General features: G+C 74.8%; 50 protein-coding genes (1 of these 50 only partly in view). 27 read left to right on the plus strand and 23 right to left on the minus strand.

The annotated features are described in order from the left end of the window. The 4 genes from ACZ7RU_RS15855 to ACZ7RU_RS15870 form a co-directional block, all read right to left on the minus strand. On the minus strand, positions 1-224 hold the 5' portion of the coding sequence (locus ACZ7RU_RS15855) for a hypothetical protein (protein ID WP_470341514.1). The gene continues 172 nt to the left of window position 1, outside the view; 224 of the gene's 396 nt are visible here — the first part of the coding sequence; the start codon lies at positions 222-224; its stop codon lies off the left edge, out of view. A 177-nt stretch (positions 225-401) separates the two neighbouring features. After that, positions 402-1,307: a ketopantoate reductase family protein gene (locus ACZ7RU_RS15860; protein ID WP_470341515.1), complete on the minus strand. Its 906-nt coding sequence runs from the start codon at positions 1,305-1,307 to the stop codon at positions 402-404. Between the two features lie 51 nt (positions 1,308-1,358). Continuing rightward, positions 1,359-1,631 (minus strand): hypothetical protein, encoded by a 273-nt coding sequence (locus tag ACZ7RU_RS15865; RefSeq protein WP_470341516.1) that lies wholly within the window; start codon positions 1,629-1,631, stop codon positions 1,359-1,361. Between the two features lie 181 nt (positions 1,632-1,812). Continuing rightward, a complete protein-coding gene (locus ACZ7RU_RS15870) occupies positions 1,813-2,340 on the minus strand; it encodes a hypothetical protein (RefSeq protein ID WP_470341517.1) in 528 nt (175 codons plus the stop codon). A gap of 246 nt (positions 2,341-2,586) precedes the next feature. On the opposite strand from ACZ7RU_RS15870, the gene ACZ7RU_RS15875 reads away from it, so the two are divergent. The 3 genes from ACZ7RU_RS15875 to ACZ7RU_RS15885 all read left to right on the plus strand — a co-directional run bounded on the left by ACZ7RU_RS15875 (position 2,587) and on the right by ACZ7RU_RS15885 (position 6,197). Further along, a complete protein-coding gene (locus tag ACZ7RU_RS15875) occupies positions 2,587-3,351 on the plus strand; it encodes an ABC transporter ATP-binding protein (RefSeq protein ID WP_470341576.1) in 765 nt (254 codons plus the stop codon). Positions 3,352-3,356: 5 nt separating this feature from the next. After that, positions 3,357-4,748 carry an FtsX-like permease family protein gene (locus ACZ7RU_RS15880; RefSeq protein ID WP_470341518.1) on the plus strand — a complete coding sequence of 464 codons (1,392 nt, stop codon included), beginning with the start codon at positions 3,357-3,359 and terminating at the stop codon, positions 4,746-4,748. Positions 4,749-4,916: 168 nt separating this feature from the next. Next, complete coding sequence (locus ACZ7RU_RS15885; protein ID WP_470341519.1) at positions 4,917-6,197, plus strand: sensor histidine kinase; 1,281 nt, start codon at positions 4,917-4,919, stop codon at positions 6,195-6,197. 84 nt (positions 6,198-6,281) lie between these two features. Here the strand turns inward: ACZ7RU_RS15885 and ACZ7RU_RS15890 are convergent, their stop codons facing one another. Next, the gene (locus ACZ7RU_RS15890; RefSeq protein ID WP_470341520.1) at positions 6,282-6,950 is read right to left on the minus strand and encodes a response regulator; all 669 of its coding nucleotides are present in this window, start codon (positions 6,948-6,950) and stop codon (positions 6,282-6,284) included. Positions 6,951-7,137: 187 nt separating this feature from the next. Here ACZ7RU_RS15890 and ACZ7RU_RS15895 point away from each other — a divergent pair, with 187 nt between their 5' ends. Together ACZ7RU_RS15895 and ACZ7RU_RS15900 are read left to right on the plus strand one after the other, a co-directional pair. Beyond that, on the plus strand, positions 7,138-7,572 hold the full coding sequence (locus tag ACZ7RU_RS15895) for a MarR family winged helix-turn-helix transcriptional regulator (RefSeq protein WP_470341577.1): 435 nt from the start codon (positions 7,138-7,140) through the stop codon (positions 7,570-7,572). Further along, complete coding sequence (locus ACZ7RU_RS15900) at positions 7,572-9,002, plus strand: MFS transporter (RefSeq protein ID WP_470341521.1); 1,431 nt, start codon at positions 7,572-7,574, stop codon at positions 9,000-9,002. The genes ACZ7RU_RS15895 and ACZ7RU_RS15900 overlap by 1 nt, the downstream gene beginning before the upstream one ends. Positions 9,003-9,223: 221 nt before the next feature. Here the strand turns inward: ACZ7RU_RS15900 and ACZ7RU_RS15905 are convergent, their stop codons facing one another. Further along, positions 9,224-10,222: a ScbA/BarX family gamma-butyrolactone biosynthesis protein gene (locus ACZ7RU_RS15905; protein ID WP_470341522.1), complete on the minus strand. Its 999-nt coding sequence runs from the start codon at positions 10,220-10,222 to the stop codon at positions 9,224-9,226. A gap of 451 nt (positions 10,223-10,673) precedes the next feature. Between ACZ7RU_RS15905 and ACZ7RU_RS15910 the strand changes: the two genes are divergently transcribed. Further along, positions 10,674-11,408, plus strand: coding sequence for a ScbR family autoregulator-binding transcription factor (locus ACZ7RU_RS15910; protein WP_470341523.1), 735 nt, complete (start codon positions 10,674-10,676; stop codon positions 11,406-11,408). Positions 11,409-11,566: 158 nt separating this feature from the next. On the opposite strand, the gene ACZ7RU_RS15915 is transcribed toward ACZ7RU_RS15910, so the two are convergent. Further along, on the minus strand, positions 11,567-12,052 hold the full coding sequence (locus ACZ7RU_RS15915; protein WP_470341524.1) for an SgcJ/EcaC family oxidoreductase: 486 nt from the start codon (positions 12,050-12,052) through the stop codon (positions 11,567-11,569). 34 nt (positions 12,053-12,086) lie between these two features. Then, positions 12,087-12,806 carry a TioE family transcriptional regulator gene (locus ACZ7RU_RS15920; protein WP_470341525.1) on the minus strand — a complete coding sequence of 240 codons (720 nt, stop codon included), beginning with the start codon at positions 12,804-12,806 and terminating at the stop codon, positions 12,087-12,089. A 138-nt stretch (positions 12,807-12,944) separates the two neighbouring features. Here ACZ7RU_RS15920 and ACZ7RU_RS15925 point away from each other — a divergent pair, with 138 nt between their 5' ends. Next, a complete protein-coding gene (locus tag ACZ7RU_RS15925) occupies positions 12,945-14,099 on the plus strand; it encodes an erythromycin esterase family protein (protein ID WP_470341526.1) in 1,155 nt (384 codons plus the stop codon). On the opposite strand, the gene ACZ7RU_RS15930 is transcribed toward ACZ7RU_RS15925, so the two are convergent. After that, entirely contained in the window at positions 14,012-14,878 is an 867-nt protein-coding gene (locus ACZ7RU_RS15930) for a LysR substrate-binding domain-containing protein (RefSeq protein ID WP_470341527.1), read from the minus strand. The genes ACZ7RU_RS15925 and ACZ7RU_RS15930 overlap by 88 nt on opposite strands. A 110-nt stretch (positions 14,879-14,988) precedes the next feature. Between ACZ7RU_RS15930 and ACZ7RU_RS15935 the strand changes: the two genes are divergently transcribed. From ACZ7RU_RS15935 to ACZ7RU_RS15985, 11 genes are all read left to right on the plus strand, one after another. Continuing rightward, a complete protein-coding gene (locus ACZ7RU_RS15935) occupies positions 14,989-15,144 on the plus strand; it encodes a hypothetical protein (protein ID WP_470341528.1) in 156 nt (51 codons plus the stop codon). A gap of 171 nt (positions 15,145-15,315) precedes the next feature. Continuing rightward, positions 15,316-16,440: a PP2C family protein-serine/threonine phosphatase gene (locus ACZ7RU_RS15940; protein ID WP_470341529.1), complete on the plus strand. Its 1,125-nt coding sequence runs from the start codon at positions 15,316-15,318 to the stop codon at positions 16,438-16,440. Positions 16,441-16,939: 499 nt separating this feature from the next. After that, the gene (locus ACZ7RU_RS15945; protein WP_470341530.1) at positions 16,940-18,271 is read left to right on the plus strand and encodes an MFS transporter; all 1,332 of its coding nucleotides are present in this window, start codon (positions 16,940-16,942) and stop codon (positions 18,269-18,271) included. A gap of 98 nt (positions 18,272-18,369) precedes the next feature. Then, positions 18,370-19,656: a non-ribosomal peptide synthetase gene (locus ACZ7RU_RS15950; RefSeq protein ID WP_470341531.1), complete on the plus strand. Its 1,287-nt coding sequence runs from the start codon at positions 18,370-18,372 to the stop codon at positions 19,654-19,656. Positions 19,657-20,032: 376 nt separating this feature from the next. After that, the gene (locus tag ACZ7RU_RS15955; protein WP_470341532.1) at positions 20,033-23,137 is read left to right on the plus strand and encodes a non-ribosomal peptide synthetase; all 3,105 of its coding nucleotides are present in this window, start codon (positions 20,033-20,035) and stop codon (positions 23,135-23,137) included. Beyond that, complete coding sequence (locus ACZ7RU_RS15960) at positions 23,134-24,309, plus strand: acyl-CoA dehydrogenase family protein (protein ID WP_401103881.1); 1,176 nt, start codon at positions 23,134-23,136, stop codon at positions 24,307-24,309. The genes ACZ7RU_RS15955 and ACZ7RU_RS15960 overlap by 4 nt, the downstream gene beginning before the upstream one ends. 21 nt (positions 24,310-24,330) lie before the next feature. After that, positions 24,331-26,145, plus strand: a complete 1,815-nt coding sequence (locus ACZ7RU_RS15965) for an amino acid adenylation domain-containing protein (RefSeq protein ID WP_470341533.1) — start codon at positions 24,331-24,333, stop codon at positions 26,143-26,145. A 67-nt stretch (positions 26,146-26,212) separates the two neighbouring features. Then, complete coding sequence (locus tag ACZ7RU_RS15970; protein ID WP_470341534.1) at positions 26,213-28,015, plus strand: non-ribosomal peptide synthetase; 1,803 nt, start codon at positions 26,213-26,215, stop codon at positions 28,013-28,015. After that, the gene (locus ACZ7RU_RS15975) at positions 28,012-30,843 is read left to right on the plus strand and encodes a condensation domain-containing protein (RefSeq protein ID WP_470341535.1); all 2,832 of its coding nucleotides are present in this window, start codon (positions 28,012-28,014) and stop codon (positions 30,841-30,843) included. The genes ACZ7RU_RS15970 and ACZ7RU_RS15975 overlap by 4 nt, the downstream gene beginning before the upstream one ends. 176 nt (positions 30,844-31,019) lie before the next feature. After that, the gene (locus ACZ7RU_RS15980; protein ID WP_470341536.1) at positions 31,020-31,853 is read left to right on the plus strand and encodes an SDR family oxidoreductase; all 834 of its coding nucleotides are present in this window, start codon (positions 31,020-31,022) and stop codon (positions 31,851-31,853) included. 136 nt (positions 31,854-31,989) lie between these two features. Beyond that, positions 31,990-32,685: a polysaccharide deacetylase family protein gene (locus tag ACZ7RU_RS15985; protein WP_470341537.1), complete on the plus strand. Its 696-nt coding sequence runs from the start codon at positions 31,990-31,992 to the stop codon at positions 32,683-32,685. A 15-nt stretch (positions 32,686-32,700) separates the two neighbouring features. On the opposite strand, the gene ACZ7RU_RS15990 is transcribed toward ACZ7RU_RS15985, so the two are convergent. Then, entirely contained in the window at positions 32,701-33,195 is a 495-nt protein-coding gene (locus ACZ7RU_RS15990; RefSeq protein ID WP_470341538.1) for an anthrone oxygenase family protein, read from the minus strand. A gap of 159 nt (positions 33,196-33,354) precedes the next feature. On the opposite strand from ACZ7RU_RS15990, the gene ACZ7RU_RS15995 reads away from it, so the two are divergent. Together ACZ7RU_RS15995 and ACZ7RU_RS16000 are read left to right on the plus strand one after the other, a co-directional pair. Further along, complete coding sequence (locus ACZ7RU_RS15995) at positions 33,355-33,933, plus strand: TetR/AcrR family transcriptional regulator (protein WP_470341539.1); 579 nt, start codon at positions 33,355-33,357, stop codon at positions 33,931-33,933. 59 nt (positions 33,934-33,992) lie between these two features. Beyond that, positions 33,993-35,150, plus strand: a complete 1,158-nt coding sequence (locus ACZ7RU_RS16000) for an SGNH/GDSL hydrolase family protein (RefSeq protein WP_470341540.1) — start codon at positions 33,993-33,995, stop codon at positions 35,148-35,150. Between the two features lie 59 nt (positions 35,151-35,209). On the opposite strand, the gene tpx is transcribed toward ACZ7RU_RS16000, so the two are convergent. The 4 genes from tpx to ACZ7RU_RS16020 all read right to left on the minus strand — a co-directional run bounded on the left by tpx (position 35,210) and on the right by ACZ7RU_RS16020 (position 38,460). Beyond that, positions 35,210-35,710 (minus strand): thiol peroxidase, encoded by a 501-nt coding sequence (gene tpx / locus ACZ7RU_RS16005; protein ID WP_470341541.1) that lies wholly within the window; start codon positions 35,708-35,710, stop codon positions 35,210-35,212. Positions 35,711-35,847: 137 nt separating this feature from the next. After that, complete coding sequence (locus ACZ7RU_RS16010) at positions 35,848-36,642, minus strand: alpha/beta fold hydrolase (RefSeq protein WP_470341542.1); 795 nt, start codon at positions 36,640-36,642, stop codon at positions 35,848-35,850. Positions 36,643-36,787: 145 nt separating this feature from the next. After that, positions 36,788-37,384 (minus strand): GNAT family N-acetyltransferase, encoded by a 597-nt coding sequence (locus tag ACZ7RU_RS16015; protein ID WP_470341543.1) that lies wholly within the window; start codon positions 37,382-37,384, stop codon positions 36,788-36,790. Positions 37,385-37,521: 137 nt separating this feature from the next. Next, positions 37,522-38,460, minus strand: coding sequence for an oxidoreductase (locus ACZ7RU_RS16020; protein WP_470341544.1), 939 nt, complete (start codon positions 38,458-38,460; stop codon positions 37,522-37,524). Positions 38,461-38,543: 83 nt separating this feature from the next. On the opposite strand from ACZ7RU_RS16020, the gene ACZ7RU_RS16025 reads away from it, so the two are divergent. From ACZ7RU_RS16025 to ACZ7RU_RS16040, 4 genes are all read left to right on the plus strand, one after another. Next, on the plus strand, positions 38,544-39,206 hold the full coding sequence (locus ACZ7RU_RS16025; protein WP_470341545.1) for a TetR family transcriptional regulator: 663 nt from the start codon (positions 38,544-38,546) through the stop codon (positions 39,204-39,206). A gap of 146 nt (positions 39,207-39,352) precedes the next feature. Continuing rightward, positions 39,353-39,970 carry a hypothetical protein gene (locus ACZ7RU_RS16030; protein WP_470341546.1) on the plus strand — a complete coding sequence of 206 codons (618 nt, stop codon included), beginning with the start codon at positions 39,353-39,355 and terminating at the stop codon, positions 39,968-39,970. 166 nt (positions 39,971-40,136) lie between these two features. Then, entirely contained in the window at positions 40,137-40,433 is a 297-nt protein-coding gene (locus ACZ7RU_RS16035; protein WP_470341547.1) for an ArsR/SmtB family transcription factor, read from the plus strand. After that, complete coding sequence (locus tag ACZ7RU_RS16040; protein ID WP_470341548.1) at positions 40,430-40,816, plus strand: VOC family protein; 387 nt, start codon at positions 40,430-40,432, stop codon at positions 40,814-40,816. Before ACZ7RU_RS16035 ends, ACZ7RU_RS16040 begins: the two co-directional genes overlap by 4 nt. A gap of 146 nt (positions 40,817-40,962) precedes the next feature. On the opposite strand, the gene ACZ7RU_RS16045 is transcribed toward ACZ7RU_RS16040, so the two are convergent. From ACZ7RU_RS16045 to ACZ7RU_RS16080, 8 genes are all read right to left on the minus strand, one after another. Next, positions 40,963-42,060, minus strand: coding sequence for a HEAT repeat domain-containing protein (locus ACZ7RU_RS16045; RefSeq protein WP_470341549.1), 1,098 nt, complete (start codon positions 42,058-42,060; stop codon positions 40,963-40,965). 280 nt (positions 42,061-42,340) lie between these two features. Further along, the gene (locus ACZ7RU_RS16050) at positions 42,341-43,309 is read right to left on the minus strand and encodes a phosphotransferase family protein (RefSeq protein ID WP_470341550.1); all 969 of its coding nucleotides are present in this window, start codon (positions 43,307-43,309) and stop codon (positions 42,341-42,343) included. A gap of 155 nt (positions 43,310-43,464) precedes the next feature. Then, positions 43,465-45,123, minus strand: coding sequence for an eCIS core domain-containing protein (locus ACZ7RU_RS16055; protein WP_470341551.1), 1,659 nt, complete (start codon positions 45,121-45,123; stop codon positions 43,465-43,467). Positions 45,124-45,311: 188 nt separating this feature from the next. Then, complete coding sequence (locus ACZ7RU_RS16060) at positions 45,312-45,725, minus strand: ATP-binding protein (RefSeq protein ID WP_470341552.1); 414 nt, start codon at positions 45,723-45,725, stop codon at positions 45,312-45,314. A 209-nt stretch (positions 45,726-45,934) separates the two neighbouring features. Next, a complete protein-coding gene (locus ACZ7RU_RS16065; protein ID WP_470341553.1) occupies positions 45,935-46,282 on the minus strand; it encodes a PRC-barrel domain containing protein in 348 nt (115 codons plus the stop codon). Positions 46,283-46,974: 692 nt separating this feature from the next. After that, positions 46,975-47,250 (minus strand): hypothetical protein, encoded by a 276-nt coding sequence (locus ACZ7RU_RS16070; RefSeq protein WP_470341554.1) that lies wholly within the window; start codon positions 47,248-47,250, stop codon positions 46,975-46,977. Positions 47,251-47,560: 310 nt separating this feature from the next. After that, entirely contained in the window at positions 47,561-49,288 is a 1,728-nt protein-coding gene (locus tag ACZ7RU_RS16075) for a thiamine pyrophosphate-dependent enzyme (RefSeq protein WP_470341555.1), read from the minus strand. Positions 49,289-49,310: 22 nt separating this feature from the next. Then, the gene (locus tag ACZ7RU_RS16080; protein ID WP_470341556.1) at positions 49,311-50,894 is read right to left on the minus strand and encodes an FMN-binding glutamate synthase family protein; all 1,584 of its coding nucleotides are present in this window, start codon (positions 50,892-50,894) and stop codon (positions 49,311-49,313) included. A 1,468-nt stretch (positions 50,895-52,362) separates the two neighbouring features. Here ACZ7RU_RS16080 and ACZ7RU_RS16085 point away from each other — a divergent pair. Both ACZ7RU_RS16085 and pgm read left to right on the plus strand, forming a co-directional pair. After that, positions 52,363-52,662: a YciI family protein gene (locus ACZ7RU_RS16085; RefSeq protein WP_470341557.1), complete on the plus strand. Its 300-nt coding sequence runs from the start codon at positions 52,363-52,365 to the stop codon at positions 52,660-52,662. 128 nt (positions 52,663-52,790) lie between these two features. Next, complete coding sequence (pgm, locus tag ACZ7RU_RS16090; protein ID WP_470341558.1) at positions 52,791-54,431, plus strand: phosphoglucomutase (alpha-D-glucose-1,6-bisphosphate-dependent); 1,641 nt, start codon at positions 52,791-52,793, stop codon at positions 54,429-54,431. A gap of 117 nt (positions 54,432-54,548) precedes the next feature. On the opposite strand, the gene ACZ7RU_RS16095 is transcribed toward pgm, so the two are convergent. Next, positions 54,549-55,733 (minus strand): MFS transporter, encoded by a 1,185-nt coding sequence (locus ACZ7RU_RS16095; RefSeq protein WP_470341559.1) that lies wholly within the window; start codon positions 55,731-55,733, stop codon positions 54,549-54,551. Between the two features lie 218 nt (positions 55,734-55,951). Here ACZ7RU_RS16095 and ACZ7RU_RS16100 point away from each other — a divergent pair, with 218 nt between their 5' ends. Further along, positions 55,952-56,284, plus strand: coding sequence for an ArsR/SmtB family transcription factor (locus tag ACZ7RU_RS16100; protein ID WP_470341560.1), 333 nt, complete (start codon positions 55,952-55,954; stop codon positions 56,282-56,284). The last annotated feature ends 12 nt before the right edge of the window (positions 56,285-56,296 follow it).

The raw sequence follows: 56,296 nt of genomic DNA on the forward strand, positions 1-56,296 counted from the left end.
TCGGCGACCTTCCGCAGGGCCTCGACGGTGTGGGTGCGGCGGCTCTCGTCGGCGAGCTGTCCGACGTTGACCGCCGAATCGGCGAGGTCCTGGACGTCGCCGGTGAGGCTGATCGCCCGCTTCCCGCAGTCGAGGGCCTGGTCGGCGTCGCAGGCGGTGAACAACGGGGCCGCGAGCAGCAGTGCGAGCGTGGTGGCGGCCAGACGGTACGGCTTCCTTGTCATGTCTCTATCCCTCCCGTCGTGTCAACGCCCGTCCGCCGTACGGATGTTCCGGAGGAGCGCGTGAGCCGTGGGGAAGGTCTTCACCAGTGACCGGAGATGATGTTCCGTCAGTTTCCGAGGTCTTCGCGGCGTTCACCCCGCCGGTGGTGGCCGGTGGGGTGAACGCCCGGTCGGGCGCTACTGGTCGGCGGGCGCGGACAGGTCGCGGACCAGGCGGGCGATGGTCGGGACGGCCACCCCGTGCGTGTCGGCCGCCCGCAGGACGGCGCCGCCGATGGCGTCCAGCTCGGTCGGCCGGCCGGCTTCCACGTCGCGCTGCATCGAGGACTTCATCGTCCCGGGGATGCGGTCGAAGGAGGCGAGCAGGGTCTGCGTGTCCGCCGGTGCGCCGACCGCCCGGGTGACGGCGCCGATCTCGTCCAGGACGGCGAGGAGTTCGGCCCGGTGCTCGGTGCGCACGGTGCCGATCCCGCTCGCGTGGCGGGTGGTGAGCAGGGCGAACGGCGCGAGGAAGGCGAGCTTGCTCCAGAGCATCGCCGTCTCGTCCTCGCGCAGCGTGACGTCCAGCCCGGCGTGCCGAAGTCGCTCGGCGAACTCGGCGACGGCGGAGGAGGGTTCGGCGGTCGCGCCGAGCTCGACGGTGGCGAACGGACTGGTGTGCTCGATCCGCCCGGGCGCCGTCCGGGTGGCCTCTACCCGGATCGTTCCGGCCACCACCCGACCGGCCGGGTAGCGCTCACGCAGCAGTGCCATGTGGTCCAGGCCGTTGAGCAGCGGCACCACGATCCCGGTGCCGAGCGCCTCCGGGGGCATCCGGTCGAGCGCGGCGGCCAGCGCCGTCTCCTTGACCGTGACGAAGGCCGCGTCGACCGGCTCGCGCAGTTCGGTCGCGGCCTCGACCCGGGCGGTGAACTCGCCGAACCGGGCGCTGCGGACGTGCAGTCCGTCCCGTGCGACGGTGGCGGCGGTCTCCTCGCCGGCCAGGCAGACGACCCGGTGGCCGTCGCGGGCGAGCAGCCCGCCGATCAGTCCGCCGACGCCGCCCGGTCCGAGGACGGCGACGGTCAGGGGCGTGGTGGTCATGGTGACTCCCGTGGGTGGATGGGGTACGGGTGGAGCGGAGGGCGGGCGCGGCTACCGGGACTCCCAGGAGAAGCGGCCCTCCAGGCCGTCCGGGCCGAGGAAGCCGAAGCCGTTGCCGTAACCGAAGTCGAGGAAGTACGGATCGCCCTCGTCCGGGGCGTCCGAGAGGGCGACGAGGTACCGCCAGGTCGCCGGGAGCCGGGCCCGGCCGTTCGGGTGGGACGGGTCTCCGCCGAGGTGGTCGTGCGCGTGGTCGCCGTCCGGGAACGGGACCTGCGGGCCCTCGTCGCGCAGGTACCGCTGGAAGGCGGCCCGTTGGTCCATCGCCCGGTCCACGTCGTCCGACAGCGGTGCCAGGTCCAGGTGGTACTCGACCGGGGTGCGCTCACCGTCGGGCCCGCAGCGCCAGAGGGTACGGCCCCGGGCGCCGGGCGCGGCGACAGCCGGCGGCGGGGGAGGAAGGCGGCGTCGTGCGGTCCGGCGGCGGTGCCGGTCGGGAGCGGGATCACGCGGTGGCCTCGGCGGACGTGGTGGGGGCGGACAGGGAGACGACGTCGAAGGTGAACGGCTCCGGGTGGCGCGGCTTGCGGCCCGGAGCGGCCGGCCGTCGCCGGGCGCCGGGTGCGCGGTGGAGGTGGAGCGTGTCGTGGCGGAGGCTGCCGCCGACCGGGTCGGGCACCGGCAGGCCCTCGGCGCGCAGCGCCTCGACCAGCTCGTGCGCCGGCCAGCCGAGCAGGTCGACGCCGTGGTAGCCGACCGGGCAGGCCGGCCGGTCGTCGCTCGGGTTCCGGCCGACCACGACGCTGCCGAGGCGGTCGCGCTCGTCCGCGCAGAGCGTCACGCCGACCCCGGGCAGCTCCAGGAACAGCGCCCACCGGCAGCCGCAGACGAAGGTGTCCCGCACCCCGTGGGGCAGCAGCTCGCCGTGCGGGGCCAGGAGCGTACGCACCTCCGCCTCGGTGAGCCCGAAGCGGAGCTCGGGCAGCGGGGCGGGCAGCCGGACGCCTCGGCCGGGCAGCAGGTCGATGGTCACCGGGTCATGATCGCCCGTCGGGCGGCCGGACCGGTAGGCGGGGGTGGGAGCCGGGGTGGGGAGCCGGGGATGGGGACGGCCGGAACGGGGCGGGCCGGGAGAGCGCGCGCCCGGGCCCGCCGGCCCCGCGCCCGGCCAGAGGGGTGTAGCACCACCTGCGGGGTTCGGTTTTCCGAACCCCGGATTCGGGTGCCAGCACAATCGATCTCCCGGCCCCGGACGCCCACGATGGAGGGCATGAACGGGATGACGACAGCCGCCGCCACGGCGGCGTACGACGGGGTGACGGGCGCGGCCCTGAGCGCGGCCGGGCTGCACCGGGAGTACGGGCGGGGCACGGCGGCCGTACGGGCGCTGCGCGGGGTCTCGGTGGGCTTCGCGCCGGGGACGTTCACGGCGGTGATGGGGCCGTCGGGCTCCGGCAAGACCACCCTGCTGCACTGCCTGGCCGGGATGGACCGCCCGACCAGGGGCAGCGTGCGGTGGGGCGGCACCGAGGTGTCCGGCCTGCCCGAGCGGCGGCTGGCGGAGCTGCGCCGCACCCGGGTGGGGTTCGTGTTCCAGGCCTTCAACCTGATGCCGGCGATGACGGTCGCGCAGAACGTCGAGCTGCCCGGGCGGCTGGCCGGGCGGCCACCGGAGCGGGCCCGGGTGCGCGAGGCGCTGGCCCGGGTCGGGCTGGCCGGGCGCGAGCGGCACCGGCCCGGGCAGCTGTCCGGCGGACAGCAGCAGCGGGTGGCGATAGCCCGGGCGCTGGTCTCCCGGCCGGAGGTGCTGTTCGCCGACGAGCCGACCGGTGCGCTGGACCGGGCCACCGGGCAGGAGATCCTCGAACTGCTGCGCGCGGGTGTCGACGCCGACGGGCGGACGTGCGTGATGGTCACCCACGACCCGGTCGCCGCCGGGTACGCGGACCGGGTGCTGCTGCTGGCCGACGGCCTGCTGGTGGACGAGCTGACCAGGCCGACGGCCGCGCAGGTCGGCGAGCGGCTGAGCCGGTTGGGCGGGTGAGCGTGATGGGCAGTCCTGTCCTGAGCCTCTCGGCGGGGCAGATCCGCCGCCGTCCGGCCTCCTTCGCCGGACTGGGAACGGCACTGTTCCTGGCGGTGGCGGCCGTGACGCTGTTCGGCTCGCTGGTCGCCGCGCAGGTCACGGCGCCGGCCGCGGTGACGCGGGCGCCCGTGTCCGGACCGGGCCTGGTGGTGATCGCCGGGGCGTTCGGCGAGATCGCCGTCCTGGTCGCGGTGTTCGTCGTGGTCAACGCGCTCGGCTTCACCCTGCGCCAGCAGCACCGCGACCTGGCCCTGCTGCGCACCGTCGCGGCGACGCCCCGTCAGATACGCCGGGTGGTGCGCGCGCAGGTGGCCGCGACCACCCTGCTGGTGGCCGTGCCGGGCGGCCTGGCGGGCTTCCTCGCCGCCCGGGCCTTCCTCACCGCGCTTCAGCGGCGCGGCATGGCCGCACCCGGGCTGCACATACCCGGGGCGCCGGTGGCGGCGCTGGTCGGGCTCGCGGTGGCCCTGCTGGTCGGCCTGGCGGCCACCGCCGTCGCGGCCCGCCGGATCACCCGGCCCGCCCCGGCCGTCGCACTGACCGAGGGCGCGGGCGGGCCGGGGCGGACGGGTGTGCCGAGGGTGCTCGCCGGGCTGGCGGTGCTCGCGGGCGGCGGGCTGCTGCTGCGGCTGGCGGCGAGCCGTCCGGCCGGGGAACCGGACAAGGCGGGGCAGGCCTCGCTGCTCGGCTCGCTGGTGCTGCTGGTCGCGGTCGGGCTGCTGGGGCCGGTGGCGGCGCGGGTCCTGGCAGCCGTGCTCGGTGCACCGGCCCGGGCGCTCGGGTCCCGGGCCGGCTGGCTGGCGGACGCCAACCTGCGCGGCTACGCGGCCCGGCTCTCGTCGGCGGTGGTGCCGGTGGCGCTGCTCGTCGGCCTCTCCGGCACCATGCTGATCCTGACCAGCACCGCCGAGCACGTCGCCCGGGCGACGGGTACCGCGGCCACCGTCACCAAGGAGAGCGACGTCTGGCTGCGCGAGATGGAACTCGGGCTGCTGGTCTGCTTCGCGGCGGTCTCCACGGTCAACACCCTGGTGGCGCTCACCGCCGACCGGCGCCGCGAGTTCGCGCTGCTGCGCCTGGTCGGGGCGACGCGGGGGCAGCTGCTGCGGATGCTCTCCGTGGAGGCGGCCCTGACCACGGCGATCGGGGTGCTGCTGGGTGCGGCGGTGGCGGGCGCGGCCTCGGGGGCGTTCAGCCTGGCAGTGACGGGATCGGCGGTGCCGGTGGTGCCGGTCGCGGCGTGCGTCTGGGTGGCGCTCGGTGCGGCGGTGCTCACCGTGCCGGGGATCATGGGCACGGCGCTGTGGGCGGTCGGCGGTTCGGCGGTGGAGTCGACGGGCGGGGAACGGGGGTGAGGCGAGGGAGGCAGGGCTCGACGGCGGGCGGGACACGGGGTCGGGTGTGATGGTCGTCCGACGGGCCCGACCGCACGGAAGGGCAGGTGGGTGCGGTGCTTCCAGGGGTGTGCCTGGTGGATGCTGGGGCCGGTCGGCGGGTGAGTGAGTGAGTGAGTGGTGAGGTGGATGGTGGCTGAGCGGCGGCGGTACTGGTCGGTGCGAGGCGGTGAACTGGCCTTCGCGGTGCTCGGGTTGCCGCTCGGGGTGCTCGGCGGGGCGTACGCCGTCGCCGTCCTCTACGCCGGGGCGTTGCTGTCGCTGACCGTCCTGGGCCTGCCGTTCGTGGTGGCCGCGCTGCTCGGGGCGAGGCGGCTCGGAGGGCTGCACCGGTGGCTGGTCGGGCGGCTGCTCGGGGAGCAGGTGCCTGCACCGCCGCCGCTGCCGCGCCCGTCCGGGGTGGTCGCCCGCGGCCGGGCGGTGCTGACCGACCCGGTGGCCTGGCGGACGCTGCTCTACCTCCTCCTGCGGCTGCCGCTGGGCGTGCTCGGGTTCCTGGCCGTGGCCGGACTTCCGCTCGGCGGGGTCTGGCTGGTGGGCTTCCCGCTCTGGGTACGGCTGATGGAGCCGGGCCCGCGGCCGGTCGGCCTGCTGGACCTGGGCGCGATCCCGGTCGGCCTCGCGGTGCTCGCCGTGGTCCCCGCCGCGGTGCGGGCGCTCGGCGGAGCGAACCGTACGCCGGCCCGTACCCTGCTCGGGCCGGTGCGCTCGCAGCAGCGGGTGCGTCAGTTGGAGAACGCCCGGGCCACCCTGCTGGCGGAGAACACCGATCGGCTGCGGCGCCTGGAACGCGACCTGCACGACGGCACCCAGGCGCAGCTGGTCGCGCTCGCCATCACGCTGTCGCTGGCCGACGACGTGTTGGCCGACGACATGCTGGCGGACGGTGTTCCGGCCGGGGGCGGAGCCGACCGCTCGGGCGGGCCGGGCGGTCCGGACCTCGGGCGGCTGCGCACCCTGGTCGAGCGGGCCCGTGGGCAGACCGACGACACCATCACCGGCCTGCGCCGACTGACCAGGGGCATCCACCCGGTGGCGCTGGACGGCGGGTTGGCCGAGGCGCTGCCGGGGCTGAGCGCCACCTCGCCGGTGCCGGTGGACGTCCGGCTGGACCTGCGGGAGCGTCCGGAGGAGGTGATCGAGCGGGCCGTCTACTTCTGCGCGGCCGAGCTGCTGACCAACGTGGCCAAGCACAGCGGCGCGCGATCGGCGGAGGTGAGCGTGAGCGCGGCCGACGGGAGGGTCCGGCTGACCGTGCGCGACGACGGGCGCGGCGGCGCCGCGATCGGCGCGGGCACCGGGCTGGCCGGGCTGGCCGAGCGGCTCGCGGCGGTGGACGGGACGCTACGGGTGGACAGCCCGCCCGGCGGCCCGACGGTGGTCGGTGCCGAGCTGCCGGCGCGGCTCTGACGGGGAGTCACGAGCGAGGAAATTCGGGGCCGCTGGCTTCGGGGCGTGCCCGCCCTCGGGGGCGTTGCCTCAGGAGGTGCCGGCTCAGGAGGTGCCGCTCTCCGCGAGGTAGGCGAGCACGGCCTTGACCCGCCGGTTGTCGGCGTCGGTCGCGGGCAGGTCGAACTTGCCGAACACGGCGGCCACGTGCTTCTCCACCGCCCGCTCCGAGACCACCAGCCTGGTGGCGATCGAGCGGTTGGAGTGCCCCTGCGCCATCAGCTCCAGCACCTCCCGCTCGCGCGGGGTGAGCGCGTCCACCCGGCTGCGCCGCCCGCCGTGCATCAGGCCGTTGACGATCTCCGGGTCCAGTGCCGTACCGCCCGCGGCGACCCGGTGCAGGGCGTCCACGAACTCGGAGGTACGGGCCACCCGTTCCTTGAGCAGGTAGCCGATGCCGGCCGCGCCGTCGGCCAGCAGCCGGGCCGCCCAGGCGGTCTCGACGTGCTGGGAGAAGACCAGGATGCCGACCTCGGGCCGGGCGGCCCGGATCTCCACCGCCGCCCGGATGCCCTCGTCGGTGTGGGTGGGCGGCATCCGGATGTCCACCACGGCCACGTCGGGCCGGTGTTCGGCGACGGCGGCGGTCAGCTCGGGCGCCGTGCCGGCGGTGGCGACCACCGCGCACCCACGGGCGGTGAGGAGTTCGACCATGCCGTCCCGGAGGATCACCGAGTCCTCGGCGAGGACGACGCGAAGCTGCTTGTCGATCATGCCGTCATTATCCGGGCCGGGCCCGTCGCTCCGGGAAAACCTTCAGTCCAGGCTGGACAGTTCAGGCTGATGAAATTACCGTGAGGTCGTGACCGAGAAGCGAACCGCCCGTGCCGCCGCCGCGGCCCGTCCAGCCCCGGCCGACTCCGTGGGATCCGCCGAGTCCGCCGGGTCCGCAGAACCCGTGGTGCCCGGGGTGCCCGACACCGCGGCGCTGGCCGCCCGGGAGCTGCGCGCCGTCTTCAGCCGGCTGCGCCGCACCCTCCGGGAGGCGAGCGGCACCAGCGACCTGACCCCCTCCCAGACCGCCGTGCTCAGTCGGCTGATCAACGACGGCCCGGCGTCCGCCAGCGTGCTGGCCGCCGCCGAGCGGGTCCGCCCGCAGTCGATGGCCGCCACCCTGGCCGCGCTGGAACAGCACGGGCTGGTCGGCCGCCGTCCCGACCCCGAGGACGGCCGCCGTCAGGTGGTCAGCCTCACCGAGGCGGGCCTGGCCCACGTCGCGGACAGCCGCCAGGCCCGCCAGGAGTGGCTGACCCGGGCCATGGCGGAGCAGTACACCGAGGCCGAGCGCGCCACCGTGCTGGACGCGTTGGCCCTGATGGACCGGCTGAACCGGTGATGAGCGGCCCGGTCGCCCGGCCGGCCCGACTCAGGGCCCGCCGCCGGCAGCCCGCTCCGGACAGCGGGTTCGACCGTCGGCTGATCGCACCGATGGTGCTCGGCTCGGTGCTCAACCCGGTCAACTCGTCGATGATCGCGGTGGCCCTGGTGCCGGTGGGCGCCGCCTTCGGCGCGCCGCCCGCCGAGACGGCCTGGCTGGTCACCGCGCTCTACCTGGCCACCGCCGTCGGCCAGCCCGTGATCGGGCGGCTGGTGGACACCCACGGCCCGCGCCGGCTCTACCTCGCCGGGACGGCCCTGGTCGGCCTCGCCGGACTGCTCGGAGCGCTCGCCCCGTCGCTCGGGCTGCTGATCGCCGCCCGGGTGCTGCTCGGGCTGGGCACCTCCGCGGCCTACCCCGCCGCGATGCACCTGACCCGCAGCGAGGCGGAGCGGACCGGGCAGTCCAGCCCCACCGGGGTGCTGACGGTGCTGGCGGTCGCCAACCAGACCGTCGCGGTGGTCGGTCCCACCCTCGGCGGTCTGCTGATCGGCGCGGGGGGCTGGCGGACGGTCTTCGCCGTCAACGTCCCGCTGTCACTGGCCTGTCTGGCGCTCGGCGCGGCCCGGCTGCCCGCCGCCCAGCGCCACCCCGACCGCAGTGACGGCCCTGACCGCCCCGACCGCCTCGACTACGCCGGGATCGCGCTGTTCGCGGTCCTCCTGCTCGCCCTGATGCTGTTCCTGATGAACCCGGACCCGGCGCGCTGGTACCTGCCGGTGCTCGCCGTCCTGGCGGCCGTCGGCTTCGCCGTTCGCGAGCGGCGGGCCCGCACCCCCTTCATCGACCTGCGAGCGCTCGCCGGAAACCGCCCGCTGATCGCCACCTACCTGCGCCAACTCCTCGGCTACACCGCCGTCTACGCCTTCCTCTACGGCTACACCCAGTGGCTGGAGGAGGGACGCGGCCTGTCCGCCGCCACCGCCGGACTGGTGCTGCTGCCGCTCTCGCTCACCGCGCTCACGGTCGCCGGAACCACCGGCCGCAGCCCGGGCGTGCGCGGAAAGCTGCTGGTCGGCTCCGCCTGCCAGATCGCGGCCTGCGCCGTCCTGCTGCTGGTCCACGCGAGCAGCCCGGGCGCCCTGCTGATCGGCGTCGGCGTACTGGCGGGCGTCTCACAGGGGCTGATCGGCCTCGGCACCCAGACCGCCCTCTACCACCAGGCGGACCCGACCACCATCGCCTCGGCCGCCGGGCTGCTCCGCACCTTCATGTACCTCGGCGCCATGGCGGCCTCAGCCGCGAACGCCGCCTTCTTCCCGCACGGCGCCACCACCGGCGGCCTGCACCACCTCGCCCTGTTCATGCTCGGCAGCGCGGCCCTGCTCCTCCTCCTCACCCTGCCCGACCGTTCGCTCAGCCGACCGGCAGGGCCTGGGGGAACCTGACGGCATGATGTCAGGCACCCCGGTTGTGCCTGGATGTCCGGTTCAGCACCATGAGCCCTGACAGGTGCCGGCGGGCAGGCAAGAGGTGCACGGTGGAGCCGAACAGCCTCCGAGTGCGCGTGTTGGGGCGCAGGTCGCCGGGTGCCGGTCCGGGACCAGGACGGCCCGCCGGGCCGGGGAGGTCGGGCGGGCCGTCCGGGGGCGGGGCGGCGGCCGTCGGGTCAGTGGTGGTCCGGGTGGCCGGTGAGCACGGTGGTGAAGACCGGTTCGCCGTGCTGGTGGCCGGTCACGGTGGTGGTGAGGGTGTCCGGCTCCTTGCCGGGGGTGCGCCGGGCGGTGATCGTGGTGGGCGTGTCGTGCTCGGCGTACCGGTGGAAGGTGGTGGCCGCGGCGGTCGGGGTGACGGTGACCGGGGTGCTCAGCGCGTTGGCCGCCTGCCGGGCCGCTTCCAGCAGCACCATGCCGGGGATGTGGTCGTTGGCGTGGTCGAAGAGGATCGGGTGCCGGAAGTCGGGGGTGAGGTGCCAGCTGCCGGGGGTGCCGGCCGGGGCCAGCACGACGTCGCACGGGCGGAGCCGGCCGACCCGGGCCGGCGGGAGCGGCTCGGCGGTCACGACCGGTGCCGAGGGGAGTTCGGCGTCGTGGCGGCCCCGGCGCAGCCGCTGGTAGGTGGCGTCCGGGACGGTGGTGAAGCGGGCGTATCCGGTGGCGGCGAGCTGTGCGCCCCGCCGGACGACGGTGTCCAGCGTGAAGTCGACGGTGGTGCCGGAGCGGCGGGGCTGGGCGGCGATCCGGACCTCCAGGGTGAGGTCGGTCGGTGCCGCACCGATCCTCAGCCGGCCGGGCCGGGTGGTGTAGTCGAGGTTCCACATCATGAACTTGTGGTCGAGCGGTACGCCGAACCGGGTGTGGGCGAGGTAGAGCCCGGCTTGACGGATCGTTTCAGCAGCTTGGAGCGGGTCGTGGTGGGTGCCGTCCGGGGTGCTGAAGAAGGTGTGCGCCCGCGGCCACTGCGCGGTGACTGCGAAGGCGGTATCGGTCAACCGTTCGCTGCCGGTGAGGAAGACCTCGGCATGGCAGGCCCGGTGGACGTACTCCTTGGCAACGGTGCTGGTCAGACGAGGCGCCGGAACCGCTGCTGCGGCCGGGCCGGGGATCGTCCCGGAGTCCGTGCCGGTGGCGAGGGGGGAGGTGGGCGTGCGGAAGGCAAGCAGAGTCATAGGAGCGCTCCGAAGGGCCGTGACGGGCGGGGTGGGCTGCTCAGGGCTCGTAAGATACGTACCTGCCGGTTTGGTTTTCAAGGAGTCAGAGCACACGTTCGTCAGCGGCCGAGCGTGGTCGGGTGGGCACGGTGGGTGGTTGTTGATCACCGTCGGAGCTCGGCTCCTTAGGGCGGACCTCGTTGACCTGCGGGAATGATACCGACGATGTTTGACAGGTTCATTATCTCCGGACGGCCGCCCGTTGTCCTTCTGTCGGGAAGTGGGAGTCGGGGCTCCGGCTGTGGGCCTGGTGGCGAGATCCCTGCCCGCCCCGGGCCGCTCGCAACGGCTTCGGTCCGCTCGAGGACGGCCCTAAAGGGCCTCGGGCTCCCGGGTCACTTCGATGACGGCGGGTAAGATACGGGGTGTTTGGTTTTGTTTGCCGAGCGTTTCGGGTGGGGTGGTTGCGGTGGTGCGACAGGAACGGGCGGTCCGGACGCGTCGGCTGATCCTGGAGGCGGCGGCGTCGGTCTTCGACGAGTACGGGTACGTGGGGGCGACCATCGGTGAGGTGGTGGCCCGTGCCGGGGTGACCCGTGGCGCGGTGTACTTCCACTTCGCCTCCAAGCGGGAGCTCGCCCAGGGCGTCGTCGAGGAGCAGTTCGGCCGGGACGAGATTCCCGAACGGCACTGCAAGCTCCAGGAGTTCGTGGACCTCGGGATGGTGGTCGCCCATCTCATGCCCCATGACCGGGTGTTGAGCGCGGGCGCGCGGCTCTCCCTCGGCCAGGACGTGTTCGGCGACCTCAGCGGTGGCGCGGCGCCCGGCTGGATCCAGCGGGCCGAGAGCGTGCTCGAGACGGCCGGCCGGCGCGGGGAACTGCTGCCCCAGGTGGTTCCCGCCGAGACGGCGTGGTTGGTGACCGGGGCGTGGACGGGAGTGCAGATCCAGTCCCAGAAGATGTCCGGCCGGACGGACCTGGAGCGCCGGGTCGCCGCGCTGTACCAGCACGTGATGCCCAGTATCGCGGTGCCCGGGGTGCTGGCCACGCTCGACCTCGCGGTGGACCGGGGCGCCCGGGTGGCCGCGGAGGTGGCGGCGGCCCGGGTGGCTCGGGCGGCGGAGGTGGTGGAGTCGGCGGAGGTCGGCGCGGACGAGGCGGCCCGGGAGGCCGGGGCGGGGAGGAAGGCCGTCCCGGCCTGAGCCCGGGGCCGTCCGGATCGGTCTGGTGTCCCGGCCAGGGGGGATGACTCCCGTTAAAGAACAAACAGTACGTTCGGTTTTGTCCTGACAAACCGCCTGTCCTGTTTTTGGACAGGGATGGGCGGGCTTGCGGGCCGACCGGGTTCGCCCGGGCGAGCCTAGTCGGCGAGCACGCCGGTGTTCTGGCAGGCGTGCAGCAGCCACCGTCCGTCGTCCTGCCTGGTCATCACGTACAGCGGGGCGCCCTCCGAGCCGCCCTCCCCGTCGCTTCCCGCCGAACGGTAGACCTGGCGGACCTTGACGGCGGCCACGTCGGGGCGGAGGAACTGGATGTGCGCCGGCTCGTAGGTGACTTCGCCGTCCCAGGCCGCGGCGGGCAGGACGGCGCGGGTGAACTCGGCGATCGCGTCCAGGCCGAGGAGGACCTTGCCGTGCGCGGTGGTCCAGATCGCCTCGGGGTGGAAGAGGGCGAGGAACGCATCCGGATCCTTGGCGCGCTGGGCGCGTTCGACGGCGGCCACGACCTGCTCGATGGCCGCGACGTCCGAGACGGCTGAAATGGCCGAGGCCGCTGAGACGGCCGAGGTGTCCGTGTCCGGGTGCTCGGGGCGGGCGGACTCGCTGGTTGTGGCTTCGGTGTTCATGGGGATCACCCTGATCCCTCAAGTGGACTTGAGGTCAAGCCCGTCGGGGCGATGCGGAGCGCAGCGCCAGGTAGTCGTCCAGGCGGGCCGAGGCGGTGAGCATCGCCAGGCCCCGGGTGGTGAGGCGCTGCTGCCAGTCGTCGAGCGCGGCGGCCAGCTCGCCGGTGCCGCCCGCCGTGCGGATCTGCCGGAGCACGGTGGCGATGTGCTCAAGCCGGTAGCCGCCCCGGCGGAGCAGGTGGGCGAGTTCGGCGTCGCGGACGTCCGTCGGGAGGTAGCGGCGGTGGCCGGTGGCACGGTCCCGGCCGGGGGTCAGGATGCCGGCGGCCTCCCAGGCCCGCAGGGTCGCGGGGGTGACGCCGAGCCGGTGTGCGACCTCGCCGACGGAGCGGGGGCCGGGCAGCGCGGGGAGGCCGGTTCCGGGTGCGGCGCCGCCGGTCAGATGGCCGACGGCCGCGCGGACGGCGGCGAGGGTCTCCCGGTCGCGCAGCAACTGGGCGTGGCCCCGGTCGAGTTCGGTGAGGGCGTCACCGAGCCGGTCGGCATGGACGGCGGTCATGACCGGTCCGGCGGTCGCGTGCCCGTACGCCGGGACGAGAGCGAGGTAGGCGCGCAGGGCTGCCGCGTGCGGCTCGGCGTAGATCCGGTACCCGGTGGGCGTGCGTTCGGCGGGCGGGAGGAAGCCGTCGCGCTCGTAGTTGCGGACCGCCTGGGTCGAGATGCCGTGCTCGCGCGCGAGGTCGGCGGGGCGCATGGTCGTCTCCCGTTCCGGGCCGGGTGGGTGTTCGCAGTCGGCTGGGGTCGTTCAGAGCTGTTTGAGGCTTTGAACAGTGGCTGAGCGGTCGTGGAGGCAAAAGTCTCAACCGTTCTTTCAAGGATACGCTTGAGGCCCATGAACCAGCACCTGCATGACTTCGTCACCCCGGCGTGCGAGCTTCTGGGCCTCGGCGAGCCGACGCACCAGGAGCCGGCGTTCGGGAGGGCCCGCAACGAGCTGTTCGCCCGGCTGGTCGACCGGGGCTTCCGGTCGATCGCGCTGGAGACCGACCGGGTGGCCGCGTTCGCCGTGGACGCCTACGTCCGGGAGGGTGTCGGCACCCTCGACTCGGCCATGGGGGAGGGCTTCACCCACGGCTTCGGGGAACTGGAGCCCAACCGCCGACTCGTCGCCTGGATGCGGGAGTTCAACCGGGAGCGGCCGCCCGGTGAGCGGCTGGCCTTCCACGGGTTCGACATCCCGACCGAGAACACCAGCGCCCCCAGCCCGCGCCGCTACCTGGAACACGCCCGCGACTACCTGGGGCTCGACCTCGACGTCGCCGGTGTGGCGGGCGAGGACGAACGCTGGAGCCGTACGGAGGCGGTGACGGATCCGGCCCGGTCTCCGGGCGACTCCGCCGACGCCGCGCGGTTGCGTTGCCTCGCCGACGACCTCATGCTCCAACTCCACATGCGGGCACCGGAACTGATCGCCGCCACCTCCTCCGCCGAGTGGTTCGCGGCCCGCGCCCGGCTGGCCGCGGGGATCGGACTGCTGCGCTACCACGCCCAGTCGGCGGTCCGGGGCCGCACCCGGAGCGCCCGGATCAGCGCCCTGCTCGGCGTGCGGGACGCGCTGATGGCGCAGAACCTCCTGGACATCCGCGGGATCGAGGCCCGGCGCGGACCGGCCCTGCTCTTCTCCCACAACCGGCACCTGCAACGGAACCCCAGCGCCTGGGCGATGGGCGAGCTGGACTGCCGCTGGACCGGCGCGGGCCACATCCTGGGAACGCTGCTGGGCGAGCGGTACGCCTTCGTCGCCGGGAGCCTGGGGCGCAGCGCGGCGCTTGGGCTGGCCGAGCCGGCGTCGGGGACGTACGAGGCCCACCTCCAGGGGAGCGGCGCGGTCTGGGAGCTGACGGAACCCGCGCTGCCCGGCGACGCCCGGACGCGGACCGACACGGTCCCTCGGCAGGGCTACTTCCCGCTCGACCGGGAGGTGTTGGACGGCGCGGCCGCGCTGCTCCACATCGCCGACGGCGCGGCGGTGCCGGCCGGGGACTGAGCGGGAGCCGGCCCCGGGTAGGCCTGCCGCAGGTGGGCCACCAGGGCGGCGGTCGGCGGGGAGGCGGGCTGTCCGGACGGCCAGGCCAGCGCGATCCGGACCCGGGGGACGGGGTCGGTGAGCGGGCGTGCGGCGACCGGCAGCGCGTCGCGGCCGTGGTCGGGGCCGCCGGATCCCGGAGTGAGCGGGTCGTGGTCCGACGCACCGGCCGCGACCGGACGGTCCGACGCACCGGTGGCCGGCGGGTGGTCCGCCGCGCAGGCCGCGACCAGCGGGACCTCCAGGACGGTGTGCAGCGCGAGCCCGGTCAGCGCCGACGAGCCGTCGTCACCCTCCTGCCCGCTCGCGGGGGCGGGCAGGGCGACGACGGCGAGGTCCAACCGGCCGTCGCGCAGGTCGGCGAGCATCCGCGCGGTGGTGTCCTCGGAGAGCGAGAAGTCGATGCCGGGGTGCTCCTGGCGGAACGCCGCGCGCTCGCCGGGGTGCTCGCCGACCTCACCCCGGAGCAGTGGAACGCGCCCTCGCTGTACGGGGGTTGGCGGGTCCGCGAGGTTGCCGCGCAGATGAGCACCGGCTTCCGGCACTCGACGGCGCGTACGCTCCTCGAACTCGCCCGCTCCGGCGGCAACGGCCACCGGATGGCCGACCGGATCGCCCGCCGGGACGCCGCCGCCATGAGCGAGCGCGAACTCGCCGCCGCCATGGCCGACCGCGCCCACCACCCGTGGCGCCCGCCGGTCGGCGGCCGGATCGCGGCCCTCGCCCACGACGCGGTCCACGGTCTCGACATCACCGTGGCGCTCGGTCTGCCCGCCCGGCTGCCGGTGGCGCGGACGGCGGCCCTGCTGGCCGGTGTCTCGCCCGCACGCTGCGGTTCTTCGGGGCTCGGGTGGACGGAGTCCGCCTGGAGGCGACGGACGCCGACTGGTCGTACGGGCCCGGGCCGCTCACCGCGCGGGGAAGGACGGAGCACCTGCTGCTGGTGGCGTACGGACGCCGGGTGCCGGCGGGGTCCGGCGCGGGGCGGTTCACCGCGAGCCGGTGACCGGGCCCACTCGGGCCCACCCGGGGCCCGCCAGGTGACGACCTGCGGGCCGACCTGCGGGACAACCGGCGGCCGACGGGCGAGGGCGGCCGTCATGCGGGGGCCGGAAGCCCGTGACTACGATCGGAGGAAGCCCTTCCGGATGGTGGTGAGACGGAAGTCAGGTCGCCGATGGCCCCGAGATCCGTGCAGTGGCCGCCGTACGTGCGGGTCGCGCCGTGGTTGCTGACCGTCGGCGGGCTGGTGTGGAACGCGCTGGATCCGACCGACTACTGGGGCGATCCGATGCTGGCGGCCGCCGCCGTCCTGGCGGGGGCGCTGCTGACGCTGCGGGACACCGTCGCGGTCGGGGTGGCCAATGTGCTCGGCATCCTGGTGCTGTCCACCCAGGACGCGTCGATCGGGACCGAGGCCGGTTGTCTGGAGCTGGGCAACACGGTGTTCGCGGCGCTGCTCGGGATCGGGGTGAACCGGGTGGTGGCCCGCCACGGCCGGCGGCTGGCGCGGGTGCGCACGGTGGCCGAGGCGGCGCAGCGGGCGGTGCTGCCGGAGCCGCCGCCGCAGGTCGGGCCGCTGTCGGTCGCGGCCTGCTACCGGGCCGCCCAGGACGAGGCGCTGATCGGCGGGGACGCGTACGCGTTGCAGGCCACCCCGTACGGCGTGCGCGGGCTGATCGCCGATGTGCGGGGCAAGGGGCTGCACGCGGTGGGGGCGGTCTCGGTGCTGCTGGGCGCCTTCCGGGAGCACTCCCACCGGCTGCCGGACCTCGCCGCGCTCGCGGACGCGCTGGAGGACTCGCTGCTGCGGGAGAGCGAGCGGATGAGCGAGGAACTGCGGCTGGAGGGGTTCATCACCGCGCTGCTGGTCGAGTTCCCGCCGGGGGAGGAGAGCGTGCGCACGCTCGACTGCGGGCACCCCGGCCCGTACCTGCTGGGTCCGTACCCACGGGGATCGGCCGCGCCCGGGGTGCGCCGGCTGGACGCGGCGGACCCCGGGCTGCCGCTGGGGATGGGCGGGCTGGGTGTGGCGCGTCCGGCGCCGGAGTGCCGGCCCTTCCCGGCCGGGTGCACGCTGCTGCTGGTGACGGACGGGGTCACCGAGGCCCGGGACGCGGCGGGGGAGTTCTACGACCCGGTGCTGGGCCTGGCCCCGCTGGGGCCGTTCGCCGGGCCGGGGGAGGTGCTGGACGCGCTGGTGGCGGACGTCGAGCGGTGGACCGGCGGGCCCCGGGACGACGACATGGCGGTGCTGGCGATCACCCGCCGGGCCTCGGAGGGGGCGGCGGCGGACGGCTGAACGCTCCACGGCTCACGCTCCACGGCTCACGCTCCACGGCTCACGGCTCACAGCTCACTGCTCACGGCTCACGAGCCGACGGACCGGGCCGGTCCGTCGACGACCCGGGGTGGCCCGGGTGACCCGGGGCGGCCGGTATCCGCCTGGTGATCCCCTTCTACGGCTCGCTTCGGTCACGCCGATATCACGATGAGGTGACAGCCGCGCGGTACTCCATGGGATCCGGCCAAGTTGAGCCTCTCCGTCCGGTGGCTGGAAAGGTGGCGTCCGAATACCGGACAGGGAAATGGACTGGCGGACCCGGAGGCGGCCGGGATGTCCGTCGGGCCGTGCCGCCTAGGCGGACGGGTGGTGCGGACGGTGCGGCTGCGCCCTGAGCGGCCGTAAGGAGCATGCAAAGACCGACCGGGGGAGTGGCGGGATTCGGCCGACCTGCGGTCCGTCCGGAAACGGACCTGGTGCTTGCCCCGTGTCGAATGCGTGACCGAGAGTCGCATCGATGAACGAGAAGCCCAGCTCCCGCCAGGCCCGTCTGCTCGGCCACCGCGACTTCCGGCTCCTGCTGACCGGAGCCGCTGCCGCCCAGACGGGCAGTCAGGTCACTCTGGTCGCCCTCCCCCTGGTCGCGGTGATGGTGCTCGACGCCACGCCGTTCGAGGTCGGACTGCTGACCGCGGCCGAGACCGCCGCCTTCCTGCTCGTCGGCCTTCCTGCGGGTGCCTGGCTGGACCGGATGCGCAAGCTGCCGGTGCTGATCCGGGCCGACGTGGTGCGCTGCCTGGCCGTGGGGTCGATCCCGCCGGCCGCGGCGTTCGGGGTGCTGACCATGCCGCAGCTCTACCTGGTGGGGCTGGTCACCGGGGTGGCGACGGTGTTCTTCGACGTCGCCCACCAGTCCTTCCTGCCCGCCGTCCTGCCGCGCGACCAACTGGTCGGCGGCAACGGAGCGCTGGAGACGGTCCGCTCCTCGGCGCAGATCGCCGGGCCGGGCCTCGGCGGCGGACTGGTCCAGTTGCTCGGCGCGCCGCTCGCCATCGTGGCCGACGCCTGCGGTTACCTCGCCTCGGCGCTGCTGCTCGCCCGGATCAAGGTCGACGAGCCGCGGCCGGAGCCCGAGCCGGGACGCTCGCTGCGCGCCGAGGTCGGGGAGGGCGTGCGCTTCGTGCTCGGCCACCCGCTGCTGCGGGCGATCGCCACCGCCACCGCCACGTCCAACCTGTTCTCTGCCGTGCTGACGGCCGTGCAGACGGTGTTCTGGGTACGGGTGCTCGACCTGTCGCCGGGCGCCATCGGCGTGCTGCTGTCGGTCTCCGCCATCGGCGGCCTGGCCGGCGCGCTGTGCGCCGGGCAGCTCGCCCGGTGGGTCGGGCAGGCCCGGCTGATCTGGCTGTCCACGCTGGTGACGGCGCCGTTCGCGCTGCTGTGGCCGCTGTCCGGCGGCGGTGCGGGCGTGGTGCTGTTCGGCCTGGCCTCCGGGGTGGTGCTGTTCGGCGCGGTGGCCTACAACGTCGCCCAGGTGAGCTTCCGGCAGAGCGTCTGCCCGCCGGAGCTGCTCGGCCGGATGAACGCCACCATGCGTTTCCTGGTGTGGGGCACCCTGCCGATCGGCGCCCTGATCGGCGGCGTGGTCGCCGACGCGGCCGGGCCGCGGGCCGCGCTCTGGCTCTGCGCCGTCGGCTTCCTGCTGGTGCCGCTGCCGCTGCTGCTCTCGCCGCTGCGGCGGATGCGCGAGCTGCCGGGCCCCGACCGCACGGCCGGGCAGGACCCGGAGGCGGGCGCGGACGCGGACGCCGCCGCCGAGGAGGGCGCCGTGAGCCCCGGCACGCCCTGAACCGATCCTCCCGACCGGTCCCTGAACCGATCCCCCCAACCGACCTCTCCCGACCGATCCCCGACCCGAGCCGCGACCGGAAACCGGAGACCGTTCCCGTGCACGCCAGCATCACCGCCGCCTACCTCGCCCGGTTCCGCACCGCCGCCGCCGAATCCCCGGTGGAGCTGCTCCCGCTGACCGGCGCCCAGCGACGGTTCCTGATCACCCGCCGGCTCGCGCCGCAGAGCCGCACCGACGTCGTCCCGCTGTTCTTCACCTACCCGCGCGGCACCCTCGACCTGGACCGGCTGGCCCGCGCCGCCGCCGCGGTGGCCGCCCACCACCCGGCGCTCTGCGGTGGTTTCGCGACCGTGCGCGGCACACCCGTGCTGCGCACCGGCGGACCCTCCGCCGAGGCCGCCCGGATCGCCGTCGCCCCCGGCGGCACCGCCCGCGCGGCGCTGCGCGCGGCCCTGCTGGACTGGCCCGCCGACGGACCCGCGCTGCGCCTGCTGGTCGCCGCCGACCCGGACGGGGACGAGGAACTGCTCGCCCTCGCACTGGACCACGCCGCCTGCGACGAGCAGTCGCTCGGCGCGCTCGCCGCCGAACTCGGCGCGGCGTACGAGCAGGACGAGCCGCCCGCGGACGGGCCCTCGCCCCAGGCGCTGGCCGACTACCGGCAGGCCGTCGAGCTCCAGCTCGCCGCCGAGGACGCCGCCGGCGGCCCCGCCGCCCAGGCCCACTGGGGGCGGCGGCTGGGCGGCGTGACCGGGGCGGGCGGCGGCACGGCCACCTCCACCGGCATGCTCTCCGAGCGGCTGCCGGCCGCCGAGGGCGCCGCCCGTGGCGCCGTCTTCCCGGCGCTGCTGGACGCGGTCGGCTCGGCCCTGCACCGGCTGCACCGGACGGACGACCCGCTCGCGCTCGGCTACCCGTGGGGCGGCCGACCGGCGGGCGCGCCCGCCGCGCTCGGCTGCTTCCTCAACACCCTGGTGCACCCGACGACTCCGGGCCTCGCCACGGACCTGGACGCCCTCGCGGACGCCTGGTGGGACGACCTGGATCAGGCCGGCACCCCCTTCGACGAGGTGGTCCGCGCCGCCCGCACCGCCGGCGCCCCGTGGTCGGGCGCCCTGGACGCCCTGCTCACCCTGGAGGACCTGCACCGCCGCCCACCGCTGGTGCTCGGCGGCACCCCCGGCCGGGAGACCCACCTGGACGGACGCCCGCTCGCCGCGCCGCTGGCCGTCTCCGCCTCGCACGGCGACGACCTGCTGATCCGGCTGGCCTGGGACCGCGACCGCTTCCCCGAGGCCGACGCCCACGCGGCCTTCGAGGAACTGCTCGCCGGGCTGCGGCACCACCTGCGCATCCGGCCGGTCCCGTCCCCGCAGGGCTGAGCGCGCCCGCCCACCCGAACCCGTCCACCCGTACGCCCGCGCCCGCACGTCCGATGCCGCGGGCCCCGAACTCCCCTGCCCGTACGCCCGCGCCCGCACGTCCGATGCCGCGGGCCCCGAACTCCCCTGCCCGTACGCCCGCGTCCGCACGTCCGATGCCGCGGGCCCCGAACTCCCCTGCCCACCGCGGATCCAGCACGACGGATCCGCCCCGCCCGTCCGCGTGCGTCCGACACGCCCCGGACGGGGCCCCGGGCCTCCGGCCGCTCCTCACCCCGGCGCGGCCCGGCCCGGCCCACCGGCCGGTGCGGGAAGACCCCACGCCCGCCTCCGGCCACCACAGTGCCGACAAGCCCACCACACAAGGGAATCGACGATGTTCGCACTCTCTCCCTCGCAGGAGATCGTCTGGCTGCACGAGCAGATGCTGCCGGGTAGCCGCGCCTACAACTTCACCGCCGTCCTCGACCTGTGGGGCACCCTCGACCGGGACGCGCTGCACGCCGGCCTGACCGCCGTGCTGGCCCACCACCCCGGTCTGCGGCTGGAGTTGGTGCCCAGCGCGGAGGGACTGCCCGGCCAGCGGGTCGCCGAGGCCTGCGAGCCGGAGCTGCGCCACAGCGACTTCACCGCCGAGCAGGACCCGGAGGCCACCTTCCGCCGGCTGCTCGCGGCCGAGGCCGAGGAGCCGCTGGACACCGGCCGGGCGCCGGTGCTGCGCTGGCACCTGGTCCGGCTCGGCGAGGACCACCACCGGCTGATCCACGTCGAGCACCACCTCGTCCACGACGGCCACTCCTTCGCGATCCTGCTGCGCGACCTGTTCACCGTCTACCGCGCCACCGTCCTCGGCGAGCCGTACCAGCTGGCCGCCGCCCCCTCGTACGAGGAGCACGCCCGCACCGCCGCCGACGTTCCCCGGGACCGCGCACTCGACTTCTGGACCAGGGAACTGGCCGACGCGCCGCGCGAGGTCACCCTGCCCGGGCTGGCCCGGCCGGGCGCCGAACGGCGTCACCGCGGCGGCCAGCTGCGCCAGTCGGTCGGCGCCGACCTGGCCGAGCGGCTGCGCGAGCGCAGCAAGGCGGACGGCCACACCCCGTTCAGCACCCTGCTCGCCCTGCTCGCCGAACTGCTGCGCCGGCACAGCGGCCACCGCGAGATGGTGATCGGCACCGCCGTCGGCAACCGCCCGGAGGGTTTCGAGGGCACCGTCGGCATGTTCGTCAACACCGTCCCGCTGCGCCTGCGGCTCGACCCGGCGGCGCCCGGCACCGAGGCCGTGGACGAGGTGACCGACGTCCTGCTGCGCGCGCTGCCGTACCAGGACCTGCCGGTCCAGGAGCTGACCCGTCGGCTCGGGCTGCACACCACCGGCGCCGACAACCCGCTGTTCAACGTGATGTTCAGCGCGCACGACGCGGCGCTGCCCGACGTCCAGGCGCCCGGGCTGGAGGTCTCGCTGTACGAGGGCTTCAACACCGGCACCACCCGCTTCGACCTCGACCTGGTGCTGCTGCCCGACGACCGCCGGGTGGTCGGCGAGAAGCACGGCGCCGCCGGGATGACCCTGGTCTGGGACTACGACGCCGACCTGTTCCACGAGTCCGAGGCGGTGCTGCTGTCCGAGCGGCTGCTGGAGCTGCTGCGCTGCTACCTGGACCGCCCGCAGGTGCCGATCGCCGAACTGGCCTCCGCGCCCGAGGCCGTCCCGGCGACCCCGGTTACCCCGGCCGTCCCGGCCGCACTCGACCCGGCCGCCGCCCACGACCCGACCTCGACGGCCCTGCTGGCCGGCACCGAGCGGATCAGCTACGGCGAACTCGACCGCCGGGTCACCGAGCTGGTCGAGCGGCTGCGCGCCGCCGGAGTCGCCCCCGGCCAGCCGGTGGCCACCGTGCTGCCGCGCGGCACGGACAGCGTGGTCGCCCTGCTCGCCTGCCTCCGGTACGGCGCCGTGTACGCGCCGCTGTCCACCGAGGACCCGGCCGCCCGGCTCGGGCTGCTGCTGGAGCGGCTGAGCCCGGCGCTCGTGCTGGCCACCCGGCACAGCGCGCTGGCGCTGCCCGCCGAGGGCGTCACCCCGGCGCTGCTGGACGGCCCCGCCTTCCCCAAGGCCGAGCCCGCCGCCGTGCTGGACGGCGCCGCCTACGTGATCCACACCTCCGGCTCCACCGGCGTGCCCAAGCCCGTCCTGGTCGGCCGCGAGGCCCTCGCCGGGTACGTCGCCGCGATCGTCGACCGCTACCGGCTCACCTCCGCCGACCGGGTGCTGCTGTTCGCCCGGCCGTCCTTCGACGTGGCCCTGGAGGAGGTGCTGCCCGCCCTCGCGGCCGGCGCCGCCCTGGTCGTGCCGCAGCGCGAGGTGCCCACCGGTCCCGAGCTGGTGGCCGTGCTGGCCGCCCGCGGCGTCACCGTCGCCAACCTGCCGACCAGCTACCTGCTCGCCGTCCGCGAGGACCTGCGCGAGGCGCTGGGCGACGGCCGCTGGGCGCCCCGGCTGCTGGTGCTCGGCGGCGAGCGGCTGCCCGCCCGGGCGCTGGCCGGGCTGACCGAGGCCACCACCGTGCTGAACGCGTACGGCGTCACCGAGGCCACCGTCACCTCCACCGTGTACGAGGTCACCGCCGCCGACGTCGCCGAGGACGGCGAGATCCCGCTCGGCGCCGAACTCGACGGTGTGCGGATCCACGTCCTGGACGACACCCTGCGCCCGCTCGAGCCCGGCTGCGTCGGCGAACTCGCCGTCGGCGGGGCGCTGTTGGCCGAGGGCTACCTGGGCCTGCCGGAGCCGACCGCGGCCCGCTTCACGACCGTCCCCGCACTCGGCGGCGCCCGTGTCTACCGCACCGGCGACCGCGGCTACCGCGACCTGGACGGGCGGCTGCGCTTCCTCGGCCGCGCCGACAACCAGGTCAAGCTGCGCGGGCACCGGATCGAGCTGGAGGAGATCGAGGCCGCCGCCTCCGCCGAACTCGGCGGACGCTCCTGCGCGGTACTGCTGCACACCGACCCGCAGAACGGCCCCCGGCTGATCGGCTTCCTGGAAGGCACCGAGCGCCCCGACCAGGCCGCCCTGCACGAGGCACTCGGCCGCCGGCTGCCCGGCGGACTCGTCCCGGCGAGCTGGACGGCCGTCGCCGCGATGCCGACCCTGCCCGGCGGCAAGCCCGACCGCGCCGCCCTCGCCCGCCTGGCCGCCGAGGCCGCGGACGCACCCGAGGCCGAGGAGAGCGCGCCGAGCGAGTTCACCGACCCCGGCCAGCGGCTGGTCGCCGCCGCCTGGCGCGAGGTGCTCGGCCACGACCGCTTCTCCGCGGACTCGCACTTCTTCGAGGTCGGCGGCCACTCCCTGCTCGCCGCGCAGCTCGCCGCCTACCTGGAGCCCCACCTCGGCAGCCGCCCGCCGCTGCGCACCCTGTTCCGCCACGCCGTACTGGCCGACCAGGCCAAGGCCCTCACCGCCGGAGACGCCAAGTGACCGCCCCCTCCGCCGTCCTGGAGGACGGCCACCGCGAACTCGTCGAGGCCTTCGAGTCCTTCGTGCGCCGCGAACTCGTCCCGCTGGCAGCCGAGTTGCCCGAGACCGCCGACCAGGTCCCGACCGACCTGCGGGCCTACGTCCGCAAGCGCTCCGCCGCCCTCGGCTTCTACGCGGGCGACTACCCCGAGGAACTCGGCGGCGCCGACATGCCGTTCACCGCCGTCGTCCTGCTGCACCACGCCGCCGGGCGCAGCGGCTGCGTGCTCGCCCCGTACGCGCTGGCCGGCTCCGACGGGCCGAGCCCGCTGCTGCGGCACGGCACCCCCGAGCAGGTCGAGCGCCACCTCGTCCCGCTGGTGCGCGGCGAGCAGACCCGCTGCCTCGCCCTCACCGAGCCGCACGCCGGCTCCGACGCGTTCCGCCTCACCACCACCGCCGTGCGCACCGGCGACGGCTGGGTGCTGAACGGCCGCAAGACCTTCGTCAGCAACGCCGAGCACGCCGGGATCGCCCTGGTCGTCACCGCCACCGACCTCGGCGACGGGGCCGGCCCCACGGCCGGCGCCACCGCCTTCGTGCTGCCGATGGACCAGCCCGGCCTGCGGATCGGCCAGCGCTACGAGGGCATGTCCGGCGAGCCGCTGTTCGAGCTGCTGCTGGACGGGGTCACCGTCGGCCCGGAGGCCGTGATCGGCGGCGAGGAAGGCGTCGGCGCGGCCACCGCCCTCGCCATCGACAGCCTCTCGCGCGGCCGCCTGGTGGTCGCCGCGATGTGCAACGGCATCGCCGAGCACGCGCTGCGGATCGGCGTCGAGTACGCCAAGGACCGGCGCGCCTTCGGCCGGGTGATCGGTGACTACCAGCACGTCCAGGAGCACCTGGTCGCCACCCGGGCCGAGGTCGAGGCCTCCAAGCTGCTCACCCTCGCCTGCGCCCGACTGGTCGACGAGGGCACCGAGTCGCCCGAGAACGCGGCGCTCGCCAAGCTCACCGCCTCCGAGACCGCCGTGCGCGCGGTGGACCGCTCGCTCCAGGTGCACGGAGCCACCGGCTGGGTGCGCGGGCACCCGCTGGAGTTCCTGTACCGCTACGTCCGGATGACCACGATCATCGAGGGGACCTCGGAGGTCCAGAAGGTGATCATCGCCCGTTCCATGGGCCTGAACTGACGGTACGTCACCTACCTGGAGATGATGATGGAAAACCTCGGCACGGAATCCCCGAGCATCGGCTACGGCCGTCCGCACCAGGACGGCGCGGTGCTCGACCTGTTCACCGGCTGGGCGCACCGCACCCCCGACGCGCCCGCCCTGATCGACGGCGAGCAGGTCTACAGCTACGCCGAACTCGACCGCCTCGCCGACGCCGTCGCCGAGACCCTGCGCGGCAGGGTCGGCCCGGGCGACCTGCTCGGCGTCTGCCTCGCCCACTCGGTCTCGCTGGTCGCCGTCACCCTGGCCGCCGCCAAGCTCGGCGCCGTCCACCTGCCGCTCGGCCCGCGCCCCGGCGAGCACCGGCTGCGCGCCGTCGCCGAGCAGCTGCGCCCGGCCTGCCTGGTCGGCGAGCCGGACCTGCTGCCGCCCGGCGGCGAGCGGCTGCCGCTGGACCTGCCCACCGGCGGCGGCGTGGTCGCCGCCCTGACCCCCGGCGAGCAGGTGAGCGTCCCGGCCGGCACCCACTACGCGGTGCTCACCTCCGGCTCCACCGGCACCCCGAAGGCCGTCGCCGTCACCGAGCCCGCGCTCGGCGCGCTGCTGCAGTGGTACCGCCGGCTGACCGGCCTCGGCCCCGGCGAGCGGCACAGCCTGCTGATCGGCGTCTCCTTCGACCCGCACCTGCAGGAGCTCTGGGCCGGCCTCACCTCCGGCGCGACCCTGGTCGTCGCCCCCGAGGCGGTCCGCTGGGACACCGGCGCGCTCACCGACTGGTGGCGCGAGGCCGGCATCACCGTGGCCATCCTGCCCACCCCGCTGGCCGAGCCCGTCCTCGGCCGGCCCTGGCCCGGCGGACTGGCGCTGCGCCACCTGGTGGTCGGCGGCGACCGGCTGCGCCGCGCCCCCGGGCCCGACGTCACCGCGACCGTCCACAACGCCTACGGCCCCGCCGAGGCCACCGTCACCACCACCATGCACACCATGGCCCCCGGCGCCGACCACGGCACCGGCGCCCCGCCGATCGGCCTGCCGATCGACGGCGCCGTCGTCCTGGTCACCGACGAGGACGGCCGGCCGGTGCCGCGCGGCACGGCCGGTGAACTGCGGATCGGCGGCCGCGGACTGGCCGCCGGGTACCTCGACGCCGAGTTGACCGCCCGCCGCTTCGTCGAGGCGCCCGCCGGCGTGGTCGGCACCGACCGGGTCTACCGCACCGGCGACCGGGTGGTCATGCGGCCCGACGGCGTGCTGGAGTTCCACGGCCGCCTGGACGACCAGGTCAAGGTCAGCGGCGTGCGGATCGAACCCGCCGAGGTCGAGGCCGCTTTCGAACGCGACCCGCGGGTGCACCGGGCGGTGGTCGCCGCCGAGCAGGCGCCGACCGGCGGCGCCCGGCTGCTCGCCTTCGTCCGCGCCGAGGACGGCGCCGACCCCGCGGCGCTGCTCGACGCCGTCCGCCCCTGGCTGCCCGAGCAGGCCGTGCCGTCCGCCGTCCGGCTGGTCGAGCGCTTCCCGCTGGACGCCAACGGCAAGGTGGACCGCCGGGCCCTGCTGGCCGACGCGTCGGCGGCGGAACCGGCCGAGGAGGCCCTGGACGACGAGGGGGCGACCCCGGTCGAGCGCACCGTGCTGAAGCTCTGCCGCGAGCTGATCGGCCGCGCCGACCTCGGGCCGCAGGACAACTTCTTGGCCGCGGGCGGCAATTCGCTCGCCGCGGCGAGACTGCTGGAGGCCCTGGAGAACGAGTACGGCGTACGGCTGCGCGCCCCCCTGGTGCTGCGCCAGCCCGACCTGCGGGCCGTCGCCCGGCTGGTCGAGGAGCGGGTGGCCGCCCTGGCCGCGACCGCCTGACCCCGCCCGAACCTCCTCAGCAGGGGTGCCCCGGCCCATCCGGCCGGGGCGCCCGGAAGGGAACCACATGACCACCACCGCGACCCCGCCCGCCGATGTCCGGACCGTCGAGGCCGTCCCGGCCCTGATCGCCCGGCAGGCCGAGCGCCGGCCCGACGCGCTCGCCGTGACCGACGGCTCCACCGTCCTGACCTACCGCGAACTCGTCGACGCCGCAGGCCGGTTGGCCGCCGTGCTGGCCGACCGGGGGATCGGCCCCGGCAGCGCCGTCGGCCTGCTGTGCGCCCGCTCCACCCGGCTCGTCGTCGCCCAGCTCGCCGCCTGGCGGGTCGGCGCCCTGGTCGTCCCGATCGACCCGGCCTACCCGCGCCCGCGGATCGCCGAGATGACCACCGACGCGGACGTCCGGCTCGTCCTCGGCGACAAGGGCCTGCTCGCCGAGGCCGGGCTCCCCGAGGAGCGCACCCTCGTCCTGACCGAGCGCGGCACCGAGGCCGCCGGGGGCATGGCACCCGACGCCGCCGACCCGGCCGCGCCCGCCCTGCTCTACTACACCTCCGGCTCGACCGGCCGCCCCAAGGGCGTCCTCGTCCCGCACAGCGCCGTCGCCGACCTGGTCACCACCGAGGGCGCGTTCGTCCTCGGCCCGCGCGACCGGGTGCTCTTCCACTCCACCGTCTCCTTCGACGCCGCCACCTTCGAGCTGTGGGCCCCGCTCGCCCGCGGTGCCGCCGTGGCCGTCTCGCCGAGCGAACGGCCCACCGCCGAGGACCTGGTCCGCGACGTCGAACGCTTCGGCGTCACCACCCTCTTCATCACCACCGCGCTCTTCCACCACCTGGCCGCCCGCCGCTCCCGGGTCTTCGGGGTGCTGCGCACCCTGGCCGTCGGCGGCGAGGCGATCTCCGCCGAACACGCCGGCGCCGTGCTGCGGGCCTTCCCCTGGCTCGAACTGGTCAACGTCTACGGGCCGACCGAGGCCACCACCTTCACCACCCTGCACCGGGTCACCCCGGCCGACTGCGCGGGCTCCGTCCCGATCGGCCGGGCCTTCGGCGGCGCCCGCGCGTACGTCCTGGACGAGCGGCTCGCGCCGGTGGCGCCGGGCGCCGTCGGCGAACTGTGGATCGCCGGCGACCGGTTGGCCATCGGCTACCTCGACCGGCCGGAGCTGACCGCCGAGCGCTTTCGCGAACTGCCGGGCATCGGACGCGCCTACCGCAGCGGCGACCGGGTCCGCCAACGGCCGGACGGCGCCCTGGAGTACCACGGGCGCACCGACGACCAGGTCAAGGTCCGCGGCTTCCGGATCGAACCCGGCGAGGTCGAGCACGCGCTGCTCCAGCTGCCCGAGGTCGCCGAGGCGGCGGTCGTGGTCCGCCGGGCCGGGCAGGACGACGCCGCGCTCACCGCCTGCGTGGTGCTCGCCGAGGGCGCCCGCCCGGCCGTCGAGACGCTGCGCGCCCGGCTGGCCGAGCAGCTGCCCGCCCACCTGGTGCCCACCGCCTGGACCGTGCTCGCCGCGCTGCCGCTGACCGGCAGCGGAAAGGTGGACCGGCGGGCCCTGGCCGCCGACGAGCCGTCCGGGGCGCAGCCGTCCGGCGGCGCCGAACTCGGCCCGATCCAGCAGGTCGTCGCCGAGGCGTGGAGCCGGGCCCTGGAGCGCCCGATCACCGACCCGGCCGCCGACTTCCTCGCCGAGGGCGGGCACTCGCTGCTCGCCATGTGGGTGGTGGACGACCTGCGCGAGGACCTCGGGGTCGAGCTGTCGCTCGCCGACTTCCTCGACCACCCGACCGTCGCCGCCCAGGCCGAGCTGCTGGAACGCGCCCTGCTGGCCGCCGACGACACCCCCGGAGCCGACCGATGAGCACCGTCGACCAGACCGACCTGCTGCGCCGCGCCCGCAGCCGCCGCGCCGCCGCCCCGCCCGTCGAGCCCGCCCGGCCCGTTGCGCACGGTGACCAGGCCCCGCTGTCGCACGCCCAGCAGCGGATGTGGCTGATGGACCACCTCGGCCAGGGCGGCGCCCTCTACAACGTGCCGCTCGCCACCCGGCTGCGCGGCCCGCTCGACCACGCCGCCCTCGCCACCGCGATCACCGGCCTGACCGAACGGCACGCCGTCCTGCGCACCCGCTACCCGCGCCGCGGCGACCAGCCGTACCAGCAGATCGACCCGGTCACCCCGGTGCCGCTGCCGGTGCTGGACGCCACCGGCCCGGAGCAGCTCGCCACCGAGGCCGCCCGCCCGTTCGACCTCGCCACCGGCCCGGTGCTGCGCGCCGTGCTGCTGCGGCACGGGCCCGAGGACCACACACTGCTGCTGACGATCCATCACATCGCGGTGGACGGCGGCGCGTTGCGTCTCCTCGCGGCCGACCTCGCCGAGCTGTACCGCGCCGCGCGCGACGGCGTGCCGGACCGGCTCCCGTCGCCGGCCCCCTCGTACGCCGACTACGCCCGCCAGGAGCGCGCCCGGGACGCCGAGCTGACGGCCGCCGCCGACACCCTGGCGGCCCGGCTGTCCGGAGCCCGACCGCTGCCGCTGCTGCGGCCCGTCCCGCCCGGTACCCGTGAGCGCCGCGCCGCACTGCACACCGCCCCGCTGGAACCGGCGGTCGTGGAAGGGCTGCGCGGCCTCGGCGCGCGGCACGGCGCCACCCTGTTCACCGTCGTGCTGGCCGCCGCGTTCGCCGCGCTGCACCGCGCCTCCGGGCAGGACGACGTCGTCCTCGGCTGCGCCAGCGGCCACCGCGGGCGCCCCGAGTTCCGCCGGACCGTCGGACTCGCGGTCAACACCCTCGCCGTGCGGGCGAATCCGTCCGGTGACCTGACGTTCGCCGAACTGCTCGGCCTGGTCCGTACCGCCCTGCTCGACGCCCAGCAGCACCACGAGGTGCCGCTCGACCTGGTGGTCGAGCGGCTCGGCGCGGCCGCGCGCGGCGCCGACGGCACTCCGCTGCTCTCAGTCAGCTGCGACCTGCTCCAGGTCGTCGACCCGCTGGTGCTGCCGGGCCTCGACACCGAGAACGTGGACATCGACCTGGGGCTGGCCAAGTTCGGCCTCACCCTGCTGCTGGAGGACGGCCCGCGGCCGCGCTGCCTCTTGCAGCACGACCGGGACGTGCTGGACCCGGACACCGCCGCCCGGCTGCTCGACGCCTTCGCCGCGCTGCTCACCGCCGTGGCCGGAGACCCGGAACAGCGGCTGTCCGAACTGCCCGGAGAGCGGTTGGTGCCCGCCGAACAGCCGGTCGTGGCGGCCCTGTCGGCCGACCCGTCGGTGGTCGAGGCGGCCGTGGTCGAGAACCCCGACGGCCCGCCGCTCGCCTACGCGGTGGTGCGCGGGCCGGTCGCCCCGAGCGGCACCGACCTGCGGGCCGCCCTGCGCGGGCGCCTCCCGGCCGCCGAACTGCCGCTCGCGGTCACCCTGGTGGACCGGCTGCCCCGCCACCCCGACGGCACCCCCGACCGCGACCGGCTGCCCGGGGTGGGCCCGCTTCCCGGTACGGGCCCGCTGCCCGGCGCCGTCCCGTCGCAGGAGGGCCCGCTGGCCGCCGTACGGCAGGCCTTCGGCGAACTGCTCGGCGCGACCCCGCCCGCCGACGGCGACTTCTTCACCCTCGGCGGCCACTCCCTGGTCGCCGTCCAGCTCGCCGAACGCCTGCGCACCAGCACCGGGTTGCCGCTCACCGGCCTGGACATCCTGGAGCAGCGCACCCCGCGCGCCCTGGCCGCCCTGCTCGCCGGCCGCGAGGACGAGCGCCGCGCCGCCCTCGCCCAGGCCGGCGCCCGCCCGCGGACCACCGGCGCCCGCGTCGGCACCGTGCTGCTCACCGGCGCCACCGGCGGTGTCGGCGCGGCGGTGCTCCAGGAGCTGATGGCCCAGGGCCGGCCGGTCCGGGTGCTGGTGCGGCCGGAGTCCGCGCACCTGCCCGCGCTGAACGGCGCCGAGGTGGCGGCGGGCGACCTCGGCGACCTCGACAGCCTGCGCCGGGCCGTCGAGGGCGTCGACGCCGTGATCCACTCCGCCTGCACCTTCACCGACCACGCCACCGACCTCGCCGCGATGCGCGCGCTGGTCGACGGCTGGCGGGGCGGCCCGTTCGTCTTCGTCAGCAGCATCGACGCGTACGGCCGACCGTCGGGAACCGAGGTGCCGGAGGGCGGCCCCGGCGGCGGGTCCGTCACCCCGTACGGGCAGGCCAAGCTGGACTGCGAGCGGATCCTCTTCGAGGCCGCCGCCACCGGTCGCGGCCCGGCCACCGCCGTACGCGCCCCGATCGTCTGGGGCCCGCACCACCGCCTGCGCGACCAGCTCCGCTGGGGCTCCACCAGCGCCCTCTACCAGGCCGCCCTGGCCGGCCGGCCGATCGGCCTGCCGGACTCGCCGCGGTGGTACGGCGCCTCCTGGGTGCACGCCGCCGCGCTGGCCCGCGCCCTCACCGCCTGCCTCGCCCCGGACCACCCCGCCGCCGGCCGGGTCGTCAACGCGGTGAGCGGACACGTCTCCTGGGCCGACTTCACCGCGGAACTGGTCCGCCTGCTCGGCTCCGAGAGCCCGGTCGAACCCGCCGCCGACGCCGACGAGGAACTCCGCCGCCCCTGGCACTACCGGGCGGACATCCTGGCCGGCCCGCTCACCCCGGAACCGGGCGAGGACTGGCGCAGCGTCCTGGCGGCCATGGTCCGCTGAGCGCCAGGCCGCGGGAGGAGGAGCCCGGCCGCCGGACTCCTCCGCCCGCGCTACCGGAACCGCCGCAGCCGGGAGACCGCGGTGTCCGAGCAGCTGCTCCCCCGCCGTCTTGACCTCAAGCTCACTTGAACTCCTAGCCTTCGACCGATGATCCATCGGATGACGGGAGAGGGCACATGATTCTTGTGACAGGAGCCACCGGGAACGTCGGACGGGCTCTGCTCGAGGAGCTTCACGCCCGTGGTGCCGGCCCCCTGCGGGGGCTCACCCGGGACGCCGCCCGGGCCCGCTTCCCCGAGGGGGTGGAGGCGTGGGAGGGCGACTTCGCCGACCCGGCGTCCCTGGCGCCCGCCCTCGACGGGGTGCGCTCGCTCTTCCTGGTGTCCCGGATCGGCTCCGACGCCGACATCCTGGACGCCGCCCGGCGGGCGGGTGTCGAGCACGTGGTGCTGGTGTCGTCCATCACCGTCCAGACCCATCCGCACCTGGGCCCGGCCCGCGAGAACCTCGCCGTCGAACGGCTGCTCGAGGACAGCGGCATGGCGTGGACGGTGCTGCGGCCGACGCAGTTCGCCTCGAACGCGCTCTGGTGGGCGCCGTCGATCCGCGAAGGCCGCACGGTCCGCGTGCCGTACGCGGACACCGGGCTGCCCACGATCCACCCCGCGGACATCGCGGCGGTGGCGCGCGTGGCGTTGACCGAGCCCGGCCACCGGGGACGGACCTACGCCCTGACCGGCCCGGAGCGGGTGACGGCCCGGCAGCAGGTGGCGGCCGTCGCGGCGGCGCTGGGACGGGAGGTCGCGCTCGAGCAGACCGGCCGGGAGGAGGCTCATCGGCAGCTGGCCGCGGTCTTCGGGGCCGAGGCGGCGGACGCGGTGCTGGACGTGACGGGCGGGGACGTCAACGACGGGCTGCTGGAGGTGCGCGACACCGTCGAAGCGGTCACCGGAGCCCCCGCCAGGCCGTTCCACCGCTGGGTGTCCGAGAACATCGCCGCCTTCCGCTGAGGCGCCTGCTTCCTGTTTCGGGTCCTCAGCCCGACTGGCCGGTTCCGTTCGCTCGCGACCGACGGCGGGTCGCGGTGGACGGGCCGTCGGGAGCAGACTGGCCGGTGCACGGGAGTTCCGACCGCAGGGGGCAGGCATGACCGTACGACCCGGCAGGCGCAAGGCAGTGGGCAGGCTCCGGACCGCGATCGGCGCACTCGTCGTCGCCCTGGCCGCGGGTGCGGCGGTCGCCCTCCCGGTGACAGAGGCGGAGGCGGCCGCCGCCAAGGGCGGCAAGGTGGTCTACCTGACCTTCGACGACGGCCCCAGCCCCGCCCACACGCCCAAGGTCCTGGCGACGCTCGCCCGGTACGGGGTGCGCGCGACCTTCTTCGAGATCGGGCAGAACGTCGCCGCCCACCCCTGGCTGACCGCGCAGGTCGCCAAGCAGGGCCACAGCGTGCAGAACCACTCCTGGTCCCACCCGGACCTGCGCAAGCTCTCCGCCTCCGCGCTCAACGCGCAGGTGGCCGACACCGACAAGGCCATCCGGGCCCAGACCGGACGTACCCCGACCTGCCTGCGCCCGCCGTACGGCGCGGTCAACGGCACGGTGCGCTCGAAGGCCGGGGCGCTCGGCAAGCAGGTCGTGCTCTGGTCGGTGGACCCGGCGGACTGGTCCCGTCCCGGCACCGCCGCGATCCGGTCGCGGGTGCTCGACAAGGTCCGCCCCGGCTCGGTGATCCTGCTGCACGACGGGGGAGGCGACCGCAGTCAGACGGTGGCCGCACTGCCGGGGATCATCTCCACGCTCAAGGCACGCGGGTACGGCTTCGCCACCCTCTGCGGTTGAGCCGAGCCGCCCCGGTCAGCTCCGCCCGTCGAGGACGAGCGCCCAGACGAGGCAGGCCAGGGCGCCCGTCGACAGCACGGCGCGCAGCACGTTGAAGCGCACCCAGCGCGCCTCGAACCGGGCACGCACCGCGGCCGGGTCGGCGATCCGCCGGGCCTCACCGGCGGCTTCGAGCCCGTCGTTCAGCGGGATGTTGACCGCGCGGGTGATGCCGATCACCGCGACGTACAGCACCAGCGCGGCGATGGTCGCGGGCAGGACGTCGTGCCCGTCGGAGGGCAGGTGCAGGGCGACCGCGGCGGCGGTGGCGAGCAGGGCCCCGACGAAGCCGAGGAAGAACCAGCCGTTCAGGATCGCCATGTTGACGCGCTGCATGACCTCGATGAAGGTCCGGTCCTCGACCCGCGCGAGCGCCGGCATGACCGAGCACGAGTAGCCGTAGAACAGTCCCGCGGTCAGTCCACAGGTGACCGTGGCCGCCACCAGGACGAGTGTGCGTGCCGTTTCCATCGTCGTGTGCCCCTCGCTTCTCGCCGGCAGTGCTGCCGGTACTGCCGGTACTGCCGCGCCCCACGGCCCGCAGGGCCAGCTGTTCGCCATTTGCCTAAACCCTATAGGAAATCCCATACTGTCCATAGACAGCCGACGTGACCGTACGGGAGAACGCAGATGGCAAGGGCAGGGCTGACCGTCGAACGCCTGGTCGTCGCGGGTGCCGAGCTCGCCGACGAGGTCGGATTCGACCAGGTGACCGTCGCCGCGCTCGCCCGCCGCTTCGGCGTGCAGACGGCGAGCCTCTACTCCCACCTCAAGGGCTCCCAGGACCTCAGGACCCGGATCGCCCTCCACGCCCTGGAGGAACTCGCCGACCTCGTCGCCGACGCCCTGGCCGGCCGGGCGGGCCGCGACGCGCTCGCGGCCTTCGCGGACGCCTACCGCGACTACGCGGCCCGCCACCCCGGCCGCTACGACGCCACCCGCCTGCGCCTGGACGCCGAGACGGCCGCCGCCAGCGCGGGCGTCCGGCACGCCCAGATGACCAGGGCGATCCTGCGCGGCTACGACCTGACCGAACCCGAACAGACCCACGCCGTGCGGATGCTCGGCAGCGTCTTCCACGGCTACATCAGCCTGGAGGCGGCCGGCGGGTTCAGCCACACCGCCGTGGACCCGCGGCAGTCCTGGGACTGGATCATCGACTCCCTCGACGCCCTGCTGCGCGCGGGCGGAGCCCGTCCGGCCGGCTGACCGGCCCCCGCACGCCCTGCATGACTCGTCCATTCCGTACGACGACCCGAAGAAGCATCATGACGACGATCACCACCCCCGTCACCGAGGACCTCCTCCACGGCCACCTCGACGTCGAGCACACCCGCCGCGGCCTGCTGCCGCACCGCCTGCCCGCCGGCGCCCGCCGACGGATCCCGGACGAACAGCTCGCGATGGCCGAGTCCCAGCCCTCCGGCGTCCGGCTGGCCTTCCGCACCCGCGCCACCGCCGTCACGCTGCACACCGTCCCCACCAAGCGCGCCTACCCGGGCGTCCCGAACGTCCCGGACGGCGTCTACGACCTCCTCGTGGACGGCCGGCTCACCGCGCAGAGCGGCGTCCCCGGCGGCAACCTGCGCACCGTCGACCTGGCCACCGGACGCGTCGAGCTGACCGAAGGACCGCCCGGCAGCGCCCGGTTCACCGGTCTGCCGGAACGGGACAAGACCGTCGAGATCTGGCTCCCGCACACCGAGACCACCGAACTGATCGCCCTCGACACCGACGCCCCGATCGAGCCGCTCCCGGCCGGCACCCGCAAACGCTGGCTGCACCACGGCAGTTCGATCAGCCACGGCTCCAACGCCGCCCACCCCACCGGCACCTGGCCCGCCCTGGCGGCCATCGGGGCGGGCCTGGACCTGACCAACCTCGGCTTCGGCGGCGGCGCCCTGCTCGACCCGTTCACCGCGCGCACCATCCGCGACACCCCGGCGGACCTGATCAGCCTCAAGCTCGGCATCAACCTGGTGAACAGCGACCTGATGCGGCTGCGCGCCTTCACCCCGGCGGTCCACGGCTTCCTGGACACCGTCCGGGACGGCCACCCGACCACGCCGCTGCTGGTCGTCTCCCCGCTGCTGTGCCCGCTGCACGAAACCGTGCCGGGCCCGCTCGCCCCCGACTTCAGCACCGGCACCCTGCGCTTCCGCGCCACCGGCGACCCGGCCGACGTCGCCGCCGGACGGCTCACCCTCACCGTCATCCGCGCCGAACTCGCCCGCATCGTCGCCGACCGCCGGGCCGACGGCGACGAGCACCTGCACCACCTGGACGGCCTGGCCCTCTACGGCGAGCCCGACCACGAGGCCCACCCGCTCCCCGACGGCCTCCACCCCTCCCCGGAGGCCCACCGGCTCATCGCGGAGCGCTTCACCGAACTCGCCCTCAACCCCGGTGGCGCGCTGGCCCCGTGAGCCAGGGGGCGGCCCGCCCCCGGTGGCCTTGTTCCGTGGGGGCGGGCCGCGTGAGCGAGTCAGTTGAGGGCGGCGAGTGCGGCCTCGTAGTCGGGCTCGTCGGCGATCTCCGCGACGAGTTCGGTGTGCAGGACGGTGTCGTTCTCGTCCAGGACGACGACCGCGCGGGCGGTGAGTCCGGCCAGCGGGCCGTCGGCGATCGCCACGCCGTAGACGTCGTGGAAGTCCCGGCCGCGCAGCGTGGAGAGGGTCTTGACGTTCTCCAGGCCCTCGGAGCCGCAGAACCGGGCCTGGGCGAACGGCAGGTCGGCCGACACGCACAGCACGACGGTGTTGTCCAGCGAGCCGGCCTTGGCGTTGAACGTGCGCACCGACGTCGCGCAGGTCGGGGTGTCGATGCTCGGGAAGATGTTCAGGACCTTGCGCCGGCCTGCGAAGTCGTTCAGCGACACGTCCGCGAGTCCCTCGCCGACGAGCGTGAACGCCGGTGCCTGGGTCCCGGCGGCGGGCAGTGCGCCACCGACCTGCACCGGGTTCCCCTTCAGCGTGACCTGAGCCATGAAAAGCCTCCTACCAGCGGTGTGTACGGGATGCAACGCCGCTGATCCTACTGCCCGCCGCGCTCCCGGCACGGGGGAACCCGTGTGGTCGTGCCCGGCGTGCGGGGCCGTGCTCTGTCGGGAATCGGTCGTCCGTCTCAGCGGGGGTCCGGTCCCGTGTGGGTCAGGGCTTCCGCGATGACCTCCGCGACGCGCCGTGGTTCCTCGTTGGGCAGGAAGAAGCTGGTGCCGGGGATCGTGATGAGGGTTGCCTGTGGACAGGCGTTCAGGGTGCGTCGCTCGTCGGGGGTGAGGCCTCCGTCGCCTTTTTCGGCGTGCACGATCCAGACCGGTACCCCGGTCGCGCACAGGCGTGCGGCCGGCTGCTCCTGGGCGCGCAGGTGGTCGAGGTAACCGAGGAGGATCAGGCGTGCCACGCGCGGGTCGTTGCTCCGCAGGTCGGCGAGGATCTCGGTGCGGCGTCCGGGCGGTACCCGCATGCCCTTGGTGGCCGGGCCCATGAGTTTCAGCAGAGCGGCGACGGGCAGCGGGCCGAGGACGCTGCCCAGCCGGCACACGGCACGGAAGAACGCGGGTTCGTCCGCGGGCGACATGCTGATGCCCAGCAGCACCGTCGGGCCGGTGAACGCGCCGGTCGCGACCATCTCCAGGGCCACGGTGGCGCCCATGCTGAAGCCCACGACCACGCCGCAGCGCTGCTGGTCGGCCAGGCGGGCGGCGTGCCGGGCCAGGGTGGTGACGGTGAAGTCCTCCGGCGGCGCCGTTCGGCAGTGCCCCGGCAGCGTCGCCGCGACCAGCCGGGTCCCGGCCAGCGCGGGCTCCGCCATCACCTCGGCGTACGACCGGGCGGGGTTCAGCCCTCCGGGCAGCAGCAGTACGCTCCGGTGCGCGTCGGCCGGCCCCGAAACGAGCAGGTCCCATGCGATGTCCATCGGAGTCCTCCACACGGTCGCGCACTGCGCCGGTGCGGCGCCCGGCCGGCGGTGCGCCACCGCGACGAATGGTTTCTTCATCGTGACGCGCGCGCCCGTACCGGGCGACCTGGCCGCCCGGCTCCGCGTGTGAGGCCGTGCCCGGCTAGCCGGGGGCGTTGCCCGAGGTGGGGGTGAGGTGCCAGGTGGTCTCGTAGTGGGCCAGGCGTCCGTCGTCGGCGATCTGTCGCATTCCGCAGGCGGTCATGACGCGTCGGGAGGCGGTGTTGTGCAGGTCGGTGTCGCCGCGTACGCGGAGGGCGCCGGTGTGGCGGGCGTGGGCGAGCAGGGCGTGCAGGGTTTCGCGGGCATAGCCGTGGCCGCGGGCGGCGGGGACGAGGCCGTAGCCGACGGTGACGGTGCCTTCGTCGTCGGCGGGGCCGTGGAAGCCGGCGCCGCCGATGGCGAGCCCGTCGGCGCGGCGACGGATCTCGTAGGCGCCGTACCGGCCCTGGCCGCCGTCCTGGGCGGACACCTCGAGGAAGCGGCGGGCGCCGGCGACGTCCGCGGGCGTCGGGTAGCCCTGCGCCCACAGCCCGCCCGGGCCCGAACCGTCCGGGTGGGAACCGTCCGGGCCCGGGTTGTCCGGGTCGGCGGTGGTGATGCGTCGGGCCAGGGCCGTGGTGAGCGGGTGCAGAACCAGCCGTGCCGTCACGATCGGGTCCGGGCCGGTGGGTGCGTGCGTACCGGTGTCGTCGTCCATGCCGGTGTCGTAGCAGAGCGTCCCGCCGCCGCGCACCCGGATTTCCCCCGGGCCCCGGGCGACCCGGCCCCCGGTCCCGTGCGTGGGCGGGGGTGCTGATACCGCCTCACTGCCCGCCCCGGGGGAGGGGCGAGAGGTCAGGTGCCGGGGGCCTCCGGGATCGTGAAGGTGATCCCGGTCAGCTCCTGGGACACCTCCCACAGGCGCCGGCCGGTCTCCTCGTCCTGTGCGTGCCGGGCCGGGGAGGTGCGTGCCGGGGTGCCGCGCAGTTCGCCGGGGCCGTCGGGTCCGTACAGTTCGCCGCCGCCCACGTCGGGTGCGGTCGCCGCGTGCAGCTGCGCCAGCGCTCCGCGTGCGGGTGACTGGGCGAGGGGGCGCAGCATATGGCCGAACAGCAGTCGCACCGGGCCGACGGCGCCGGTGTGCGGCAGCCGGGTGGCGGCGTAGCCGGGGTGGGCGAGGACGCTGCGTACGGGGCTGTGGGCGGTGTGCAGGCGGCGGTGCAGTTCGAGGGCGAAGACGGCGTTGGCGAGCTTGGACTGGTTGTAGTGGCCCATGGGGGAGTAGGCCCGTTCGCCGGTGAGGTCGTCGAAGTCGAGGCGGGCGCGGCGGTGGTTGGCGGAGGTGACGGTGACGACGCGGGGGTCGCGGCCGCGGGCGAGGAGGTCGATGAGGTGGGCGGTGAGGGCGAAGTGGCCGAGGTGGTTGACGGCGAACTGCAGCTCGTGGCCGTGCGGGGTGAGGGTGCGCGGGGGTGCCATGACGCCGGCGTTGTTGATCAGGACGTCGGGGGTGGGGCCGTCGTGGCGCAGGCCGGCGGCGAAGGCGTGGACGGAGTGCGGGTCGCCGAGGTCGAGGTGGCGCACGTCCAGTCGGGCGGCGGGGTGTGCGGCGGTCAGGAGGGCTGCGGCGCGGCGGCCTTTGGCCTCGTCGCGTACGGCGAGGACGACGTGGGCGCCGCGGCGGGCGAGGGCGTCGGTGGTGGCCAGGCCCAGGCCGCTGCTGGCGCCGGTGACGACGAACACCCGTCCGCTGAGGTCCGGGACGGGGTCGGGGGTCCGGTTGCTTCGGATCATACGGCTCACGGTGCCCCGCCTGTCACCAAGTGTCAAGAATGACGTTTGGTGTCGTGCGCGGCGTTGGGGGCTAGTATGGGGCGGTGACCTCCCGACCCGCGGCCACGCTGGCCCAGCGCAAGCGCCAGCTCGTGGCCGACGAACTGACCCAGGCGGCCCTGGACCTGCTGGCGGACGGCGGGTTCGACGCCGTGACGGTCGACGAGATCGCCACCGCCGCGGGCGTGTCCAAGCGGACGTTCTTCCGCTACTTCGCGTCCAAGGAGGACGTGGTCGTCCAGTTCCTGGCCGCGCTCGGTGCCGCCATGCGCGAGGAACTGGCCCGCCGGCCGGCCGACGAGGCGCCCTCGGTGGCGCTGCGGCAGGCGGTGTGGCGCTGCGTGGAGGACTGCGCCGGACACGAGGAGCGCGCCCGCAAGGTGGTGCGGCTGGTCCTGTCCACCCCCGCGCTGCTCGCCCGCTTCCTGGAGCGCCAGGCGCAGTGGCGCGACGAGCTCGCCGCGGAACTCGCCGCGCGCCTGGGCCTGGACGCCGGGCGCGAGCTGTACCCGCGGCTGGCCGCGGACATGGCGCTGGCGGCCTTCCACACGGTGCTCCAGCGCTGGAGCACCGCCGGGGCGGACGGCACCGGCGGTACGGACGGCGGCGCGGGTGGTTCGGTGGACGTCGCGGTGCTGACGCGGGACTGCTTCGCCGTCATCGCCCCGGCCCTGGACGCCGTCGTGCGCACCCCCGCCACGGGCTGACCGGGACCGCTCCGGCCCGGCCGGCGCACGCCTTCGTCGCAGGACCTGCGCGCGGGCGCGCGGCTCCTGCGTCGGCGCGTCAGCGGGCGGCAGCGCGAAGGTAGGTGCCCGGCCGGGCGTCCCGGTGCGGGTCGTACAGTGGCCGCGTGTCGGCGCAGTGGTGGTTCGTGAGTGACGATCCGGAGACCGAGTCCGAGCTGGACGGGGCCGAACGGGCCTTCGTGACGGTGCTGCGCGGGCGTGCCCGGGAGTGGCGGGTCACGCCGGCCGTCAGCTGGGTGGGGCGGCCCGAGGACGACTCCTCGCTGGTGGTGTGCGCCGGGGTCGGGGACGGCGTGCTCGGGTGGCCGCTGCGCGTCGGTGTGCACTTCAGCGGGGCCACGGTGCGCGGGGACCGGCTCGCCCACCAGAACTTCTACTGGCCGGTACAGCCGCCGAGCGCCCTGGCGCTGGACGCCACCGGCACCCCCGAGGTGCTGGCGGCGCTGACGGCCGACTGGTTCGAGCGCGTCCTGCGGATGCCCGTGGTGCGTCACGAGTGGTACCACGAGGGCCGGCGCTACGCGTACCGGTGCCTGTTCGTCGGCGACGGCGACGGCTGGTGCGACGCGTACCGTGAGGCCCTCGCCCCGCCGGAGCGGCGCGAGCGCCTGCGGGCTGCCGGCGGGCCGGCCGACGGCGCGCCGGGCGCCGGGTACGGGATCCGCTCGACGGCCCTCGGGCGGCCCGACCGCGTCGTCACCCTGCGGGACGCGCCGCCCTGACGCCCTGCCCCGGGCCCGGCCGGATCCGTCCCCGGGGTCGGTCGGATCCGGACTGCGGGCATGACGGCTCTCCTTGCGCCGGGCGGGCCGGGGTTCGCGTGGCACGGTGGGTGCGCGCCGTCCGCCTCGTTTGATAGGCAAGTCTCGGCTTGCCTATGGTGGAGTGGTGACCGACGATGGAGTGTGGAAGGCGCTGGCGGACCCAACCCGCCGCCTGATCCTCGACGAGCTGGCCCAGCGTGGCGGCCAGTCGCTGTTCGAGATCTGCGTGCGGCTGACCACCCGGCACGCGCTGGGCCTGTCGCGGCAGGCCGTCAGCCAGCACCTGGCGGTGCTGGAGGCGGCCGGCCTGGTGCGGGTGCGCCGCGAGGGCCGCTACAAGTTCCACGACCTGAACACCGAACCGCTTGAGCGCATCGCCACCCGCTGGCTCAGGCCCGAACCACCCGAGGACGCCCTGTGAGGATCAACCTGGCCAGTGTCTTCGTCGACGACCAGGACAAGGCCCTGCGTTTCTACACCGACGTGCTGGGATTCGTGAAGAAGACCGAGGTCCCGCTCGGCGGGCACAGCTGGCTCACCGTCGTCTCACCCGAACAGCCCGACGGCACCGAACTGGTCCTGGAACCCGACCAGCACCCCGCCGCCAAGGCCTACGTCGCCGCCCTCGCCGCCGACGGCATCCCCGCCACCTCCTTCGCCGTGGACGACGTGCACGGCGAGTACGAGCGCCTGCGCGCCCTGGGTGTGCGCTTCACCCAGGCCCCCCTCGCCCTCGGACCGGTCACCACCGCGGTCCTGGACGACACCTGCGGCAACCTCATCCAGATCGCCCAGTACCACTGACCTCCCGTCCGCGCGAGGCCCCGTACCCGGGGCCCGTGACCCGGCGGGGTCAGAGTGCGGCGGGGCGGGGCGGGGCGGGGCGGGGCGTGCGAGTGGCGGTCGGGTTCCCGCTGACGTCCTCGCCGGCGCGTGTTCCGGGCAGGCCGTCAGGTCGTCGGTGTACTCCCGGCGGGGCCGGTGCGGTCGGCCCGCGCGAGGTCGGCCGCGGCGAGGTCGGCGGCCACGAGGTCGGCCGCCCGTCCGGGGTCGCCGTCGGCGCGGGCGAGCAGGGCGGCCGCGTGGTAGCGGGCGTCGGGGGCCTGTCGGTGGGTCACTGTCATCTCCATCGCGTGCACCGATTCGTAGCGCGGTGAGCTGAGCGCCGCGTCGATGTCCGGGTGCCGCCGTTGCAGTTCCAGGACGATCTTCCAGGCGTCGTCCTGGATCCGGGCCCGCCGTACCGGGTCGCAGGCCGCGAGGGCCCGGTCGGTCTCGGGCGGGTCGAGGTGGCAGGCGGCCAGGGCGGGCAGGAGTTCGGGGACGCCCAGGATCGCCGCCGCGTCCAGGGTGGCGCTGTGGGACCAGTTGTCGGTGCCCAGCAGCTGCGCGATCAGGGGGACGGCCCGTGGGTCGTGCCGTCTGGCCAGGCCTCGTGCGCCTTCTTCGCGGACCTCGTCGTACTCGTCGGTGGTGCACCTCCACAGCGCGTCCCGGATGGCGGCGGTGTCGTGGTCCAGTTGGGATCCCAGCGTGAAGGCCGCCCAGTTGCGGGTTTCGGGGTCCTGGTCGCGGGTGAGGCGGATCAGTGCCCGGACATCGGGTCCGTCGGGCAGTGCGCCGTGGACGGAGGCGAACTGCGAGGCGACGTCGCACCGCAGTGCGGCGTCCTCGTGGCGGGAGAGGGCGACCAGTACGGCAACGGCGCGCGTGTCGTGCGTGCGGCCCAGGGCGCAGACCAGGGAGGACAACACGCTGAGCGCCGTCTCGGCCTCGGCGAGCGCTGTCAGGGCGGTGGCCGCCCCGGCGCGCAGGTGCTCGTGTTCGTCGGCGACGCATCCCAGTAGGTCGCAGCCCACCATCCGTTCCAGGGCGTCGGGTGATTGCAGCAACCGCGTACCGTGGTGCCACGCGACCTGTCCGCCGTCCCCCGTGACCGCCTGCCGGGCCAGCGCCCAGTAGGCGTGCCAGTCGTCGTCGGCCTGCGAGGCCTGCGCTGTTCGCGCGGCGGCCGTCACCCGCCCTGTCAGTCCCGCCGTATCGTCCATGGGCGCATCCTGCCCGAGGTGCCCGGCGCGGGGTACCGGATTTCCGCGCCGCGCCGGATCCGCACGGCTCCCGGCCGCCCACTGTTCACCGTCGTCGGCGTTTCGGTGTGGTCGGTGGTGGACCTCGCGGCTGGCGCGCCCAACGGTGGCGGGGTGCTGACCAGCCGATCAGCGGCCGGGCCCCGCGTGATCGGTTTCGGTTCGGGCGGGGAGGCTGGGAGGGACTGCTGCCCGGTAGGGACCGGTGTGTATGACGCTGCCGCCCACAGGCCGGGTCGGGTCAGGAGTAGTGGTCGAGGAGGGCCTGTAGGTAGTTTTCGAGGCGTTGGGTCAGGAGGGTGGGTGTGAGGTCGGTACGGCCGAGTTCGCGCCAGGGGGTGGCGACTTTTTCGGCGTCGGGGGCGAAGGCGAGGGTGTCGAGCAGTCGCCAGTACAGGTGGTCGCGGCCTTGGGCGAGGGGGCGGCCGCCGTTGGCGGTGTAGTGGTCGGGGAAGGCCAGTCCGGCTTGGGGTCCGTGCAGGAGGGCCAGGGTGGTGGCGCAGTGGGCGACGTCGAGGTCGGCCGGGCCCCAGGAGGTTTCGACCCAGTCGACGACTCCGGTGAGGGTGAGGGTGGTGCCGGTGCCGGTGAACAGGACGTTGCCAGGGTGGAAGTCGCGGTGCAGGAAGCACGCCTGGTGCGGGGGCGCGGGGGTGTCGATCGCGTTGACGGCCCGTTTCCACAGTTCGGGGCGGGTGGTGTTCTCGGGTGGGGTGACGCGTTCGGGGGTGGTCCACGGCTGCCAGGTGCGTGGCCGGTGGGTGTCGTCGACGTGCAGGGCGTGGACGGCGGCCAGTTGCGCGGCCAGCAGGTCGGCGCGGGCGGCGGTGTCGTCGTCGTGGTCCACGCGTACGCTGCCGGGCAGGTGGGTCATCAGCAGCGACGGGTGCTCGCACACCGCCCCGTGGGCGTCCACGGCGACGAGTCGCGCGGCCGGGACGGCGCTGTCCTCCAGCCGGCGCAGCACGGCGGCTTCGCGGGCCAGCAGTTGGGGGGCGTGGCGGCGGTAGAAGGGTTTGACGAAGGAGCGCAGCACGAGTGCGTAGGGGTGCGCGCCGTCGGGGCGGGTCACCTCCAGGCGGCGCATGCGCGAGGTCCATCCGCCTTTGAGCGCGCTGACCGCGCTGATGCGCTCGCCGGGCGCGAGGTGTCCCTCGACCCACCGGCGCGTGCCGTCCCACCCCTGGTCCAGGTCCCCACTGTCGATCACGGACGGCAAGCCTACGCCCCCGCCCCGGCCGGCCCCTGGTCGCCCCCGGCTCGGGAGCGCCGGCGGATTCCGGGCGGGCGTCGGTGGTCGCTGAGTCGGGGTCAATTTCTGTGAGTTCAGCATGTGATGGGCTTTGGCGGCGGGTCCTGGCCCCCTCAATTCGCCCCCTGTCCCGCCACGATGTCGGCGAAGACGATCACGGCCGCGCTCTCGCCGTACTGCGCCGACCGCTCCTGCCGGAAATCGCCGCTGCGCACGAGGATCCGGCTGATGTGGATCTTCGTGCCGATGGGGAAGGTCATCTCCTCCTCGGACTGGTTGTTCCGGCCGAGCGCCCTTCCCCGGTGGTTCTCCGGGAGGCTGAACTCCCAGACGATCTCCTTGCCGGCCACGTACGTGTGGGTCAACGGATCGCCGTACGTGGTCGACAGGATCGCCGGCCACTCGATCGTCTGGTCGACCGAGACGTAGCCGCCGTCCGGGTGGCTCTCCTGCTGCTTGAGGATGCCGCCGAACGAGTCGTACACGTGCTTGCTGTCGCCTCGCACCACGTTGCCTTCGTCGTTCGCGCGGGGCGTCGTGAAGTCGTCCCACACGCCGTTGATCCGGGCGAAGATGTCGAAGGTGTCCGCGAGGTGCTTCTCGTCCCACGACTCCGTGGTCTGCTCGTCCGCGTAGCCCCGCGCCATGGCGACACTGCGCCACGTGTCGAGCACCTCGCTCTCCCTTGACTTGTAGGAGAAGCCGGGGGCGGCGATCTCGCCGGGGGTGAAGCCGACCTGCCCGAGGGCCGCGAGGAGCGGGTTGATCCGGCGGTAGTCGGCGCTGAGGTAGTTCTCGCCGAGGTCGAGGTCCTTCTGCTTCTGCTTGGCCGCGAGGACCGTCGGGTCCAACTCCAGGGCGCGAGCCGCGTCGTACTCCGCGCGGGAGGCCACCCGGTCCTCGACCGTCCCCCACGACTTGTCCTTGAGGGACGCCCGGGGCTTCTTGCCGTCCTCGTCCGCGGAGATCAGGTAGGACCCGAAGCTGAAACCGAGGATCGTGTGCCCCGTGACGTCCTCCTCGTCCGTGTGCTTGACGACCTGGGTCCCCTTCGGGAGGCCCGCCGCGAGGGTGCGCTGTACGGGTGCCTCCGCCGCAACGGCCGTCCCGGTCCCGTGGCCGGCCGAACGCTGCACGTCGGAGGAGGCCTGGGGGGCCGGACGGCTCATCACCGCGCGGGCGTTGGCCTCGGCCTCGCGTTCGAAGCGGTCGGCGGGGTCGGAGACCTTCAGCCCGTCGCCGTTGTCGGTACCGCTGACCGGTCCCCGGCGCTGCTGGATGACATGGGTGAGCTCGTGGGCGAGGGTGTGCGCGTCGCCCCCGCCCTCACCGATGACGACGTGGTTGCCGGAGGTGTAGGCACGCGCGCCGACCTCGGCGGCGGAGGCCTTCGCGGCGCCGCCGGTGTGGATGCGTACGTCGGAGAAGTCCGCGCCGAGGCGGGACTCCATGTCCGTACGGGTGGCCTGGTCCAGGGGCCGGCCGGGGCCGCGCAGGACATCGTGGACGGAGGAGCGCTGGACGGCCGGGGCCGCGGCACGCTGGACGGCGGGGCCATCGGAGCCCTCGTGACCGCAGCCGTCACCGTGCCGGTGCTCCTCCCCGTCCAGGCCGCGGCCGGCCCGGCGGAGCATCTGGACGACCGCCGCGTTGCCCACGGTGCCCTGGAGGGCGAGCAGTTGTGACCGTGGGTGCCCGGCCTGGGCGGGCGCGTGCCTCGCCTCCCGGCCGGCCTTGGCCCCGGTGGCTTCCTCGTTCTCCCGCTTGCGCATCGGGCTCCGCTCCTTCTGGGATCGTCGGCAACGTCCCACTCAACCCGACGGCCACGGCGTGGCGGAAGGTACGTCAGGGCAGAGCTCGGGGTCCCTGCGACGGTCTCCCGCGGCACTTCCGTACAGGCGGCACGACAGCAGGGTGCTGCGGCGGCTGAGCCGGGCCGGCCGCCACCGGGCCGGACCGCTCAGTGGGACGGCCCCACGCCCGGCGGGTGGAAACAGGCGGTGACCGTCTTGCCGTTCTTCTGCCGGCGGGTGTGCCAGTGGTCGGCGAGCGCGTCGACCAGCGCCAGGCCCCGCCCGCCGACGGCGTCGGGGGAGGCCGATCGCGGACGGGGGAGCCGAGGGCTGTGGTCGTGGACGCTCAGGTGCAGACAGCGCCCGTCCCACGTCAGCACCAGCTCCGCGTCGCTCCCGGCGTGGACGTGGGCGTTGGTGGTCAGTTCGGAAACGGCCAGCACCACCGCGTCCGCGACCGCCGGCGCGTCCCGGTTCCAGCCCAGGGCCTCCAGATGCGTCCGCGCCCATTCCCGGCCGGCCCGTACTCCCGCGCCGAGCGGAAGGCGTCGGGCCCACCCCACTCCGTGGATCCTGGCCATGCGGACCTCCCTCCACCTTCGGATGCCTTCGAGAACCTCCGGGCGCGTGCGTCCAGCGCCTGCCCGCAGCCGGTGACCGCATGCGACGTACCTCACGGTCCGTCGGCCGGCGACCGGTCAGGCGCACGGGCCTTCCCGCCACTCGGCCGGGTGGGCCGCAGGGCGCCGACCACCGGGTCGGGCCCTGCGGCGTGCGCCGGTGAGGGTGGTCAGAAGGCTCCGCCGTAGTACCCGCCGATCGCCTGGTGGTAGTCCGGGTCCGCGGTGTGCCGGTCCTTGTGGAACTCGGGCGAGTTCTTCACCTCGTCCTTCGTCCGGTTCACCCACACCGTCCGCTCGGCGGTGTCCACGCGCCGGATGGTGCCGGCGGGCAGCAGTACTTCACGGCCGAAGATCCACGGACCGGTGTCGACCACGATGTGCGCGGAGTCCACGTCCTCGGTGTGCCGGTCGACCTTGCCGATGTGACCGTCCTCGGCCTCGACCCGGTAACCCGTCAGGTCGGTGCCCGGGGCGTAACCCTCGGCGTTGCCGTAATCCCACAGTCCACTGGTCACAACTGCCTCCTCGTCGAACGGAATTCCTCTTCCTGGTACGGCTGCCGGTTTCCCCCGTCGCGGCGGAACATTCCCCCGCAACCCGCACTTTTCGTCGGTGGCGGGGCGGACGGGGCGGGCGGCTCGAGGGAGGGGCGGGCGAGCGGCGTGGCTCACCCGGCGCGCGCGGACGCCGGGCGCCCGCACCGCCCGCTGACGCATGAATCCGCAGACCAGGGGCAGGCGGACGCGGAGAGCGGCCGGCACATCCAGGGCCCGGCCCGACGACGAATGGAGCAATCCGCGGTGACCGAGCAGACCCGGCCCCCCGAGGCCGCACCTCCTCCCGACCCCGGCGGCCCCGCCCGCCCCCCGCTGGTGCCGGATCCGCCGCCCCCGCCCGGCGCCCCCGTACCGCCCCCGGAACCGCAGCCGCGCGCTCCGGCCCCGCCGAACCCCGAACCGGCCGCACCGGGACCGGGCGAGCCCCGCGCCCCCGAGCCGCCGGACTGAGCCGGGCCGAGCCTGACCGACGGGCCGTTGCGCTACGCGCCGTCACCGGGAGTTCCGGAGCCGCGCCCGCCGGGGCCGCTCCGGGCTTCCTCCCGCGCGGGCTCGGACCCGGGTCGGCGGCGCAGCGTGCCCCCCCGGACGGGGCGTGCGAGCCGTGGACCGCTGCTCCTGGGCCCCGCCGCCGGCTGCCGCCCCGGTTCTCACTCGCCGGGCGGCCGGCGGCCCCTACCCGGCACCCGGGGCGCCCCTGCCGACCGGCCGCGCACCGCCGCCCTCAGCAGCGCGAACGCCGCCGCCTGGACGGCGGCCACGGCCAGGCGGCGGCGCCAGGCGCGCTTGTGGCCGGAAACGTGCCGGCCCGGCTCAGGGCGGCCGCGACGGTGCCGCAGCCGTCGAAGGGCCCACCCGGCCGCCACGCCGCTCCACGGCCCCGGTACCAGGCCGAACGCCTTGAACGCCAGGTTCGCAGGCTTCACGGTGCCCGCCTCCTTCCGCACGGTGGTCCGGAGCACCGGCGCGAGGGCGTCCCGGGCCCGCAGGCCGGCCCGCGCCCCGGGTGCGAGACCGCCCGCCGCCCGCCGCCCGCCGCTTCGACCCGCCCCGCCCCGCCCCCGGCTCGCCGGGTGCGGGGCTCGTGACGCGGCGCCGCCGCTCACCGCGGGCCGCCCGCTTCGTGGTGCCCGCTGATGCGGCGCAGGCGCTCGTGACCATGCCGGGCGCGTGTGCCCGGCGGCAGGGGCGGCAAACCCGCAGGCCCGCGCCCGGCCGAGGGGGCGCCGAGGGACGTCAGCCCTCGTGGCTGCGGAGGGTCTCCCTGACCTTGGCGATCGCGAACCCCCAGCCCTGCTGGACGGTGGGCTTGCCCGGCACCGCCAGTTCCCGGGGGTTGGTCAGGACGTCGAGCACGACCGGACCCGGGGTCTCGAAGGCCCGCCGCACGCCGTCCGCGAGCTCGGAGGGGCCGGTGACGCGGATTCCGGTCAGGCCGAGCGCGGTGGCGACCGCGGCGAAGTCCGGGTTGTCCAGCTCGGTACCGAACTCCGGCAGCCCGGCCTGCTCCTGTTCGAGCTTGACCATGCCCAGGCGCCGGTTGTCGAACACCACGAGCTTCACCGGCAGCCGGTGGGTCCTGATCGTCATCAGGTCACCGAGCAGCATGCTCAGACCGCCGTCGCCGCAGAACGCCACGACCTGCCGGTCGGGGGCCCAGAGCTGCGCGCCGAGGGCCTGCGGCATGGCGTTGGCCATCGAGCCGAGGTTGTACGACCCCAGCAGGCGCCGGCTGCCGCGCATGGTCACGAAGCGGGAGAGCCACACGGTGGCCATGCCGGTGTCGGAGGTGAAGATCGCGTCGTCGCTCGCGCAGGCGTCGACCGCGGCGGCCAGGGCCTCCGGGCGGACGTCGTGGTCCCGGTTGTCCAGCGCGCTGCGCAGGCGGCCGAGCAGGCGGTGGTCGTGGCGGGGGTCGGCGAGGTGCAGCTGAGAGGTGCGCCAGTCCTCGAAGCGCTGCCGGGCGTCGTCCAGGTGCGAGCGGTCCTCGGTGGGCCGCAGGTGGGGGAGGAGGGCGCGCAGGGTGGCGGCGGTGTCGCCGACCAGCCCCACGTCCACCGGGGTGCGTCGGCCGAGGTTGCGCTCCCGCACGTCGATCTGGACGACCTTGCAACCCTCGGGGTACCAGTCGCGGTACGGGAAGTCCGTGCCGAGCATCACGAGGGCGTCGCAGGTGTCCAGGGCGTGGGCGGCGGCCGGATTGCCGATCAGCCCGGTCTGGCCGACCTGGTAGGGGTTGTCCTCCTCGAAGCCCTCCTTGGCCTTGAGGGTGAGGACCATCGGCGCGCCCAGGCGCTCGGCCAGCTCCAGCACCTCCGCGCGCGCGTGCCGGGCACCCCGCCCCACCAGCAGGGTCACCCGCTCGGCCGCGGCGAGGAGGTCGGCGGCCTCCCGCAGGCCCGCGTCGTCGGGGCGGGTGACCGGGCGGGTGCGCGGGAACCGCGCCGGCCGGTCCTCCGTCAGCTCCCGGTCCCCGAGGTCCCCGGGCACGGTGAGGACCGCCACGCCCTGCTCGCCGATCGCCGTGCGGACCGCCGTCTCGAGCATCCGCGGCAGCTGGTCCGGGGAGGTCACGGTGGCGCGGAAGACCGCGACGTCCCGGAACAGCAGGTCGTTGTCGACCTCCTGGAAGTAGTCGCCGCCCATCTCGGCCGACGGGACCTGGCCGGCGATCGCCAGCACCGGGGTCCGGCTCTTGGCGGCGTCGTACAGGCCGTTGAGCAGGTGCACCGAGCCGGGGCCGACGGTGCCCATGCACACCCCCAGGGTGCCGGACAGCTGCGACTGCGCACCGGCCGCGAACGCCGCCGCCTCCTCGTGCCGGCAACCGACCCACTCGAGGCCGTCGGTGGTGCGGACGGCCTCGGTCAACGGGTTCAACGCGTCACCGACCACGCCGAAGACGTGGCGCACGCCCAGCTCGCGCAGGGCGTCGACGATCACTGAGGCAACGGTACGTGCCACGGAGGGCTCCTTTCGGGGGTGTTCAGAGGGTGAAGCGGTCGGGGTCGGCCGCGTGCCAGTCCCGGGCCCACGACTGCGGCGCCTCGTCCAGGAGTTGGCCCGGGGCCAGCCGGGGGTGGAGGTCCGCGTAGGAGCGGATGGTCTGCGGGTCGGTCCGGCGCTGCAACAGGTGCGGGCCCAGACGGGCCGGCTCGTCGACACCCATCGCCGCCATGATCTGCAGGGCGCTCTTGACGGTCGCCTCCTGGTAGCGCCGCACCCGCTGGGACTTGTCCCCCACGTGCAGGGCACGGGCCCGGCGGCGGTCCTGGGTGGCCACGCCGACGGGGCAGGTGTTGGTGTGGCAGCGCTGGGCCTGGATGCAGCCGACGGCGAACATCATGGCCCGGGCGGCGTTGGTGTAGTCGGCCCCCTGGATCAGCCGCTTCACCAGATCGCTGCCGGTGGCCACCTTGCCGCTGGCACCGATGCGGACCACGTCCCGCAGACCGGTGCCCACCAGGGCGTCGTGCACCGTCATCAGGCCCTCGGTGAGCGGCATGCCGACGTGGTCGGCGAACTCCAGCGGAGCGGCGCCAGTGCCGCCCTCCGCGCCGTCCACCACGATGAAGTCCGGGGTCACCCCCTCGTCCAGCATGGCCTTGCACACCGCCAGGAACTGGCGGCGCGAGCCGACGCACAGCTTGAAGCCGGTCGGCTTGCCGCCCGCCAGCTCGCGCATCCGCGCGACGAAGCGCACCAGCTCGCGCGGGGTGGAGAAGACCCGGTGGTAGGGCGGCGAGACGACGGTCCGCCCCTGCGGCACGCCGCGGACCGCCGCGATCTCGGCGTTGACCTTGGGGCCGGGCAGCACCCCGCCGATGCCCGGCTTGGCGCCCTGGCTGAGCTTCAGCGACACGCACTTGACGTGCGGGTGCGCCGCCTTGTCCGCGAACCGGGCCGCGTCGAAACCCCCGTCCGGGGTACGGCAGCCGAAGTAGCCGGTGCCGATCTCCCACACCAGGTCGCCCCCGGGACGCAGGTGGTACTCGGACAGGCCGCCCTCACCGGTGTCGTGGGCGAAACCACCCAGTGCCGCACCGGTGTTCAGCGCCAGCACGGCGTTGGCCGACAGCGAGCCGAAACTCATCGCGGACACGTTCAGCAGCGCCATCTCGTACGGCTGGGTGCAGTGCGGCCCTCCCACCCGCACCCGCGGCGCCCGGTCGGGCACCGCGACCGGGGCCATCGACGGCACCAGGAACTCGCGCCCGCTCTCGTACAGGTCCAGCTCCGTACCGAACGGCTCCTCCGCGTCGCTCCCCTTCGCCCGCGCGTAGACGATGCCGCGCGTGTCGCGGTCGAAGGGGCGTCCGTCCACGTTGCGTTCGACGAAGTACTGCTGGACCTCCGGCCGGATGCCCTCCAGCGCGAACCGCAGGTGCCCGAGGACCGGGTAGTTGCGCAGCACCGAGTGCCGGGTCTGCAACACGTCCGCCAGCGCGACCACCGCCACGGCCCCCGAGGACCCGGCCACGGCCCACCACCACGGCGACACCACCACGGCAGCCGCCGCAGCCGCGACCGCCCCGCACCACAACCCGGCAACCCACAGGAATCTCCACACGGCCACCGTCTAACCCCGAACGGCCCTGCCAATCACCCGGCACCCGAGGTCAGGACCGGCCCCGCCCCGGAACGGCCGCCGCCGACGCCCCCGTGCCGCGGGGCTCGACGGCTTCCCGCAGGCACCGGAGCGGCGGGCCGCGGCCGAGTGGACGTCAGCCCTCGAAGCCGGACCGGCCGGACACGGCGAACACCCTGGTGGCCGCCTATGACCTGAGCGAGGCGCAGGCCGCACTGCTCTCCTACCTGAACGAGCGCGCGCCGGGCCGCGACACGGACTCCGGGGCACCCATCGGTGGTCGTGCTCCAGCAGCTCGGTGGGCCGGGCCGCGGGCGCGGCCCACTCGGGCCGGAAACCGGGATGGTCCCGCCACTGCGTAGCGGTGTACCGCAGGGCCAGCCCGAGGCCGTCGATCAGACCGGCGTCCTCGCCGTCGAGGGGCCCGTCGCTGGACCTCTTCCTACCCGACTTGTCCTGACGCCGTCACTGGAGCAGTGGCTTTCACGAAACTCGCGCCGGAGCCGGTCTGCCGTGTCCGCTGACAGGTGTCCGCCGTTCTGTCGAGGCGGGTGTCCGGGGCGGTGAGGTGGTCGTGACGGTTGGCGGCTGACCACCGTTCATGTCCGGTGGGCTTGTCGGGTTTCTGTGTCGGTGGCGGCTACGACTGCTGTGAGGAGGCCGGGGAAGCGTCGTTCCAGTTCTTCGGTGCGGAGGGCGTTCATTTTGGTGGTGCCGTTGTAGTACTGGTGGAGGAGTCCTGCTTGGCGTAGGACGGTGAAGTGGTGGCTGGCGGTGGATCGTCCGACGGGGAGGTCGAAGGAGCCGCAGCTGAGGTGGGTTCCGGAGTGTGCGAGTGTGCGTACTACTGTCCTGCGGGCCGGGTCGGTGAGTGCCTCCAGTACTTGTTGGATGCTGATGTCCTCGATGTCGGGGTGCACGATCATTCGTGCCGCCGGGCGTGTCCGTCCCACACCCACCATCCCTTCCCCAATGCTCGGCCCCCGTCCGGTTCGTCGGTCAAAGTCCTTGCCGTGCGCGTGACTTCGCGCACACGACGCTACTATGCCCGACCCGGGCGGCATGCCCGCCGCGACACCCGCACGGCAGGTCCCGTGGCCGGGGGAGGCGGAGGATGGCGGGGGCGGGCCCGCTGTCGGATGTGTGGGGTGCGGGCTGCGTGTTTGCGGGGTTCGGGGTTCTTTCCGCTGATGGGGCATGGGAGGCACGGTACGTGCCGGCCGGCGGGCTGGCCCGGGGGCCCGTGAGCGCACGATGACGGCGGCCTGGCCGCCGCCGGCGAGTACTGCCTCGAACAGGTTGCTCGACGGGCGGCGGCTCGGTCACCGGGTGCTCCCGTATCCGCGGTCGGGGCGCGTGGGGGCTTCCTGCCGGGGGCCTGCCGGGGCGGGTCGGGGTGGGTGGGGGGTGTTCGGGGCGGGTTGGTGGTCGGGGGTCTAGCCTGGGTGGCATGTTCGTACTGGAGCTCACGTACACCGCCGGCCTGGAGTCGGTCGAGGCTGTGCTGCCGCGGCACATCGAGTGGCTGGAGGCGCACTACGCGGCTGGTACCTTCCTCGCTTCGGGGCGCAAGGTGCCGCGTGATGGCGGGGTGATCCTCGCGGTGGGTGGGGACCGGGCCGCGATGGAGGCGCTGGTGGCGACCGACCCGTTCGTGCGGGCCGGGTTGACCGAGTACCGGGTGACGGAGTTCCTCGCCACCACCACCGCTCCCGCGCTGGCGGCCCACCGCCAGCAGCTGCCCGCCTGAGGCCTCGCGCCCACCCGCCGTCCGCGGTGCCCGTCCGGGGCGTCGGGATGCGGTGGTGTTGTGGTTACGATCGGTGAGTGCGGGGCGAGGACGTATCGCGGGTTCCGATTTTCGGCGGGAGTGGACGGATGGCACATGTGCGGGCCGGGCAGCCGGCGCAGTCGGGTGATCTGGTGGATGTGGCGCGGTTGGTGACGGCGTACTACGCGCTGAGTCCGGATCCGCAGGAGCCTGGGCAGCGGGTGGCGTTCGGGACTTCGGGGCACCGGGGTTCGTCGTTGGACGGGGCGTTCAACGAGGATCACATCGCGGCGACGACGCAGGCGATCTGTGAGTACCGGGCGGGGCAGGGTGTGGCGGGTCCGGTGTTCCTGGGGGCGGACACCCATGCGCTGTCGGAGCCGGCGAAGGTGACGGCGTTGGAGGTGTTGGCGGCCAACGGTGTGGAGGTGTTGATCGACGCGGCGGACGGTTATACGCCTACTCCGGCGGTTTCGCATGCGATTCTGGCGCACAATCGGCGTAGTCCGCGTGCGCTGGCGGACGGCATCGTGGTGACGCCTTCGCACAATCCGCCGCGGGACGGGGGTTTCAAGTACAACCCGCCCAGTGGGGGTCCGGCCGGTTCGCAGGCCACCGGTTGGATTCAGGACCGTGCGAACGAGTTGATCCGTGAGGGGATGCGCGGGGTCAGGAAGGTGCCCTACGCGCGGGCGCTGGCCGCGGCCACCACGGGGCGTCACGACTACCTCGGCGCCTATGTCGAGGACCTGCCCTCGGTCCTGGATCTGGAGGCGGTGCGGGGGGCGGGTCTGCGGATCGGGGCCGATCCGCTGGGCGGGGCGTCGGTGGCCTACTGGGGGCGCATCGCCGAGAGGCACGGTCTGGACGTGACCGTCGTCAATCCGGTGACCGATCCGACGTGGCGGTTCATGACGCTGGACTGGGACGGGAAGATCCGTATGGACTGTTCCTCGCCCGCCGCGATGGCCTCCCTCATCGGCCGCAAGGACGAGTACGCCATCGCCACGGGCAACGACGCCGACGCGGACCGGCACGGCATCGTCACTCCCGACGCCGGTCTGATGAACCCGAACCACTACCTGGCGGTGGCCGTCGACTACCTCTACCGCCACCGTGGCGACTGGCCCGGGGACGCGGGTGTCGGCAAGACGCTGGTCTCCTCCTCGATGCTGGACCGCGTCGCGGCCGACCTGGGGCGCGTCCTGGTGGAGGTGCCGGTGGGTTTCAAGTGGTTCGTCGACGGCCTGCTGGAGGGTTCGATCGGTTTCGGCGGTGAGGAGAGCGCGGGGGCGTCGTTCCTGCGCCGTGACGGCGGGGTGTGGACGACCGACAAGGACGGCATCCTGCTGGCCCTGCTGGCCGCCGAGATCACCGCTGTCACCGGCGCCACTCCCAGCGTCCGCTACCGCGAGCTGACCGAGCGTCACGGTGCCCCTTCCTACGCGCGGGTGGACGCCCCGGCCGACCGTGAGCAGAAGGCGCGTCTGGCCCGGCTGTCGCCGCAGCGGGTCGGGGCGGGTGAGATCGCGGGGGAGGAGATCACCGCCGTCCTCGCCGAGGCGCCGGGCAACGGTGCCCGGATCGGCGGCATCAAGGTCTGTACCGCCAACGCCTGGTTCGCCGCCCGCCCGTCGGGCACCGAGGACGTGTACAAGATCTACGCCGAGTCCTTCCTGGGCGATGAGCACCTCGCCCGGGTGCAGGAGGAGGCCCGTGCCCTGGTCGGGGAGGTCCTGCGGGGCTGAGCCCCCGGCGCGTGGCACCGCGCCCCGGTCCGGCTTCGTGCCGGACCGGGGCGCGGGCGTTTCCCGGCTGGGGGCGCCTCCTTGGCGGCGGGCGTCCGCTCGGGTACGGGCGTCGGCTCAGGTGCGGGCGGGTTGGGCCGGCTGCGGCGCCCGGGTTCGCGGCGGGTGTTCGTCGCGGGTGGTCGCGGCGGCCACCGCGCACGCCGTCAGGGCGAGTGCGGCCGCGGCGAGGGGGAACCAGCGTTCGCCGAGCAGTGTGATCGCCGCCGATCCGGCGACGCCGCCGGCCGCCGTGCCCAGGTACAGGGCGCTGCTGTTCAGCGAGATCAGCAGCGGCGCGTTGCCCGGGTCGATGGACGCCAGCCGGTGCGGCAGCGCCACCGACACCGCCCATCCGGCCAGCGGTACCACCGTCGCGTAGGCGAGTGCGCCCGGCATGGTGAGTCCCAGCCACGGCAGTGCGGCGAACGCGCCCGCGGCCAGTGCGGAGCCGGCCAGCAGTACCCGCCGCACCCCTATCCGGTCCACCAGGCGCCCGCCGAGCCAGCTGCCGGCCACCGACATCACGCCGCAGGTCAGCAGGATCACGCTCAGCCGGCCGGCATCGGCGCCGGTGGCGCCCTCCACGGCGGTGGCCAGGTAGATGTAGACGCTCTGGAAGGCGAGGAAGAACACCAGTGTGGTGGCCGCGGCGCCCAGGACCCGGCCGCGGCCCAGTGGCGCCAGGCGGGCGCGCAGGGCGGGGGCGGCGGCGGGGGCGGGCAGGTCGCGCAGCAGCACGGCCAGGCCCGCCAGTGCGGCCAGGCCCAGGGCGGTGACCAGCCACATCGTCAGCCGCCAGTCGGCGCGCCCCACCCAGGTGCCCAGCGGCACGCCGAGCGCGGTGGCCACCGTCATCCCGCCGAGTACGGTGGCCAGCGCCCGCCCGCGCCGCTGGGGGGCGACCAGGGTGGTGGCCACCGCGTTGGCGGTGGGCGTGTAGAGGGCGGCGCCGGCCGCGGCCAGCACGCGGGTGGCCAGCAGCAGGCCGTAGGTGGGGGCGAGCGCGGACAGCGCGTTGGCCGCGGTGAACACCGCCAGCGCGGTCAGCAGCAGGCGCCGGCGCGGCCAGCGGGCGGTGAACGCGGCCAGTACCGGGGCCAGCAGCGCGTAGCCGAGGGCGAAGACGGTGACCAGCTGGCCGGCCGCCGGCACCGACACCCCCAGGTCGGCGGAGACCGGGCCGAGGATGCCGGCGACGACCATCGAGTCGGTGCCCACGGCGAAGGTGCCGAGGGCGAGCAGGAGCAGAGGTACGGGCACGGCGGGGCCCCCGGGGCGCAGGAACGGATCGTCGGACGGGACGTGTCGCCGGACGGCGCGTGCCGCCGGACGAAACTGTTGGACATCCATGCAACAGTTGGACACTCGTCAAACATTCGGGGATGGGTGGATGATTGTCAAACCATTCATTCCCCGCCCGCCCGCCCCGCCCCCGCCCCTGTACCCGCCGCCGCGACCGCCCCCGAGGAGCACGCCCCGTGAACGACGACGAACGGCTACCCCAGCCCGCGACCGCCGACATCGACCTCGTCACCGTCCTGCACGCCCTCGGCGACCCCGTCCGCATGACCCTGCTGCTCAGCTACGCCGACGGCGGCGAACACTCCTGCGACCCGCGCGGCCTGGGCCTGGAACACCTCCACAAGTCGACCGTCTCCCACCACATGCGGGTCCTGCGCGAAGCCGGCGTCACCACCACCCGCGTCGCCGGCCGCAACCGCTTCGTCAGCCTGCGCCGCACCGACCTCGACACCCGCTTCCCCGGACTGCTCGACGCACTCCTCGCAGCGGCCACGCCCCCCGCACCGTAGACGGCACCCCGC

The organism is Kitasatospora sp. NPDC114501 (genome assembly GCF_055633695.1).

What these genes read in the sequence shown, in the direction of transcription:
- ACZ7RU_RS15860 (WP_470341515.1), bottom strand. Translation starts at nt 1,307, where the DNA reads ATGACCACCACGCCCCTGACCGTCGCCGTCCTCGGACCGGGCGGCGTC.
- ACZ7RU_RS15865 (WP_470341516.1), bottom strand. Translation starts at nt 1,631, where the DNA reads ATGGACCAACGGGCCGCCTTCCAGCGGTACCTGCGCGACGAGGGCCCG.
- ACZ7RU_RS15875 (WP_470341576.1), top strand. Translation starts at nt 2,587, where the DNA reads ATGACGACAGCCGCCGCCACGGCGGCGTACGACGGGGTGACGGGCGCG.
- ACZ7RU_RS15880 (WP_470341518.1), top strand. Translation starts at nt 3,357, where the DNA reads ATGGGCAGTCCTGTCCTGAGCCTCTCGGCGGGGCAGATCCGCCGCCGT.
- ACZ7RU_RS15885 (WP_470341519.1), top strand. Translation starts at nt 4,917, where the DNA reads ATGGTGGCTGAGCGGCGGCGGTACTGGTCGGTGCGAGGCGGTGAACTG.
- ACZ7RU_RS15890 (WP_470341520.1), bottom strand. Translation starts at nt 6,950, where the DNA reads ATGATCGACAAGCAGCTTCGCGTCGTCCTCGCCGAGGACTCGGTGATC.
- ACZ7RU_RS15900 (WP_470341521.1), top strand. Translation starts at nt 7,572, where the DNA reads ATGAGCGGCCCGGTCGCCCGGCCGGCCCGACTCAGGGCCCGCCGCCGG.
- ACZ7RU_RS15905 (WP_470341522.1), bottom strand. Translation starts at nt 10,222, where the DNA reads ATGACTCTGCTTGCCTTCCGCACGCCCACCTCCCCCCTCGCCACCGGC.
- ACZ7RU_RS15915 (WP_470341524.1), bottom strand. Translation starts at nt 12,052, where the DNA reads ATGAACACCGAAGCCACAACCAGCGAGTCCGCCCGCCCCGAGCACCCG.
- ACZ7RU_RS15920 (WP_470341525.1), bottom strand. Translation starts at nt 12,806, where the DNA reads ATGCGCCCCGCCGACCTCGCGCGCGAGCACGGCATCTCGACCCAGGCG.
- ACZ7RU_RS15925 (WP_470341526.1), top strand. Translation starts at nt 12,945, where the DNA reads ATGAACCAGCACCTGCATGACTTCGTCACCCCGGCGTGCGAGCTTCTG.
- ACZ7RU_RS15940 (WP_470341529.1), top strand. Translation starts at nt 15,316, where the DNA reads ATGGCCCCGAGATCCGTGCAGTGGCCGCCGTACGTGCGGGTCGCGCCG.
- ACZ7RU_RS15945 (WP_470341530.1), top strand. Translation starts at nt 16,940, where the DNA reads ATGAACGAGAAGCCCAGCTCCCGCCAGGCCCGTCTGCTCGGCCACCGC.
- ACZ7RU_RS15955 (WP_470341532.1), top strand. Translation starts at nt 20,033, where the DNA reads ATGTTCGCACTCTCTCCCTCGCAGGAGATCGTCTGGCTGCACGAGCAG.
- ACZ7RU_RS15965 (WP_470341533.1), top strand. Translation starts at nt 24,331, where the DNA reads ATGATGATGGAAAACCTCGGCACGGAATCCCCGAGCATCGGCTACGGC.
- ACZ7RU_RS15970 (WP_470341534.1), top strand. Translation starts at nt 26,213, where the DNA reads ATGACCACCACCGCGACCCCGCCCGCCGATGTCCGGACCGTCGAGGCC.
- ACZ7RU_RS15975 (WP_470341535.1), top strand. Translation starts at nt 28,012, where the DNA reads ATGAGCACCGTCGACCAGACCGACCTGCTGCGCCGCGCCCGCAGCCGC.
- ACZ7RU_RS15980 (WP_470341536.1), top strand. Translation starts at nt 31,020, where the DNA reads ATGATTCTTGTGACAGGAGCCACCGGGAACGTCGGACGGGCTCTGCTC.
- ACZ7RU_RS15985 (WP_470341537.1), top strand. Translation starts at nt 31,990, where the DNA reads ATGACCGTACGACCCGGCAGGCGCAAGGCAGTGGGCAGGCTCCGGACC.
- ACZ7RU_RS15990 (WP_470341538.1), bottom strand. Translation starts at nt 33,195, where the DNA reads ATGGAAACGGCACGCACACTCGTCCTGGTGGCGGCCACGGTCACCTGT.
- ACZ7RU_RS15995 (WP_470341539.1), top strand. Translation starts at nt 33,355, where the DNA reads ATGGCAAGGGCAGGGCTGACCGTCGAACGCCTGGTCGTCGCGGGTGCC.
- ACZ7RU_RS16000 (WP_470341540.1), top strand. Translation starts at nt 33,993, where the DNA reads ATGACGACGATCACCACCCCCGTCACCGAGGACCTCCTCCACGGCCAC.
- tpx (WP_470341541.1), bottom strand. Translation starts at nt 35,710, where the DNA reads ATGGCTCAGGTCACGCTGAAGGGGAACCCGGTGCAGGTCGGTGGCGCA.
- ACZ7RU_RS16010 (WP_470341542.1), bottom strand. Translation starts at nt 36,642, where the DNA reads ATGGACATCGCATGGGACCTGCTCGTTTCGGGGCCGGCCGACGCGCAC.
- ACZ7RU_RS16015 (WP_470341543.1), bottom strand. Translation starts at nt 37,384, where the DNA reads ATGGACGACGACACCGGTACGCACGCACCCACCGGCCCGGACCCGATC.
- ACZ7RU_RS16020 (WP_470341544.1), bottom strand. Translation starts at nt 38,460, where the DNA reads ATGATCCGAAGCAACCGGACCCCCGACCCCGTCCCGGACCTCAGCGGA.
- ACZ7RU_RS16045 (WP_470341549.1), bottom strand. Translation starts at nt 42,060, where the DNA reads ATGGACGATACGGCGGGACTGACAGGGCGGGTGACGGCCGCCGCGCGA.
- ACZ7RU_RS16055 (WP_470341551.1), bottom strand. Translation starts at nt 45,123, where the DNA reads ATGCGCAAGCGGGAGAACGAGGAAGCCACCGGGGCCAAGGCCGGCCGG.
- ACZ7RU_RS16060 (WP_470341552.1), bottom strand. Translation starts at nt 45,725, where the DNA reads ATGGCCAGGATCCACGGAGTGGGGTGGGCCCGACGCCTTCCGCTCGGC.
- ACZ7RU_RS16085 (WP_470341557.1), top strand. Translation starts at nt 52,363, where the DNA reads ATGTTCGTACTGGAGCTCACGTACACCGCCGGCCTGGAGTCGGTCGAG.
- pgm (WP_470341558.1), top strand. Translation starts at nt 52,791, where the DNA reads ATGGCACATGTGCGGGCCGGGCAGCCGGCGCAGTCGGGTGATCTGGTG.